Here is a 51,610-nt window from a genome sequence, read left to right on the forward strand (position 1 = left end):
CGCTGTCGGTGCAGCTGGCGCAGCAGGCCGGCGCCGACGGCTGGCGCGCGCTGCGGCTGGCCGGCATCGACGGTGTGGTGCACCTGGCCGGCCGCCTGCGTTGACGTTGCGTGCCGCCGCCGGCCGGTGTATCGTCTGCGCAGTTCAACCAACACCAGGGATGCGACGATGACGCTAATGATATTGGGCTTGCTGATATTCCTCGGACTGCATTCGGTCCGCATCTTCGCGGACGACTGGCGCACCGCCATGCGTGCCCGGCTCGGCGAGAACGGCTGGAAGGGTCTGTATTCGCTGGTATCGCTGGCCGGCTTCGGGCTGCTGCTGTGGGGTTACGGGCTGGCGCGCCAGCAGCCGGTGGTGGTGTGGTCGCCGCCGGTGTTCATGCGGCACATCGCGGCGCCGCTGATGGTGCTGTCCTTCATCCTGCTGGTGGCCGCCTACGTGCCGCGCAACGGCATCAAGGCGCGCCTGCACCATCCGATGACGCTGGCCGTCAAGGTCTGGGCGCTGGCCCACCTGCTGGCCAACGGCACGCTGCACGACATCATCCTGTTCGGCAGCTTCCTGGTGTGGTCGGTGCTGCTGTTCCGCTCGGCCCGCAAGCGCGATGCCGCCGCCGGCACCGTCTACCCAGCCGGCAAGGGCGGGGCGACGGCGGTCACGGTGGTGGCGGGGATCGCGGTGTCGGTGCTGTTTGCCCACTGGCTGCACCGGATGCTGATCGGCGTGAGCCCGTTCTGAAGGCTCAGCGGCATTTGCCCCGTATCGCCGCAGCGATCACCCACGGCAGCGAGTACGGTCCCACCACCGCGACCGGCCCGATGTGGGCCGGCTGCAGCTTGAGCGCATCGTCATGCAGGCAGTCGGGCACCTTGGCCTGCTCGAAGGCGGCGCTCATCTTGTCGTGCGCGCTGGGCGTGGTGGTGCCGTAGACCCCGGCCGTGGCCCTGGCCGGATCGACCGGATGCGGGTCCTCCGCGATGGTGTCGCGCACGGCCTTGCGTATCAATTCGTCGGACAGCGCCGGCGGCCGGCTCAGGGCCCCCGCGACCGGTTCGGCCGGCTTCACCGCCGGCCTGGACGCCTGGGCCGGCGCTTCCGGCAACGGCCAGGCGGCCAGCGGCAGTGCCGCCAGGCAGGCCGCAACAACGATTCCCTTCATCCCGGCTCCAATCGCGCACACGATAAGGCTTTAAACCTGCTTATCATAACAAAACAGCATTAAAATCGGCAGACCACATTCATGACGAAGGATGGATTATGACGGACTGGACCAGCGGCTACGTCGCGGACATCGGCTATACCTACGGCTACTATGATGCGCTCAATCCGTTGCGGGCCAACCTGGCGCTGCTGAAGCAGGGCCTGGCGCCGCCGCAGGCCGCCACCGCGTGCGAACTGGGCTTCGGCCAGGGACTCAGCATCAACGTCCACGGCGCCGCATCGGCCGTCCAGTGGTACGGCACCGACTTCAATCCGGCGCAGGCCGGCTACGCGCAGGAACTGGCCGCCGGCATCGACGGCGGCCCCCGCCTGTTCGACCAGTCCTTCGCCGAATTCTGCAGCCGGGCCGACCTGCCGGACTTCGACTTCATCGGCGTACACGGCATCTGGAGCTGGATCTCGGACGAAAACCGCGCCATCATCGTCGACTTCGTGCGGCGCAAGCTCAGGGTCGGCGGCGTGCTGTACATCAGCTACAACACCCAGCCCGGCTACGCGGCCATGGTCCCCATGCGCGACCTGATGACGCAGCACGCCGCCACGCTGACGCCGCCGGGCGCCGGCGTGCTGGCCAAGGTCGATGGCGCCCTCGCCTTCGCCAACCGGCTGATGGCCACCAATCCCCTGTTTGCGCGCACCAATCCGCAGATCGCGGAGCGGCTGAAGTTCATGGAAACCCTCGACCGCCACTACCTGGCCCACGAGTACTTCAACCGCGACTGGCTGCCGATGTCGTTTGCCGACATGGCGCAGCTGCTGTCCACGGCCAAGCTGGACTTCGCCTGCTCGGCCGCCTTCACCGACCTGGTCCCGGCGCTCAACCTGACGCCGGACCAGCAGCAGCTGCTCAAGGAACTGGGCGACCCGACGTTCCGCGAAAGCGTCTACGATTTCATGGTGTGCCAGCAGTTCCGCCGCGAGTACTGGGTCAAGGGCAAGCGCCCGCTGCGGGCGCTCGAGTGCGCCGAACAGCTGCGCGCCCAGCGCGTGGTGCTGTGCGAAGCGCCGGCATCGGTCACCCTCGCCATCAAGGGCGCGCTGGGCGACGCCGCGCTGACCGAGGCCATCTACGCCCCCATCATCAAGCTGCTGGGCGATCACGCGGTGCGTACCATCGGCAACATGGAGGCGTCGCTGCGCAGCGAGGGCATCGTGCTCGGCCAGCTGCACGAGGCCTGCCTGCTACTGGCGAGCAAGGGCGTGCTGGCCGGCGCCCAGGACCCAACCGTGGCCAACGCGCGCCGTCCGCAAACCGACCGCCTGAACCGGCGCCTGCTGCGTCAGGCGAGCTGGAGCGGCGACGTGTCCACGCTGGCCAGCCCGGTGACCGGCTCCGGCATTCCGGTGGGCCGCTTCCAGCAGCTGTTCGTCAGCGCCATCATGCAGGGCAAGCAGCAGCCGTCGGAATGGGCTCATTACACGTGGCAGGTGCTCAAGGAGTCGCGGCAGACCATTTCCAGGGAAGGCGTCATGCTGCTCGGCGACGAACAGAACCTGAGCGAGCTCACCACCCAGGCCACCGAGTTCCGCGAACGCCGGCTGCCGCTGCTACGCGCGATGGGCATAGTCTGACACCGGCTCGGCCACCGCCACGCGGACGGTGTCGCGGCCGCCCTGCTTGGCCGCGTACAGCATGGTGTCGGCCTGTTCGAGCCAGCCGGCCGGCGTGCCGCGCTTGTCCATGAAGGCCACGCCGATCGACACGGTCAGCGGATGGCCGTCGATCAGCGTGGCGCCGGCCACGGCGGCCCGCAGGTTGTCGGCCAGCCGGCTGGCCGCGTTCAACCCGGCGCCGTTGGCGATCACCGCGAACTCCTCGCCGCCGTAGCGGAACAGGCGGTCGGTCGAGCGCGTGTGCAGGCGCATCACCTCGGCCAGGCGCCGCAGCGCCTGGTCGCCGGCCGCGTGGCCGTGGGTGTCGTTGACCTGCTTGAAATGATCCAGGTCCAGCAACAGCAGGCAGGCCGGCAGCTGCGGACGGCGCTCGTCGGCGTGCTCGGCCAGCTTGCGGTCCAGCGCGCGGCGGTTGCCGATGCCGGTCAGGAAGTCCAGTTCGACCTCGGTGTGCAGCGCCTTGTTCTGCTCGCCCGTGCGGTAGGCGAAGATGTAGGCGAACAGGTTGACCAGGCCGATGGTGACGATGATGGTCAGCAGGTTCAGCACCGCCATCTGCGACACCAGGATGGCCACCAGCGCCACCAGCGTGACGCTGTTGATCGCCACCGCCACCCGCGGCCGCAGCACGAAGTAGCAGGCGATCATGGTCGGGTAGACCCAGTAGATCAGCGAGATGCCGCGCAGGTAGACCGTGGCCAGCAGGCCGGCCGAGTAAAACAGCGTGACGCAAAAGCCGGCGACGCGGTGGCGGCCGGTGCGCCACACGTGCACGATCACCGCCAGCATGGCCAGCACCAGCGCCAGGTCGACCGCGGCCGACAGCCATTGGCGCTGCACCAGGCGGTACACGCCGAACGGCAGGATGCTGGGGATGGTCAGCGCGCACAGCAGCATGAGGATCACTTCCTCGATGCTGCGCTTGCGCTGCCCGGACAGCCAGCCGAAGCGGCGGCCCGCGCCCTTGCTCATGCCGGACACCTCCCGCGGCTTCAGGTCGGCTGGCCGGCGGGGGCCGGTGCCGCGCCGCCGTGGCCGGCGTTATGTGGATCGCCCTTCGGATCGGCATGCGGCTCGGCCTGCGGATCGGCCTTGTGCTGGCCGGACAGGAACATATACATGGCCGGCACCACGAACAGCGTGAACAGCGTGCCGATCGACAGCCCGGTAAAGATCACCAGGCCCATCGCGTGGCGCCCGGCCGCGCCGGCGCCGGAGGCCACCACCAGCGGCACCACGCCGAACACCATGGCGGCCGTGGTCATCAGGATGGGGCGCAGGCGGGTGGCGGCCGCCTCCTCGATGGCCTCGCGCTTGCTCTTGCCGGCGATGCGCAGGTGGTTGGCCACCTCGACGATCAGGATGCCGTGCTTGGAGATCAGCCCCATCAGCGTCACCAGCCCGACCTGGGTGTAGATGTTGATCGAGGCGAAGCCGAGGAAGATAAAGGTCATCGCGCCGAACAGCGCCATCGGCACCGAGAACAAAATCACGACCGGGTCGCGGAAGCTCTCGAACTGCGCGGCCAGCGCCAGGAACACGATGATGACGGCGAACGCCATCGTCACCAGGAAGCCGCCCGACTCGCTCATGAACTGGCGCGAGCCGCCCGAGTAGTCGACCGTGTAGCCGGTCGGCGCCACTTCCTTGACGGTGTTGCGCAGGTATTCCAGGATCTCGCCCTGCGAGGCGCCGGTCACGCCCGAGATGGTGGCCGAGTTGAGCTGCTGGAAGCGGGTCACCGATTCCGGCTGCACGCTGTACTTGATGCTGGCCACGGTGCTGGCCGGGATCATGGCGCCGCCCGGGGTCTTGATGTAGAAGTCCAGCACGTCGGCCGGGTTCAAGCGGTCGACCTGCTGCACCTGCGGGATCACCTTGTACGAGCGGCCCGAGATCGAGAAGTAGTTGACGTAGCCGCCGCCCAGCGCCGCGCCCATGGCGTTGCCGAAGTCCTGCTGCGTCAGGCCCAGCGTGGCCAGCTTGTCGCGGTCGACCTCGACGCGCGCCTGCGGCGAATCGATCTTCAGGTCGACGTCGGCGAAGTAGAATTTATTGTCCTTGCGGGCCTTGTCCAGCACCGCCTGCGCCACCGTGTTGAGGTTCTCGAACGGCTCGGTGGTGGTGATGACGAACTGCACCGGCAAGCCCGAGCTGCCCGGCAGCGCCGGGAACTGGAACGCCGCCACGCGCCCGCCCGCCACGTTGTTCCACTTCTGCTGCAGCTCCTGCTGGATCTCGTGCGCCGAGCGCGAGCGCTTGTCCCACGACTTGAACAGCACGCCGCCGATGCCGGCGTTGGTGGTCGGCACGCCGGTGATCTGGAACATCTGCTCGTACTCGGGCAGCGAGTGCGAGATGTCGAAGATCTGCTTGGCGTAGGCCTGCATCTGGTCCGAGGTGGCGGTTGGCGCGCCGACCACCTGCGACAGCACGATGCCCTGGTCCTCCTCGGGCGCCAGCTCGGACTGCGACATCTTGAACATCAGCCCCAGCAGCAGGCTCAGGATCACGCCCATGACAATCAGCACCGGCCAGGTGTTGAGCAGGCTGTGCAGCAAGCGCAGGTAGCCGTTGTGGACCTTCTCGAACACCTTGTCGATGGCCTTGACGAAGCGGCCCTCGTCCTGCTTGGCGTCGAAGAAGTGGCCGCACATCATCGGCGACAGGGTCAGCGCGACGATGCCCGACACCGCCACCGCGCCGGCCAGCGTGAAGGCGAACTCGGTAAACAGCGCGCCGGTCAGGCCACCCTGGAAGCCGATCGGCACGTACACCGCGATCAGCACCACCGTCATCGCCAGGATCGGGCTGCCCAGCTCGCGCGCGGCGATGATGGCCGCGTCGAACGGCTTCATGCCCTCCTTCATGTGGCGGTCGACGTTCTCCACCACGATGATGGCGTCGTCCACCACCAGGCCGATGGCCAGCACGATGGCCAGCAGGGTCAGCAGGTTGATCGAGTAGCCCAGCATCAGCATCACGAAGAAGGTGCCCACCAGCGACAGCGGCATGGCGATCACCGGCACGATCACCGCGCGGAAGCTGCCCAGGAACAGGTAGATGACGATGGTGACGATGACCAGCGCTTCGATCAGGGTCTTGACCACCTCGTCGATGGAAGTATTGATGAACTCGGTCGAGTCGTAGACGATCTCGCCGGTCAGGCCGTTGGGCAGCTGCTCCTTGATCGGCGGGAAGGCTTCGCGCACGCGCTTGGCCACGTCCAGGATGTTGGCCTCTGGCGCCACCTTGATGCCGATGAACACCGAGCGCACGCCGCTGAAGGCGACGTTGAAGTCATAGTTCTCCGAACCCAGCGTGACGGTGGCGATGTCCTCCAGGTGGACGATGGCGCCGCCCGCCTGCTTGACGGCCAGCGCCTTGAACTCTTCCACCGTGTGCAGGTCGGTGCCGGCGGTCAGCGGCACGGTCACCATCTGGCCCTTGGAAGCGCCCAGGCCGGTCAGGTAGTTGTTCTGCGCCAGCGCGGTGCTGACGTCGGTCGCGGTGACGCCGTGCGCCGCCATCTTGTTGGCGTCCAGCCAGGCGCGCAGCGCGAACTGGCGCGCACCCAAGAGCTCGGCGGTCTGCACGCCCTGGATCGAATCGAGCTTGGGCTTGACCACGCGCGCCAGGAAGTCGGTCACGTTGTTGGTCGGCAGCGTGTCGCTGTAGAAGCCCATGTACATGGCGTCGGTGGTCTGGCCGGTCTGCACCGTCAGCACCGGCTGCTGCGCCTGCTGCGGCAGCTGGTTGCGCACCGAGTTGACCTGGGTGGTGATCTCGGTCAGCGCGCGGTTGGAATCGTAGTTCAGCCGCAGGGTGGCGGTGATCACCGACACGCCGCTGTTGGACGACGAGGACAGGTAGTCGATGCCCTGCGCCTGCGCGATGGCCGATTCCAGCGGCTGCGTGATGAAGCCGGCCACGGTGGCGGCGTCGGCGCCGTAGTAGGTGGTGGAGATGGTCACCACCGCGTTCTGCGTCTTCGGATACTGGTTGATCGGAAGGCTGAACAGCGAGCGCAGGCCCAGCACGACGATCAGCAGGCTGACCACGCTGGCCAGCACCGGCCGCTTGATGAAGATGTCGGTGAAATTCATGGCGCCCCTTCCCTTAGTGTTCCTGCGGCGTCGGATTCGGGTTGTTGGCCGGCTGCACCTTGTTGTCGATCACGGCCGGCGTGCCGTTCTTCAGTTTCAGCTGGCCGCTGGTGACCACGGTCTGGCCTTCCTTGAGGCCGGTGAGGATGGCGACCTGGTCGCCGCGCGTGGGGCCGGTGGTAACGAACACCTGCTGCGCCACCAGGTGGGCGTTGCCCTTGTCATCCTTGAGCGTGTCCTTGGCGTTGGCCGGCGGCGGCGCCAGCACGAACACGGTCGAGCCGTACGGGTTGTAGGTGATGGCGGTCTGCGGCAGCGTCAGGTATTTCTTCTTGTCGCCCTGGTCCAGGCTGACGTTGGCGAACATGCCCGGCAGCAGCTGGCGCTTGGCGTTGGGCACGGTGGCCTCGACCTGCACGTTGCGCGTGGCGCTGTCGACCTTCGGACTGATCGAGGTGACCTTGCCGGGGAAGGCCACGCCCGGATACGCGTCGGCGCTCAGGTTGAGCTTCTGGCCGATGGACAGGCCGGCCAGCTGTTTCTGCGGCACGAAGAAATCGACATACACCGTATCGATGGTTTGCAGCGTGACCAGCTTGTCGCCCGGGTTGAGGTACTGGCCCGGATTGACGGCGGTGATGCCCAGCTTGCCCGCGAACGGCGCGCGGATGGTCTTCTTGTCGACCACGGCCTGCTGCTGCGCGGCAAGCGCCTTGCGGCTCTTGAGGTCGGCCTCGTCGTTGTCGAGCTGGGCCTGGCTGATGGCCTGGGCGGCGAACTGCAGCTTGTCGCGCTTGAGCGTGGTGGCCGACAGGTCGGCGGCGGCCTGCAGCGCGCGCAACTGGGCGATGTCGGCGTCGGCGTTCATCTCGAACAGCACCTGGCCGGCCTTGACCTCGTCGCCGGACTTGAAGTGCACCTGGCGCACCAGGCCGGCGATCTCGGAGGTGACATCGACGCCGCGCACCGGCACCAGCGTGCCGACCGACGTCAGTTGCGGCTGCCATTCCGACACCTCGGCCTTGATCGCCGTGACGGTCTGCGCGCCGGGCTTGGGCGAGCTGGCGATCAGCTTTTTGATCTGCAAATATTTGCCGAACGCCAGCACGGCGATCAGGACAAGGACGGCGCCTATCATGATGAACATACGCTTGGTCATGTATCGTTCTCCTGCTTTTAGTGTTGTTTGATGTGCTTACTTGGCGCTGCCGTAGGGTGCTACGGCCGAGACCGCCGTGGCGGCCGGCACGCCGCCGGCGCGGTTCCACCAGCCTCCGCCCAGCGCCTGGAACAGCGCGGCCGTGTCGGCGTAGCGGGCCGCCTGCGCCTGCACCAGCGCCACATGGGCCTGCTGGTAGCTGCGCTGCGCGTCCAGCAGCGCCAGGTAGCTGATGCCGCCCAGCTTGTACTGCTGGGTGGCCAGCGCCAGCGATTCGGCCGCCAGTGATTCGGCCTCGGCCTGCGCCTTCAGCGCGGCGGCGTCGGAATCCAGCGCGCGCAGGCTGTCGGCCACGTTCTGGAAGGCGTTCAGCACGGTGGCGCGGTACTGGGCCGCCGCCACGTCGTAGGCCGCCTCGGCCGCGCGCTTCTTCGCGCTCAGCGCGCCGCCGTTGAAGATGGGCGCGGTCAGGCCGGCGGCCAGGTTCCAGGCCGTGGTCTCGGCGTCGAACAGCTTGCCGAAGGTCTGGGCCGAGGAGCCGTAGCTGCCGCTCAGCGTGAACTGCGGATATTGCGCCGCCGTCGCCACGCCGATCGCCGCGCTGGCCGCGTGCAGCTGTTCCTCGCTGGCGCGGATGTCGGGCCGCTGGCGCACCAGCGCCGACGGCAGCGACACCGGCAGCGCGTCCGGCAGGGTCAGCGATTCCAGCGCGAACTCGGGCATGCCGGCCTCGCTCGGCAGCTTGCCGGCCAGCACGGACAGCTGATGGCGGCTTTGCGCCAGCGCCTTTTCCAGCGGCGGCAAGGTGGCGGCCACCTGCGCGGCCTGGTTGCGCTGGCTGAGCAGGGTGTTGCGCGGCACGGCGCCCAGCTGGAATTGTTTGTCGATCACGCCCAGCTGCTGGTTGAGCGCGTCCAGCACTTCGCGGGTGGCCTTGAGCTGCGCGCGCAGCGAGGCTTCGCGGATGGCGGTGGTGACCACGTTGGCGCTCAGCGCCAGATAGGTGGCCTCGACCTGGAAGCGCTGGTAGTCCACCTGCGCCTGCGCGCCTTCCAGCGTGCGCCGCGTGGAACCGAACACGTCCGGCGTGTAGGCCACGTTGACCGAGGCGTTGTACAGGTTGAAGACGCCGCCCTTGCCGCCGCCCGCCTCCGAGACTTTCTGGCGGGCCACGCCGAGCTGGCCGTTGACCGACGGATAGACCAGGCTGCCGGCCTGGGCGTTATAGCTTTCCTGCGCCTGGCGCAGCGACGCCTCGGCCGCCGCCATGTTCGGGTTCTGCGCCAGCGCGCCGCGGATCAGCTGGTCCAGCGCGGGCGAGCGGAACACCGTCCACCACTGCGCGGGGATGTCCTGCCCCGCCACGAACTGCTGGGCGCCGCCGGCCACGCCGGGCGACGACGCGGTCGTGGGCGCCAGCGGCGTGGGGGTGTAGCTGTCCCCAGCGGCCGTCGGCGCGGCCGGGGTCTTGAAGTCCGGGCCGAGCGCGCAGCCGCCCACTCCCGCGGCGACCAGCGCCGCCACGCCGGCACGCAGGGCGTGCCGCCGGAATTGCCTGAAGTTTTGATTTCTCACAAAAAAACTCCCACCTGGGCTTGACGCCCGACCAAAAGGTTAACTGAACTGCACTTTTGCTCGACATATTCGCACTTTTTTTGTGCTGAGTGTGGTTTTTATATGAGGTGCGCGTTCACAAACTTGCTGGACGAAAAAAAAACGGGCTCCGCCGTCAAGGCGAAGCCCGTTTCCGGATGGGGCTGGATCAGGCTGCTTCAGCGGTGGCCACCACGCCGTAGGCGCGGTTGGCTTCGGTCAGGGAGAAGGCCGACGGGCCGTTCACCACGGAATCGGCCGCGCGCTCGCTGCTGCGGTAGGTGATCGGCATCTGGTAGCGGCGCAGTTCCTCGGGGCTGATCTTGCCGTCCTTGTTGGTGTCGGCGATGGCCAGGTCGACCTTGCCGCTGCCCAGGACGCCATTTTCGTCGACGCCCGGCAGCGGTTCCGGCGACACCAGCTTGGTATTGTCGTCCGCGCCGGCGTCCAGGCCGAACTTGGCGTGGAAAAACTGGGTCTCGGGACGCTGCACCAGGCGCTTCAAGCCTTCGTCGAATTGCTTCAACGCCAGCTTCATGGCGTCGTCGTCCGATTCCGCCACCGCCTTGACCACCGCGCTGGCGCGGTCGGCGGCGTTGACCGTGTGCGACGGATCGGTTTGCAGCGGGGCGTTAAAGCCAGGCAGCGACAGGTAGGCGGCGACCGAGGCGTTCAGGTCGGCGTCGGCGACAGGCGAGGCGACTTTTTTGGGCTCAAGCGTCTTCTCCGCAGCCGTGGCCGCGTTGAGGGTGGCACCACCAATGTTGTTCACCATAATCATAATCGACTCCTGTTTGACGACGCGTGAAGCGGCCGAACAATAAAAACTTCTACCCCATCATTCTATCAAGGAATTGGCAACAATCACCATTTTTGGCGGCCGGAGAGGCGAAAAAGTGTGTTTTTCCCATGCGAAACTTGCAATTAGGAATTATTCCGATTTGCGAAATCAATTACTTAGCGCCTGCAATAGTTTTTCCCCATCAGGACAGCCCCAGCCGGTGCAGGCGTCCCAGCCGGCGGTCGCCTGTTGCGCGCCGTTGTTGCCGGTCGTAACATCCCGGGTCACGCCCTTGCCCTGCAGGGAACCGTACAGCAGCGGATTGAGGAAGCCGACCGGGTGGCCCAGGCGCTGGTTGATCAGCGCCAGCAGCCCGGCCCACAGCGGCGCCACCGCGCTGGTGCCGCCAAACACCAGGTTCTGGCCGTCCACCCTCACCTTGTAGCCGCTGGCCGGATCGGCATCGGCGGCCACGTCGGGCACGCCGCGCTTGGCCTGGCCGTCCGCCACGCCCAGTTGATAGTCCGGCCGGCTGAAAAAGTTGCTGTAGCCGCCGCCGGTGGCGCTGTTGGGGCCGCTGTTCCAGACGGTTTCCACCGCCGGGCCGCCGTCCTGCAGCGCCACGCGGGTGCCGCCGCAGGCCAGCGCGTGCGGCGCCGAGGCCGGGAAGTCCACGTGCTGGGCGCCGTCGCTCACGCCGTCGGTGGAGCCGTTGTCGCCGGCCGCGCACAGGATGGTCACGCCCATCGCGGCGGCGTCGGTGAAGGCTTGCTCGAACGCGGTCATGGCTTGCCCGGTCCAGGCCGATTCGGGCGCGCCCCAGCTGATCGAAATCACCGACGGCTGGTTGACCTCGTCGTGCACGGCGGCGGTGATGGCATCCAGGAAGCCGCGCTCGGTGTTGGGGGCGTAGTACACCGCGATGGTCGCGCCCGGCGCCACCGAGGCCGCCACCTCGATGTCGAGCATCACCTCGCCGTCGGCGCTGTTGGCGGTGGTGGGCCGGTTCTTGGCGTGGTCGATGCTGACGGTCTTGACGCAGGGCGGCTTCAGGCCCAGTTCGTGGAAATAGATCTTCAGGTCGCGCGGCCGGCTGCCGCCGCCCAGCTCGATGATGCCGATGCACTGGCCGCTGCCGTCCAGCCCCTGCGGGAAGTTGTACAGGCTGGCCAGCTGCGGCGGCGAGAACGAGATGTTGGCCGCCGCAGCCGAAGCGAAGCCGTCCGCCTGCAGGCGCTGGAACTTGGGCGTGGCCACCGGCCGGTCGTCCAGCCCGAACACGCCCTCGACCACGCCGGCCAGCTGGTCCGGCACGCTGAGCTCGCCGACCCGGCCACGGTAGCTGCCGTCCGGGTATTCATATTCCTCCAGCTGGACGCCGAAGGCGCTGCACATCTGGGCGGCGGTGCCGGCCAGCACCACGCGCCGCTGGGCCGCGTTGCTGCTGATGACCGCCATGCCGTGCTGGGCCGCGAAGTCCTCGACCGTGGCGATGTCGGCGTCGCTGGCGCCGTGCGCCTGGGCGAACTGCTCGCGGCTCAGGTACTGGCGCGCGAGGGGCCGGGTGTCGGCCGCGGCGGTCTGCAGGTCCAGCTGCGCGCGCTCGGGGGCGTGGCGCAGCCGCACGGTGATTTCGATGGTCTGCTCGTCCGCCACCGGCCCCAGCGCGACCGCGCCTTGCAGCGCCAGCTGGCCGCTGCCGGGAATGATGTTGGAATGGGAAGTCGTTGCCATGGTCGTCTCCTTGGGTATCGGTTGTCCTCAGACGATACTGGCCGCGATGGCGGTGCGATTGATGCAGCGCAGAGGTGTCGCTGATTACACACTTGCACATATCTCATATGCGGGATATATTCCCATTTATGAGAAACGATATCGAATCCCGCCTGGCCCAGCGCCTGGCCGCCCTGCGCGAGGAGCGCGCCCTGTCGCTGGACGAGCTGGCGGCCGCCAGCGGCATCAGCCGCGCCACGCTGTCGCGCCTGGAACGCGGCGAAACCAGCCCGACCGCCGCCCTGCTGGGCAAGCTGTGCGCCGTGTTCGGCCTGCCCATGTCGCGCCTGGTGGCCGAGGCCGAGGCCCAGCCGGGCGAACTGCTGCGCGCCACCGACCAGGCGCTGTGGCAGGATCCCGCCACCGGTTTCAGGCGCCGCATGGTGTCGCCGCCGGCGCGCGGCTACGCGGTCGAGCTGGTCGAGGGCTGGCTGCCGCCCGGCGCCCGCATCGACTACGAGCGCGCGCCGGTGGCCGGCATGGAGCAGCACCTGTGGATGCTCGACGGCGCGCTGGAATACACCCTCGACGGCGTGGTCCACCGGCTGGAGACAGGCGATTGCCTGCGCTTCCACCTGTTCGGCGCCACCGCCTTTTTCTGTCCAGGGCCGTCGCCGGCCCGTTACCTGATCGCCCTATGCCCACCATAATCCAACTCGACGCCGCCGGCCTGCACCGCCACGCGGCCGACCTGGCGCACGTGCTGCGCGACTGCGTGCTGCACGGCGCCAGCGTCGGCTTCCTGCTGCCCTGTCCGCTGGAGGAAGCGCAGGCGTTCTGGCTGGCGCTGGCGCCGCAGGTCGAGCGCGGCGAACGCCTGCTGTACGCCGCGTTCGACGCGGACGGCGCGCTGTGCGGCACGGTGCAACTGGTGTTGGGCGGCCTGCCCAACAGCCGCCACCGGGCCGAGATTTCCAAGATGCTGGTGCATTCCTCTGCACGCCGGCAAGGCATCGCGCAGGCGCTGATGGAGCATGCGCTGGAGCGGGCCCGCGCGCTCGGCTGCACGCTGGTCGTGCTCGACACCTGCACCGGCTTCCCGGCGCAAACGATGTACGAAAAACTGGGCTTCGCCGTCACCGGTGTCGTGCCCGATTACGCCGCCATGCCCGACGGCACGCTGGGCCCGACCACCTTCATGCACCTTCAATTGTGACAGTTACGCCACCTTATTGGACAGTCCACCTTGATTAACTGGTCAGGCCACCGTAGAATTGGCCGACCAGTTAAAGCACTTTCTTCCCGCATTACACAGATTTTTGACCAACCGCGAGCCCGGCGTTCCCCACGCCTTCCTCGCGGTGGCACGGCATACGCGAGGTGTGCCGACCGGCGACCGGCGCAGACCGGCGTTGTCCAACTCAATATCTGGAGACTTCAATGCACCTCACCTTACGCAAAGCCGTGGCGGCCGCCACGAGCGCCGCCAGCATCGCCCTCGCCGGCGGCGCGCACGCGGCCACCGATCCGCTGCACAACGCCGTCATCAGCGCCAGCTACAACGGCGACGCCGCCGGCATGCTGGGCCTGGACCACGGCTTCAACGCCGAGCCGGGCAGCAACGTCAGCGGCCTCGATCCCAACAACCCCGGCGCCGAGTTCCTCAGCGCCGACTACCTGCTGGCCTTCGACTTCGCGGCCGACGGCAGCCTGACCATCTACAACAACGGCCCGATCGACGCCGGCAGCCACAGCGCGCGCTTCGACTTCGGCGCCACGCTGGCCGCGCCCATCGCCGGCTTCCGCGTCATCGACAGCGGCGCCACCAGCGGCACGCCGGTCCTGACCATCATCGACAGCCACACCATCGCCATCGACCTGGGCGCGGTGAACTGGAACGGCGACTTCAACCCGCTGCGCACGGCCATCACGCTGCAGGCCGCGCCGGTGCCGGAACCGGCCGCCGCGTGGATGCTGCTGGCCGGCCTGGCCGGCATGGGCGCGCTGGCCCGCCGCCGCAAGCCACAGCGCTAAACCGCCCTCACCTCAAGGAGCACCATATGAAACGCTACGGTTTCAGGGCGGCGCTACGCCTGTCCCTTTGTTTATCGCTGTCGATGACGGCGGCACTGGGCGGCCACGCGGCCGCCGCCGACACCGCGCTGCAAACGGCGCCGGCCGACGGTTTCGCCGCGCTGGCCGGCGGCACCAGCGGCGGCGCGGCCGCGCTGTCGTCCAACATCTACACCGCCACCAACCGCGTACAGCTGCTGGCCGCCATCAAGCATGGCGGCACCGCGCCCAAGATCATCAAGTTAAGCGGCACCATCGACATGAGCGAGGGCGTGCCCTACGCGAACACCGGCGACCAGGCGATACGCGGCCTGATACGCCTGCCCAGCAACACCACGCTGATCGGCGACGGCGCGGCGTCCGGCATCGTCAACGGCCATATCGTCGTGGCCAACGTCTCGCAGGTCATCATCCGCAACCTGAAGATCGTCAATCCCTGCGACGTCGGCCCGGTCTGGGACCCGAACGACGGCGCGCTGGGCAACTGGAACTCGGCCTACGACGGCATCGGCATCAGCGGCTCGGACCACATCTGGATCGACCACAACACCTTCACCGACGGCGCCATGACCGACGACCTGCTGCCGGTCGAGAACGGCCAGCCCAAGCAGTGCCACGACGGTGCGCTGGACATCACCAACGCCTCCGACTACGTGACGGTGTCGTACAACGTCTTCGGCCAGCACCGCAAGAACAACCTGATTGGTTCGAGCGACAGCGCCACCGCCGACAGCGGCAAGCTGCACGTCACCTTCAGCAACAACGTGTTCCGCGACGTCGTCAGCCGCGCGCCGCGCGTGCGTTATGGCCAGGTCCACGTGGTCAACAACTACTTCGCCGGCAGCAAATCGCATCCGGCCTACCCGTACGAATACAGCATCGGCGTGGGCCAGGCGGCGCAGATCCTGTCCAACAACAACGTGTTCGAGATCGCCGGCGTGTCGCGATGCGACGACGTCGTCGAGCCGATCGGCGGCACCGTGCCCGGCGCCTTCAAGGACACCGGCTCGATGCTGAACGGCGCGCCACTGGCCGGCTGCTCGGCGCCGAGCAGCGTCGCCTACACCGTGCCGTACGCGTACACGGCGCGGCCGCTGGCGCTGGTCAAGGCCAACGCGCTGGCGCAGGCCGGCGGCGGCAAGCTGACCACCGCCATCACAGGCAGCGGCAACGTCACGCCCGATGTCGGCTTCACGCTGGCCTGCCCGCCCTCCGGCCTGTACTTCTGCGACGACTTCCAGAACGGCAGCGCCGCCAACTGGAACCTGCTGCCGGTGGCGGGGCCCAACGGCAGCTTCGGCGTCAAGCCCGAAACCGTCGGCGGCACCAACGTGGTGATGCAGTACACGGCGGCCACCACCGGCGGCGTGCTGGCGCTGCTCAAGCCCGCGGCCATGGCCAAGGTGCCGTCCGCCGACTACTACGTCGAGGCGCGCATCAAGCCGCTGACCAACAGCACCACCGGCAACAAGCAGCTGTACCTGGTCACACGCTACAAGGACGCCGCCAACTGGTACGGCGCCGGCCTCAATGTGCAAAACAGCACCGCCAGCACGCAGGTGGAAATCGCCAAGATGCTGGCCGGCTCGCTGTCGCGCCCCAGGCAGGTGAAGAAGCCCATCGCGCTGGACGCCCAGTTCTACACGGTGCGCTTTGAAATGATCGGCACCGCGCTGACGGTCTACCTCGACGGCGAATCGCTCGGCACCGTGACCGACGCCGCCTTCGCGGAGCGCGGCCAGGTCGGCCTGTACACCGCCAACAAATCGTTCCAGATCGACGACGTCCGCATCGGCGATCCGGCGCTCAAGCCTTCGCAGCTGACGCTCAATCCTTCGTCGCTCGGCTACACGGCGGAGGTGGGCGACGCGCCGCTCGCCATCGGCGTCACGGCCGTCAAGCCGGATGGCACGCTCGATACATTCAGCGCCAGTTCCAGCAATCCGGCGGTGGCGGCGGTGGCGATCAACGGCACCACGCTGACGGTCACACCGGTGGGCGCCGGCAGCGCCAATATCATCGTCACCAGCGATTCCGATCCGACCTTGCAGCGCGCGATCGCGGCCACCATCGGCGCGCAGTTCCAGCAGCCCACGCAGACCTACCCGCTGGCCGGCGCCACCCTCCCCGCGCAAGCCGGCGGCGCCAACATCGACGTCTCGCTCAAGCTCACCTTCGACACGCCGCCCACGCTGGGCAGCATCGGCAGCATCCGCATCTTCCGCAAGGCCGACGATGCGCTGGTCGACGTGATACGCCTGTCCGGCGAGACCGACATCCTTGGCTACGCCGGCCAGCCGGTGATCCGCAAGGTCAACACCACGCCGGTCAGCATCAGCGGCAATACAGCGACGATCAAACCGCACAGTAACAAGCTGGCCTACGGCACCGAGTATTACGTCGCCATCGCCAACGGTGTGTTCAACGGCGCCACGCTGGGCGGCGTGCCGTTCGCCGGCATCGGCAAATTGGGCGACTGGTCGTTCACCACGCGCGCCGCCGGCCCGGCCTCCGGCAGCACCAGCCTGACCGTGGGCGCCGGCGACGACGCCGACTTCAACACCGTGCAGGCGGCGCTGAATTACGCGATGAAGGAACTGGGCGCCAACGATCCGGTCACCATCACCGTGCGCAATGGCGTCTACAACGAGCTGCTTTACCTGCGCGGCAAGAACAACGTCACGCTGGCCGGCGAGAGCCGCGACGGCGCCGTGATCCAGTACGCCAACTACGACACGCTCAACACCGGCTCCGGCGCCAGCCAGGCCAACGGCGACAGCGCCACGCCGTCCGGCGGACGCGCGGTGATGCTGGTCGAAGCGGCCGACATGCTGACCATCGACACGCTGACGCTGAAGAACACCACGCTGCGTTCGGGCGCCATCTCGGCCCAGGCGGAAACGATTTACTTCAATAGCGACGCGGGCCGCCTGCTGGCGAAGAACGCCAGCTTCCACAGCGAACAGGACACGCTGAACCTCAAGGGCTGGTCGTGGTTCTACCACTCGCTGGTGGCGGGCAATGTGGACTTCATCTGGGGCGGCAGCCACGCCGCCTTGTTCGAAGAGAGCGAGATCCGCTCGGTCGGCGACACCGCCAACGCGGCCAGCGGCGGCTACGTGCTGCAGGCGCGCGTGCCCAGCGCCACCGACAAAGGCTACGTCTTCCTCAACAGCAGCCTGACGCACGGTCCCGGTCCCGGCCCGCTGCATGGCGACGTGCCGGCCGGCGCCACCTACCTGGCGCGCAGCCCGGGCGGCACCGCGACCTGGGACAACGTCGCCTTCATCAACACGCGCATGGACACGCACGTGGCCACGGTGGGCTGGGCCGGCGCCGGCGTGAACGGCCAGCCGGCGCCCAACCCGGTGGTGCCGACCGCCGCCAGCGGCTGGCGCGAATACGGCAGCACTACGCTGGCCGGCGCGCCGGTCAACCTGGCGGCGCGCGTGGGCGGATTCCAGTTGAGCGCCAGCGACGTGGCGGCCGGTTTCGCCGACCGCGCCAGGGTGTTCGCGGCGTTTAATGGCGGCGCCGGATGGAACCCGCAACCGTAGGTTGTCATCGAGCCGTCACAAGCTGGGAGTAGGATATCGCGGGCGCATGGTAGGCTGTGCGCCCACGATCCCTCACAACCAGACGACGAACCAACATGACCAAGAAACTGTCCCTGCCCGCACTCGTAATCGCGACCTCCTGTCTTGCGCTGCAAGCCGTGTATGCAGCCACCCCGGCTGCCAATCCGGCCGAGGCGGCCCAGCCCAAGCTGGTGGTGGTGCTGGTGGTGGACGGCCTGCCGAACGAACAGGTGCTGCGCTACCGCGACCAGTTCGGCCAGGGCGGCCTGCGCCGCATGCTGGACCAGGGCGCGTCGTTCAACAACGCCCACCAGGCGCACGGCATCACCGTCACCGCGATCGGCCACAGCGCAGTACTGACCGGCGCATATCCGTACGTGCACGGCGTGATCGGCAATAACTGGATCGACCCGGTCACCAAGAAATCGGTCTACTGCACCGAAGACACCAACTACACCTACATCGATGAAGAGACCAAACCAAGCGACGGCACCGCGCCGACCCGCCTGAAGGTCGACACGCTGGGCGACCAGCTGCGCTACGCCACCGGTGGCCGCAGCAAGGTGGTCACCGTGTCCGGCAAGGACCGCGGCGCGATCCTGTTGGCCGGCAAAACCGGCACCGCCTACATGTACATGGACAAGAGCGGCAACTTCGCCAGCAGCACCTTCTACATGAAGGCGCATCCGGCCTGGGTCAAGCAATACCAGGCCACCAAGCCGCAGGACCGCTACTACGGCAAGTCGTGGACGCCGCTGCTGCCCGAAGCGGCCTACGCCAACGACGCCAGCGAAGACCTGAACCAGGTCAAGGCCGGTACCCACAACCGCCTTCCCTACGCCTACTACAGCGAGAACGGCGGCATCGACGCCGACTACTACAACCGCCTGAAGACCGGCCCCTTCCTCGACCAGCTGACGCTGGACTTCGCGCGTGCCGCGGTGGAAGGCGAGAACCTCGGCCGCAATCCGGCCGGCGTGCCGGACCTGCTGGGCGTGAGCCTGTCGGCGCACGACTACGTCAACCACGCCTTCGGCCCTGAAAGCAAAATGTCGCACGACCACCTGCAGCGTGTGGACCGCATGCTGGCCGACTTCTTCAACTACCTGGACAAGCGCGTCGGCATGGACAACGTGCTGGTGGTGCTGACCGCCGACCATGGCTTCCCCAACACGCCCGAGTTCTCGCGCACGCAGCACATCGACGCCCAGCGCATCGACGGCGACAAGCTCATGGCCGCGCTGGACAAGCACCTGTCGGACAAGTTCGGCGGCGCCAAGCTGCTGAGCGCCTGGTCGCTGCCCAACATCCACCTGGACTACGCGCAGATCGACAAGAGCGGCCTGAAACGCGAAGACGTGGAAAACGCCGCCGCCCGCTACCTGCTGGCGCAGAACGGCATCGTCGAAGCCTACACCCGCACCCAGCTTGAAAACGGCGCGGCCAACACCACCCGCATGGCCACGCTGATGCGCCGCGCCTGGAACCGCGAGGCGTCGGGCGACCTGATGGTGGTCACCAAGCCTTACTGGTACTTCGGCACCGGCACCAGCGGCACCTCGCACGGTTCGCCCTACGCCTACGACACCAATGTGCCGCTGCTGATCATGGGCAAACGCTGGATCAAGCCGGGCGCCTACGGCCAGTACGCGGAAGTGGTCGACATCGCGCCGACGCTGGCCAACCTGCTGCACGTGCGCCCGCCGGCCGGCGCCGAGGGCCGCGTGCTGACCGAGACGCTGCGCTGAGTAAATATCATATTGATATTTAAAAATAATATATTGGCAATATTGTAAAATGATGGTAGCTTGTCATTTCTCACAACAAAGATGGGGAAATGATGAAAAAAATCGCATTCGCAGTACTCGCTTTGGTTGCCGGCGTTGCTAACGCCGGCGTGTTATTCAACAATGGCCCGGTGGTCGATGGCGACGGCAAGTCCATTTTGGCGCCGGACGCCTCGACCCTGGGCTACGGCAACCAAAGCGCCTCCGGCAATTTCGTCGCGGACGACTTCGATGTCACGGCCGGCAAAAGCTGGAACGTCTCCAGCCTGAGCTTCTACGGCTACCAGACCAACGCCGGCAAATTCACCTTCACCTCGGCCACCTGGAGCATCGTTTCCGGCGACGACGTCAACACCGGCAAGGTGGTGGCTTCGGGCACCAGCGCGGTCACCAATGGCGGCCTGGCCGGTTATCGCGTCACCGACACCACCCTGGACAACAAGCAGCGCGGCATTTACCAGATCAACGCGGATATCGCCGACATCACGCTGAGCTCCGGCCACTACTGGCTGACCTGGGGCGTGACCGGCACCGCCGCTTCCGGCCCATGGCAGCCGCCGACCTCCGACGCGCGTGAAGGCAACGCGGCGCAATCCGGCGGTGGCGATCCGTTCGCGACCCTGGTCGACGACAACAGCGGCCTGACGTCCGAACTTCCGTTCACCGTCAACGGCACCATCGCCGCCGTGCCGGAGCCGGAAACCTACGCCATGATGCTCGGTGGCCTGGGCCTGATCGCGCTGGCACGCCGCCGCGCGCGCCGCGGCTGACCTCCAGCCTCGCTTTGCGGGCGCCTCCGCGGCGCCCGCAAATAAAGTATCGCCTGTGGAAGTGCTTCCAGCTATAGTAGGGGTCGACATTCAACTTCCGCGATGACGACATGCATAAATACGGTTTGCTGCTGGCTGCCTTCGGCGTGATCGCCGCCCCCTCCTTCGCGGCCGCGCCGCGCGCCACCACCGCCACCGGCGTGGTCGAAGGAACGCTGGAAGCTTCCGGCGTCACATCATACAAAGGAATTCCATTCGCGGCGCCGCCGGTCGGCAATCTCCGGTGGAAGGCGCCGCAGCCGGCGCAGAAGTGGCGCGGCGTGCGCAAGGCCGACCACTTCGGGCCTCGCGCCATGCAGCTGCCGCTGTTCGGCGACATGGTGTTCCGCTCCGACGGCGTCAGCGAGGACTGCCTGTACCTGAACGTGTGGACGCCCGCCAAATCCCCCAAGGACAAGCTGCCGGTGCTGGTCTACTTCTACGGCGGCGGTTTCGCGGCGGGCGACGGCTCCGAACCGCGCTACGACGGCGCCAGCATGGCCGCCAAGGGCATCGTCACGCTGACCGTCAACTACCGCCTGAACATCTTCGGATTCCTGGCCCACCCCGAACTGACGGCCGAATCGCCGCACAAGGCCTCCGGCAACTACGGCCTGATGGACCAGGCGGCGGCGCTGCAATGGGTGGCGAAGAATATCGCGGCTTTCGGCGGCGATCCCGCGCGCGTCACCATCGCCGGCGAATCGGCCGGCTCATGGTCGGTCAGCGCGCAGATGCTGTCGCCATTGGCCAAGGGATCGATCGCCGGCGCCGTCGGCGAGAGCGGCGCGCTGCTTGGCCTGGAGCCCCCGCAGCCGCTGGCGGTCGCGGAAAAGAAAGGCGCCGCCTTCGCCGCACAAATCGGCGCGCCGACGCTGGCCGCGCTGCGCGCCATGCCCGCCCAGCAGCTGCTGGACACGATGAAGCGGCCGGACGCGCCATGGTTCGCCGCCATCCAGGACGGCTACGTGCTGCCACGCAGCCCGGTCGAGATGTACACGGCGGGCGAGCAGGCCAAGGTGCCGCTGCTGGCCGGATGGAATTCGCAGGAGGGCTACTACAAGCAGGTGCTGGGCGAAGCCGAGCCGACGCCGGAGAACTTCGGCAAGGCGCTGCAAACCATGTTCCGCGAGCGCGCCCCGGCCGCACAGCAAGCCTACAGCGGCGACGTAATGCAGGCCGCGACCGACCTGGCCGGCGACCTGTTCATCGCCCACGGCACCTGGAAGTGGATCGACACACACGCGCGCACCAGCGGCCAGCCGGTCTACCGCTACTACTATTCCCGACCGCGTCCGGGCCAGACCGGCGCCGGACATTCGGTCGAAATCGAATACGCGCTGGGTAACCTGCCATCGAATAAAGTGTATTCATGGACCGCCGACGATTTCGCGCTGTCGGCGCAGATGCAGGACTACTTCGCCAACTTCATCAAGACCGGCAATCCCAATGGCGCGGGCCTGCCGGAATGGCCGCGCGCCAGCAGCGGCAAGGGTTCGCGCCTGATGCGGCTGGACGCACCATCGGCCGCGATGAGCGCCACCGACGACGCCCACCACGCCTTCCTGGAGCAGCAGCGGCAAAATCAAATAAGCAAATAAGCAAAAATGGAAACCGCCACTTAGTTTGTATTTTATTGTATCGCCCGGTAATTCTTTGAAAAGTTGCTATACACTAGCTCCCTTTATTCGGGCAAACATCAGGAATGCAAACTATGCGCAAAACGATCGGCTTCATGGCTCTTTGCTTTACGGCGTCCGCGTTCGCGGCGGAGCCATTCGATGACAAGTTCCGCCAGCTGGACGAGATACTCCCCACCGCCAATTCCTACCGCACCGCATCCGGCGCGCCCGGCGCCGCCTACTGGCAGCAGCGCGCGGACTACACGATCCGCGCCTCGCTCGACGAGGCCAGGCGCGCCATCACCGGCAGCGAGCAAATCAACTACCACAACAACTCGCCCGATACGCTCAGCTACCTGTGGGTGCAGCTGGACCAGAACATCTACAAGAAGAATTCCGACGCCCGCATGATGCTGACGCAGCCCTCGCGCGAAGCATGGGCCAAGGCGCGCACGCCGGAAGACGGCTACAAGTTCGAAGGCATGCGCGGCATCCTGGCCGGCCGCGAGTTCGACGGCGGCTACAACATCAAGACCGTGAGCGCCGGCGGCCAGCCGCTGAAGTACACCATCAACCGCACCATGATGCGCATCGACCTGCCGGCGCCGTTGAAGCCGGGCCAGAGCTTCGTCTTCAACATCGACTGGTCCTACAACATCAACGAGCAGCAGGTGCTGGGCGGGCGCTCGGGTTACGAGCACTTCGAAGAAGACAAGAACGACCTGTTCGAGATCGCCCAGTGGTATCCGCGCATGGCCGCCTACTACGACGTGATGGGCTGGCAGCACAAGCAGTTCCTGGGTTCCGGCGAGTTCACGCTGGAATTCGGCGACTACGACGTGCAGCTGACCGTGCCGGCGGACCACGTGGTGGCCTCCACCGGCGAACTGCAGAACCCCAACGAGGTGCTGAGCGCCGCGCAGCGCGACCGCCTGGCCAAGGCGAAGACCGCGTCCGCGCCGGTGGTCATCGTCACGCAGGAGGAAGCCGAGAAGGCCGAGAAGTCGGTCAGCACCGCGTCCAAGACCTGGCACTTCAAGGCCGCCAACGTGCGCGACTTCGCCTGGGCCTCCAGCCGCAAATTCATCTGGGATGCGCAGGGCTTCAAGAAGGATTCCACCAACGTGATGGCGATGTCCTACTATCCGAAGGAAGGCAATCCGCTGTGGGGCAAGTACAGCACGCAGGCCATCATCCACACCATCGACCAGTACAACAAGTACAGCTTCGATTATCCGTATCCGACCGCGATCTCGGTCAACGGTCCAGTGGGCGGCATGGAGTATCCGATGATCTCCTTCAACGGCCCGCGCCCCAGCAAGGACAAGAAGACCGGCGCCCTCACCTGGTCGCAGCAGACCAAGTATGGCCTGATCGGCGTGATCATCCACGAGGTGGGCCACAACTACTACCCGATGATCATCAACTCGGACGAGCGCCAGTGGACCTGGATGGATGAAGGCCTGAACACCTTCGTGCAGTACCTGGCCGAACAGGCGTGGGAAGACAACTACCCGTCGCGCCGCGGCGAGCCGCGCAACATCGTCGACTACATGCGCAGCCAGAACCAGGTGCCGATCATGACCAACTCGGAGTCGCTGCTCCAGTTCGGGAACAACGCCTACGCCAAGCCGGCCACCGGCTTGAACATCCTGCGCGAGACCATCCTGGGCCGCGAGCTGTTCGACTACGCGTTCCGGGAATACGCGCGCCGCTGGAAGTTCAAGCGCCCTACTCCGGCCGACTTCTTCCGCACCATGGAAGACGCTTCCGGCACCGACCTTGACTGGTTCTGGCGCGGCTGGTTCTACACCACCGACGCGGTGGACATCAGCATCGACGGCATCAGCGAATATGGCGTGAGCACCAAGGACCCGGAAAAGGAAAAGGCATGGAAGAAGGCGCAGAAGGACGCGCAGCCGATTTCGATCTCCGAACAGCTCAACAAGCCGCTGCCCAAGCGCCTGGATGCGCATCCGGAGCTGAAGGACTTCTACAACGAGCATGACGAATTCACCGTCACCAACAAGGACCGCAACGGCTACGCCGAAGCGATCGAGAAGCTGGAGCCGTGGGAGAAGAAGCTGCTGGACCAGGGCAAGCACCTGTACCTGGTGGACTTCTCCAACCTGGGCGGCATGGTGATGCCGCTGATCCTGGAGATTGAACTCAAGAGCGGCAAGAAGTACATCGAGCGCATTCCGGCCGAAGTATGGCGCTACTCGCCGAAGAAGATCACCAAGTTGATCGTCACCGACGAGCCGATGGTGGGCCTGACCCAGGATCCGTTCTGGGAGACCGCCGACATCGACACCAGCAACAACGCCTGGCCGCGCAAGGTGACGCAGTCGCGCCTTGAGCTGTTCAAGACCGACCGTGACCGCAATAACCTGATGCGCGACTTCAACACGCCGCTCAAGGGCAAGGGCGACAAGTCGTCCAAGGACTCGTCGGCCGAATGATGCGGCGTGCCTTGCGCCTGGCCGCGGCGGCCGTGCTGGCATGCGCCGGCGCGGCGGCCGGCGCCCATAATTTTCACATGGGCATAGCGGACATCAGCTACAACGCCCGCACCGGCAACACCGAGATCGTGCACACCTACACGGCGCACGATGTCGCCACGCTGCTGACGAATCTCTACGGCCGCAATTTCGACCTGGGACAGGCGGACAGCGAAGCCCCGCTGCGCCGCTATGTCGAGCGCCAGTTCTACCTGGAAGGCCCGGACGGCAAGCGCCTGCCGCTGCACTGGGTCGGCATGAAGGCGGATGCCGACAGCATCGTCATCTTCCAGGAGGTCGAAGGCCGGAAACTGGCGCCGGCGACGCGCATCCACAACGCCCTGCTGGTAGACTTCCTGCCATCTCAAAAGAACACCGTGAACCTGCAAGCCGATGGCCCCGTCCAGACTCTCATTTTCGATCAAGGCAGCGTCGATCAAGCCATCCACTAAGTACCTGCTGCTGTTCGCATTGGGCTCGGCGCAGGCCGACGACCAGATCCTGCAACGGGTGCTGGTCGATGGCTCGCGCGCCAACCAGCTGGGCGTGGCCGATGCCGCCAGCGCGGGCAGCGTATCGCAGCAGGAGCTGGCGGCGCGCACCGTCTACCGACCCGGCGAGATTCTTGAAGCGGCGCCCGGCCTGATCGTCAGCCAGCATAGCGGCGAAGGCAAGGCCAATCAGTTCTATCTGCGCGGCTTCAACCTGGACCACGGCACCGACCTGCGCACCACGGTCGATGAGATGCCCGTCAACCAGCGCAGCCACGCGCATGGCCAGGGCTGGACCGACCTCAATTTCCTGATCCCCGAACTGGCGGTGCGGCTCGATTACAAGAAGGGACCCTACTCCGCCGAAGAAGGCGACTTCGGCTCGGCCGGCACGGCGTCGGTGGTGTACGCCAACCGCCTGCTGCAAGGCGTGGCCTCGACGTCGGCCGGCCAGCACGGCTACGGCCGCGCGCTGCTGGCCGATTCGCTGGAGGTCAGCAGCGGCAGCGGCAACGGCAGCCTGCTGTACGCGGTGGAGGCGCTGCACAACGACGGCCCCTACACGCATCCCGACGACTACCAGAAGCTGAACGCGGTGCTGCGCTACAGCCAAGGCTATGCCAACAACGGCTTCAATGTCAGCCTGATGGCCTACCGCGCCGGCTGGAATGCGACCGACCAGATTCCGCTGCGTGCCGTGCAGGACGGCCAGATGGCCCGCAACGACGCCGTCGATCCGAGCGACGGCGGCAAGTCGCACCGCTACAGCCTTTCCGGCGCGTGGCGCCGCACCAGCGACGACAGCGCTTCCAGGGTCAACGCCTACATCATCGCCAACCGGCTGGACCTGTATTCCAACTTCACCTACTTCATGGACGATCCGGTGCATGGCGACCAGTTCGCGCAGCCGGACAAGCGCGTCACCAGCGGCGTCAACGCAAGCCACAGCTGGCACCAGCATACGGAGAACGGCAACAGCGCCACCACCATTGGCGTCCAGCTGCAAAACGATAATATCTTTAACGGCCTGCTGGCCACGCAGGCGCGCAAGCCGCTGGCGGTCACGCGGCAGGATCACATCGTCGAATCGAGCATGGGGCTCTACGTCGAGAACAACACGCGCTGGAACGGCGCCTTCCGCACCGTGGCCGGTGCGCGCATCGACAGCTACCGCTTCGACGTGCGCAGCAGCCTGGCGGCCAATTCCGGCAAGGCCAGCGACCATCTGGTGAGCCCGAGCCTGAGCCTGATCTACGGTCCGTGGCGGACGGCGGAACTGTACGCCAACATCGGCAACGGCTTCCACAGCAACGACGCGCGCGGCGCCACCATCCGCATCGATCCCAAGACCGGCGCGGCGGCCGACAAGGTGGCGCCGCTGGTGCGCTCACGCGGCATGGAGCTGGGCGCGCGCGGCAACTGGCTGCCAGGCTTGCAGACATCGTTGTCGGTGTACCGTCTGGATTTCGATTCGGAGCTGACCTTCGCCGGGGACGCCGGCACTACCGAGGCGGGACGCCCGAGCCGCCGCCATGGCGTGGAGATTTCGAACTACTACAAGCCGCTGAAATGGCTGTCGGTCGATTTGGACCTGGCCTACGCGCGCGCCCGTTCGCGCGATGCCGCGCCGGAAGGCGACCATATCCCCGGCGCCATCGAAGGCACCGGCCAGCTGGCGCTGACCGTGGAGGATGGCGGCCCGTATTCCGGCTCGCTGAAGCTGCGCTACTTCGGCCCGCGTCCGCTGGTTGAAGACAACAGCGTGCGCTCCAAACCAAGCCTGACGCTGAACGGCCGCCTCGGATGGAAGCTCCGCAAGGGCCTGACGCTGGAACTGGAAGCCTTCAACCTGACCAACCGCCGCGATTCCGCCATCGACTACTACTACCCGTCGCAACTGAAAGGTGAAACGGCGCCGGTCAACGACATCCACTTTCACCCCATCGAATCGCGCTCGCTGCGGGCGACGCTGGTCAAGAACTTCTAGCCATCGTCGCTCAGGTGGTCACAGATTGTGACCACCTCTCCAGGCTGAAATTCTCGAAAGCGCTGCTATTCGCGTTCACCGAACACGCCGCGATCCAAGTCGCCAATGTATTGATTAGAACTCTTCCCACTCGTCGTTGCTCGCTGTGCTGGCCTTGAGTTTTTTCGGCGCGGGTGCAGCCGGCTTGGCGACCGGCTTTGGTCGAGCGGCGGCTTTCGGCAGCGCAGCGACCACCGGCGCGGCGGCGCGCACAGGCGCCGGACGGGCCGCCGGCGCTGCTTGCGCGGCATACGAGGCGTTGATCTTGAACGCGCTGACCACCCGTTCCAGCTTGTCGGCCTGCTCGCGCAGGGTCTGCGCGGCGGCGGCGGTCTGCTCCACCAGCGCGGAATTCTGTTGCGTGGTCTGGTCCATCTGCGTCACCGCCTGGTGCACCTGCGCGATGCCGTCGTTCTGTTCCTGCGTGGCGGCGCTGATCTCGCCGACGATGTCCGTCACCTGCTTGATGCTGGCGACCACTTCATGCATCGTCGTGCCGGCCTGCTCCACCAGCTTGGTGCCGGAGCCGACCTTCTCCACCGAGTCGTCGATCAGCGCCTTGATCTCCTTGGCCGCAGCGGCCGAGCGTTGCGCCAGGTTGCGCACCTCGGTCGCCACCACCGCGAAGCCCCGGCCCTGCTCGCCGGCGCGCGCCGCTTCCACCGCCGCGTTCAGCGCCAGGATGTTGGTCTGGAAGGCGATGCCGTCGATGACCGAGATGATGTCGACGATCTTGCGCGACGATTCGTTGATGGAGCCCATGGTCACCACCACCTGCTCCACCACGCTGCCGCCCTGCGCCGCCACGTCCGACGCCGAACGCGCCAGCTGGTTGGCCTGGCGGGCGTTGTCGGCGTTCTGGCCGACGGTGGAGGTCAGCTGCTCCATGCTGGCCGCGGTCTGCTCCAGCGCGGCCGCCTGCGACGAGGTGCGCTGCGACAGGTCGCCGGTGCCGCTGGCGATGTCCTGCGAGGCGCTGCCGACCGCGATGGTCGAGGCGCGCACGGTGTCGATCACGCCGGCGATCTGCTCCAGCAGCTTGTTGAACGCGACGGCGGTGTGGCCGATTTCGTCCATGCGTTCGATCTTGATCTGGTGCGTCAGGTCCAGCGACTGGCTCACGTCCTCCAGCGTGCCGCGGATCGACGCCAGGCTGCCCTTGATGATGATGTACAGCTGCCAGGCCAGCGCGCCGGTTACCAGCAGGCCGAGCACCACCGCGCCCACCATCAGGCGGAAGGCGAACTTGTAGGCGGCGTCGCTGGCCTCGCGCACATCGCCGATCAGCTTGTTGTTGTAGGCGATGTGGTCGTCGAAGCCCTTCTTGACGGCGGCGGCCGACAGCGCCAGCGGCGTGCCGGCCAGCAGCGTGGCGCGCACCGCGTCCATGTCGCCGGCGTGGGCGCCGGCCAGGAAGGGAATCAGCGCCTGGCGGTAGGCGGCCATATTGGCCTTGTCCGCCTCCAGCATCTTGCGGTCGGTGTCGTCGAAGATGCGTTCCTTTTCGTAGGTCGCGATCACCTCGTCGAACTTGGCGTGGGCGTCGTTGTAGGCCTTGTCCAGCGCGCTCTTGTCGGCCAGGTTGGAGAACACCGACAGGCGGTAGCCGGCCAGGCGGCTATCGGCAAGATAGCCTTTGGCCATGTTCAGGCCGGCGATGCTGGGAATCAGCCGGTTCTGCACCATGTCGAGGCGCTGCTGCGCCGTGGACAGCTGAGTGAGGCCGGTAATACCGACGAAGATCAGCGCAAGCAACGCCAATGACAGAGTCAAGATCAAGCGCTTTGTAATAGTCATGGTGACTGTTCCCATAGTAGTGACGAAGAAGCCAGCCGTCTTTGCGGCCACGGACCAGTATAGCGGAACGATGTTACTTCAAATTAACAATGCGGCAATTTACGCCGCATTTTCTACCAAAACACAACGCATGCAAGACGCTAGCCCCTCACTCAGAAGCGCGCCTTGGCACGCAGGCCCACCGTGCGCGGACGCACCATGAACAAGGTGTCGCCCGGCTGGATGGCGATGGTGTTCGGCGTGACATCGCTGACCTTGGCGCCGTTGGTCAGGTTGGTGCCGAACAGGCCGAACTCGTAGGCGCCGGTCTTGTAGGTGATGGTGGCGTTGAGCGTGTTGGACGACGGGATCTGCGCATAGCTGCCCTGCGCCGCCGCGAAGTTGGTGTAGGCGTCGCTGTGGTAGGCGTAGCTGGCGGCGATGCCCACCTCGTCGTTGCCGCGCACCGGAATGGTGTAGCTGGCGGTGGCGGTGGCAGACAGGCGCGGCGCATACGGCGCGCGGCTGCCCTCCGGGATGTTCTGGGCGGCGATGCCGGTGACCACGGTGCGCGTGGCGTAGGCGTGGTTGTAGGCGGCGCTCAGGCCGAGCGTGGCGTGGCGGGTCAGCTTGAGGGCGGTCTCCAGCTCCAGTCCTTCGCTGCGCAGCTTGCCGGCGTTCTGCGTGAAGTAGTAGGTGCACGGCAGCTTGTTGAACACCTGCACGTCCTTCCACTCGATCACGTAGGCGCTGGCGTTGACGGTCATGCGCTGGTCCAGCAGCGTGTTCTTCGAGCCCACTTCATAGTTCCACAGGCTGTCCGGCGCGAAGGTGGCCGGCGCGTTCACGCCGCAGAAGTTGAACGGCACCGGCTGGTTGTTGCCGCCGTAGCGGAAGCCCTTGCCGGCCGAGGCGTACAGCATGTGCTCGCGGTCGACGCGCCATGTGGCGGCGAAGCGCGGGTTGGCGCCGCGCGAGGTGGCGCTGCTGTTGCTCACTTCCGGCTGGCCCACCGGCGCCGACGGCGTGGCGCCGATCAGGTTGCCGAACAGGCCGGTGAAGCGCAGGTCGAAGTCCTGTGTGCCCTTGAACAGGCGCAGGCCGGCCGTCAGGTCCAGCTGGTCCCAGACGGTGTAGGTGCCTTCGGCGAACAAGGCCACCTGGCGCGACTTCGTGTTCTGCGTGCCGGAGAAGAAATCGTTGGGCTGGAAGGCCAGGTCGTTGGCCTGCGAGTTATAGCCGGGGAAGTTGTGGGCGATGGCGAAGCGCTCGTCGAAGCCGGTGGTCGGCTCGTCCTGGCGCGTGTCGCGCTTGCCGCTTTCAAGGAAGGCGCCGGCGGTCCACTTCAGCGGCCCGCCGCCCTTGGAGTTGAGGCGGAATTCCTGCGCGAAGTCCTGCACCGCATTGCCGATGGTGTAGGCGGCCTGCATCAGCGGGTTCTTGCCGCCGAAGATGAAGGCGGTGGCCGGGTACTGGGCCGAGGTGACGTACAGCGTTTCGCGGTGCAGGTAGGAGGTGGACGACACCAGCTGCGCGCCGCCCATGTCGTAGCTGACGCCCAGGTTGTACAGCTGCAGGTTGTCGTTGCTGGTCTGCGGCAGCAAGGCGATGGTGGTGAACGGCGCCAGGCCGGCGTAGGCGTCGTTGACGCCGCCCTTGATGTTGGAGGCGGTGATGCTGGCGTCGACCATCAGGTCCGGCGAGGCGCGCAGGCGCAGCGCGGCGCGCGCCTGGTTGGTGGAGACGTCGTTGGTGGTCTTGCCATTGAGCTGGTTGCGGATGTAGCCGGAATCGTTGCCGGTGTAGCCGGTCAGGCGCAGGCCCAGCACGTCGGCCTTCAACGGCAGGTTGACCATGCCGCGCAGGTTGCGGTTGACGCCACCGAAACCGGAGGTGTCCGAACCGACCGCCTCGACGGTGCCGAACAGCTCGCCCAGCTCGGGCTTCTGCGTGATCTGGCGCACCGCGCCGGCCATGGCGCCGGCGCCGAACAGCGTGCCCTGCGGCCCCTGCAGCACTTCCACGCGCTCCAGGTCCAGCACCTTGAGGTCGGGGTTGGACGATTTCAGCGTGACCGGCATGTCGTCGATGTAGACCGCCACCAGCGAGGCGTCCTGCACCTCGGACGGGACGATGCCGCGCACCACCAGCCCGCGCATGGTGATGTTGTTGACGCCCGGCGCCTGCTGCTGCACCGACATGGCCGGCACCAGGTTGGCGATATCGGACAGGTTGCCCTGTCCGTAGCGGGCCAGGCCCTCGGGCTTGAGCACGGTGATGGCGGCCGGCACCTGCTGCACGTCGACCGCGCCGGCCGCGCGCGTGGCGGTCACTTCGACCCGCTCGATTTTTTCCGTGCCCACTTCCGTCTCGGCCGCCTGCGCCGCCAGCGCGCCCATCGACCACAGCGCCAACGCGCGATATGCCTTCACTTGCTTGCCCATCCTGCCCTCGTGTCGTTTTAAACAGCGCGCAGTATAACGTTAGGTGAGACAACGCACAGCGGAGGCGGCAGGACGGCGGGAGAATGCCCCCATGGACAAGTCACCCACAGGCTCCAAACCGCCACCCGCCGCCTACGCCCTGCATCGCCAGATGCGCGCGGTGCAGCGCTGCATCGCGGCGTCAACAGTGGAGGAATCGGAACGGGCGACCAGATGGGCGACTGCGTGGTACAGGCTGGTGCAACGCAAGCTGGAACAGCTCCAGCATGCGCCGAGGTATTTGCATTAGGTGATGGCGAGACATCAGGCGGGGACGTAGCAACCGCCGGCGCGGTGCTCCATGGCGCTGCGGTCAAGCACGATGACGGTGCCGCGGCGGTATTCGATCATGCCCTCTTCCTGCAGCTTGCCGGCGCAGCAGGTGATGCTTTCGCGCCGCACGCCGAGCAGGTTGGCGATCATTTCCTGCGTGACCTTGAGCTCGTTCGACAGCGAGCGGTCCAGGCGCTCCAGCAGCCAGCGGCACAGGCGCTGCTCGATGCTGCCGTGGCGCACGCCGGCCACCGTCTGCGCCAATTGGGCGAACAGCGCGCTGGTGTGGCGCATCAGCTGGCGCGCCAGCGCGCCGCCGTCGAAGAAGGCCGAGCGCAGCACGGATGCCCTGACGCGGTAGCCGTAGCCGGCGGTCTGCACCACGGCCGAGCAGTTGGCGCGTTCGCTTTCGTACATCGACACGCCCACCACGCCCTCGCGGCCCACCACCGCGATCTCGGCGGCGCCGCCGTCCTCGGTCACGTATTGCAGCGAAACGATGGCGTTGGTGGGGAACCAGGCGTAGTCCATTTTCTCGCCGAAGTCGAACAGGTGTTTGCCCGCGGGCAGCGGCACCAGTTCCAGATGTTCAAACAGGCTGATCAGTTCTTCGCGCGACAGGGCGCGCAGCAATTCATTCTGCTGGGCGCCGGTCAAGCTGATGGCCGGAGTGGATGCCTCGGCTTGCTCGGTATCCTGCGTTGCGGTAGGGCGAGTGAAGTGGTACATGGCAAACCTCTTAGAGTTGTTGATCGATGCGACCTGATGAACAACACTATAGGCCCGCCCTGGGTGGCCGATTATCGGAGCACGCACCGGCTCTATGTAGGTTGGGAACATAGGGTGGTGTGGTCCCAGTCCTACGGAGGCCGTTGCCCACGGCCACCACCGCGGCGCATCACACCTTGAATTTGAAGCGCGAGGCCTCTTCCAGCAGGCGTTCGTCGCGGCTGCGCAGGCGGCCCGGGTTGCGGCGGTGATTGGGTTCGGAGACCACGCGCTGGATCACGGTCTCGGCCACACCGCGCTGGCTCAAGTAGGCCGCCGCGCTGTCCGGGCCTTTACGATCGGCAACTTCTATGCCGGCTTCGACGACTTCCGCGCCAACGTAGTCGGGACGGAATGTATGCGTGGTGGACATGGCAACCTCCAAAACGGGTAATGGATGGTGAACGTTCCGATTGTATAGCAGACTGGACCTATGGTAGGTGCGCGCCGGAAATGAGAGGGCTAATATCGCAACACTATCGTGACCCGGAAACCACACATGAACCTTACTCCCATCGCCCGCGCGCTGCTGGCCTGCATGCTGCTGGGCGGCACCGCACAGGCCGCCGCGCCGCAGGTGCGCACGCAGGCGCCCGGCTACTACCGCATGATGCTGGGCGACTTTGAAATCACCGCCTTGTCGGACGGCACTCATCCTTTCCCCATCGATACGGTGATGACCCATATCGGCCCGGAACAGATCACCCGCGACCTGGACCAGGCCGGGCTGCGGGCGCCGGTGCAGGGTTCGATCAACGCCTTCCTGGTCAACACTGGCAGCAAGCTGGTCCTGGTGGACGCCGGCGCGGGCAGCCTGTACGGCGATTGCTGCGGCAAGCTGCTGGACCATCTGCGCGCCGCCGGCTACCGGCCCGAGCAGGTTGATGAGGTGCTGCTGACGCATCTGCACAAGGATCACGCGGGCGGCATCGTGGCGCGCGGCGCGCCGGCCTTTCCCAACGCCGTGGTGCGGTTGTCGCAGGCCGAGGCCGACTACTGGCTGACGCCGGCCAACAAGGACTCGGCGCCGGCTTTCCTGTCGAGCTTTTTCGACAGCGCGGCGGCGGCCGTGGCGCCATATGGAAAGCGCCTGCAGCCGTTCGGCGCCTTCGGCCAGATCGAGTCCGGCATCGAGGCCCTGCCCGCGCCCGGCCACACGCCGGGGCACGCGATGTACCTGGTGCAGAGCAAAGGGAGGAAGCTGCTGATCTGGGGCGATATCGTCCACGTGTCGGCGATCCAGCTGCCGCACCCGGACGCCACCGTCAAATACGATACCAGCGAGGCCAACGCGCAGGCGACGCGCCGCCGGCTGCTGGACATGGCGGCCGGCGGCCAGCTGACGATAGGCGCGGCGCATATCGCCTTCCCCGGCCTGGGCCGGATCCGCGCGTCGAACGGCGCCTACCAGTGGCTGCCGCTCAACTACGACGGCGCGCCCGCCGCCGATTGACCTGCCCGCGCGCCGCGCCTAGAAGCTGTAGCGCAGGCCGGCGCGGTACACGCGGCCCACCACGTCGTACAGCGTCGGGTTGATCGCGAAGCTCAGGTTGGCCTGCGGCGCCGCCACCGGATCGACGTTGCCGAGGTTGTCGATCTTGAAGTAGGCCGTGGTCTTGTCGCCGAGCTTGTAGGTCCCGCCGAGGTCGACGTAGAACGCGCCCTTCATCTGGTTGTTGTAGATGGTCGGATGGATCACGGTCGAGACCGGGCAATTGGTCTGGCACTCGATGAACTCGTTGCTGTAGACGCCCTTGCTGATCCAGCGCTCGCTCAAGGTCAGGCTGTACTGACTGGTGTCCCACGACTGCGACGCCATGCCCTTCCATTTCGGCGTGCCGCCCAGGCTGCTGCCCGCGCCCTCGGACGGGATGGTGCCCACCACGCCGGGATCGGTCAGGAAGCTGATGGTGCGGGTGGCCAGCGCGCGCAACGTCAGGCGGCCGGGCAGGCCGAAGTCCTTCAGGTTCATGCGGTAGGACGCCTCGAGGTCGTAACCCTTGTTGCGCAGCGAGGCCAGGTTGAACGCCTGCACCGTCACGTAGTTGCTGGTGGGCGTAGGACTGTTGAGCACCATCGCCGAGCAGATTTCCTGGTTGCCGGCCACGCACAGGTCGACTTCCTGCTGCGCCGTCAAGGTCGAGATCACGCCATCGACCTTGATGTCGAAATAGTCCGCCGACACGCTGAAGCCGGGCGCCCAGTGCGGGCGGTCGAGCACCACGCCCAGCACGGTGTTGCGCGCCAGCTCGGGCCGCAGCCGGGTGTTGCCGACGGTGCGCTGCTGCACGGTGATGGTGTTGCCCTGGTAGCTGACCACGTTGTTGACCACGACGGCCGCCGCGTACAGTTCGCTCAGGTTGGGGGCGCGCACGTCCTTGGAGGTGACGGCGCGCAGGCGCAGGCCGTCGATGCCGGTCTTCCAGCTGCCGCCGATCTTCCAGCTTTCCACGTTGCCGGAGGTGCTGTAGCGGGTGCGGCGGTCGGCCAGGTTCAGGTTGGCCTCGCCCCACGTGGCGGACTTCAGCACCGGGATGTTGAGCTCAACATAGGCTTCCTTCACGTCGTAGGTCCCGGACGCGCTGTGGTAATTGCCCGCGTACCAGTTGTTGCCGACCGCGGTGTTGAGCAGCGGATCGGCCGGGTAGTCGGCCGTGTTCGGGCTGCCGGCCGAGACGCCGTTGCCGTACGGGTCGCCCGTGACGCTGTAGTGTTCACGGCGGTACTCGGCGCCGGCCGCCACCGCGACCGGCCCGGCCCACGAGGAAAAGGCCTCGCCGTTGAGGTTGAAGCTGGCGACCTGCTGGGTCTGGCGGGTGTGCTGTTGCGGCCCCATGGCCGGCTCGACGTAGGCCATCGCGGCCGGATCGGCCGGCACGTCGCCAATGATGTTCAACGGCCGGCAGCCGGACGCCGCCGCCACCGGATTGCGGCAGACGATGGTGCCGTTCGGGCCGCGCACGGCGTCGATGGCGGCGTTGTAGCGGGCGTTGAGCGTGATGTCGTGGACCAGGATGTCGGTGCGGTTGCGGCCGTATTCGGCGTAGGCGTCGTACGACCATTCCTTGCCGGCCAGCGGGAACTTGCCGTCGGCGCCGAGCACCACGCGCTCCATCTGGCGGGTGGGATGGACGTTGATATTGGACGGGAAGCCGGCGTTGGCGGTGCCGTACTGGAAGCTGGTGATGTTGTTGGCCGCGCAGGCGGCGGCGATGGACGCCGGCAGGAAGGGATTGTCGCACTGGATCGTCAGGTTGGCGTTCTTGGCCGCGCCGGGATTGGGCGAGAACACCGACCGGACCTTGCCGGCATTGGCGGTCAGGTAGATCTCGTGGTCGGGCGTGAGGTCGAAGCCGACGCGGGTGTAGGCCACCTGGCGCTCCAGGTCCATCGCCAGGTTGGTGCCGGCGCCGACGCTGCCACTCAGGTCGCCGCCGACGCAGAAGGGATTGGCGCAACCGGTCACGGCGCCGGTGCCGGTCGGCTTGCCGTTGGAGCCGTAGTTGAACTGGTAGGGCGCGCCGCCCGGCCCGAACGCCGTGCCCTGCAGCGGACCGTTGGTGATCAGGCCGTACTTGGCGTACTGGTACTGCTGCGCGTGGTCGATGACGGTGTACTGCGGCTTGCCGTCGTTGGTCTGGGACAGCGGACGGATCTGGTAGGCGGTGTTCTTGTACCAGCTGCGGCCATTGGCGCCGACCTCGCCGAAGCCCGGCGAATCGATGCCCTGCTCGCGGCCGTATTCGCCGCTCACCGCCACATGCAGGCGGTCGTCCATGAACGCCCTGCCCCAGGCCGCCTGCAGCGTGGCGTTGCGGTCGTCGCGGTAGGTGGTCTGGCCGCCCTCGACGTTGACCTTGAAGCCGGTGAATTTCTTGTCGGTGATGAAGTTGACCACGCCGCCGATCGCGTCCGAGCCGTAGGACGCCGAGGCGCCGCCGGTCACCACGTCGACGCGCTTGACCAGCAGTTGCGGGAACTGGCTGACGTCGGTCACGCCGGTGACGTTGGCGCCGACCACGCGCTGGCCGTCGAGCAGGGTCAGCGTGCGGATCGGGCCGAGGCCGCGCAGGCTCAGCGAACTGAGCCCCTGGATGCCGCTGCTGGTGCTGTTGGTGCTGGTGGTGCGGCCGGTGCTGCCCTGCAGGGCCGGCAGCTCGGCAATCGTGTTGAACAGGTTGGGCTGGGCGCTCTTGGCCAGGTCGTCCGCGGTGAGCGTGGTGGTCGGCGTGGGCTGCGTGAAGCCGCGCGCGGCGATGCGCGAGCCCGATACGGTCACGACGGCATCGGCGGCGGGTGTGGCGGGGGTGGCGGCCGGCGCGTCCCCGGCCGGGTTCTGGGCGGCGGCTTGCTGGGCGTGGGCTGGCATGGCAAGCCAGCAGCTGGCGACGGCCAGGCTCATCATGGTGTTACGGCTTCGGATCGGCATTGTAGTCTCCTGCTATTTTTTTATGGGAATAGTGGCCGGCGCGCGGATTCCTGACGGCTGCGCGAAGGTAGTGCCTGTTGCATGGTCCGGCCCGTCACGCCGGACAACATCAGAATCCGGCGAGTATCCGCGCCACCAGCACGCGCGGCGGCGCGAGGATGTCCAGCACCATACCGGCCTCGTCCACCTGCAACGGCTCCAGGTCGCGCAGCTGGCTGTCCAGCAGCGACAGCGGCATGTAGTGGCCGGCCCGCTCCCGCATGCGGCTGGCGATCAGCGCGCGGTCGCCGCTCAGGTGCGCGAAGTGCAGCGCCGGATCGGCGCGCCGCAGCTGGTCGCGGTACTTGCGCTTGAGCGCCGAGCAGGCCAGCACCAGGCCGCCGTCCGCCTGCTCGATCTGCGCCCGCAATGCCAGCAGCCAGTCGCCGCGGTCGGCGTCGTCCAGCGCGACGCCGGCCGACATCTTGGCCACATTGGCCGGCGGATGAAACCGGTCGCCCTCGATGAAGGGCACGGCCATGGCGGCGGCCAGCGCCTGCCCCACCGTGCTCTTGCCACAGCCACTAGCCCCCATGACCACCCAGCGGGTTTGCTTCATTCATCTCTCCAAATAAGGTAGCGCTAACATTTCTGCCGGGCCGGAATCGCGCAAATGTGACGCGCAATCATTCAGTCAGGCAGAGGATTCAACAAAGTCGATGGCCACACAAAGGTAGCGTTATCATTTTTGTAGACTTTAGACTAACGTAGGTATTTGTAAAGAAGTATCTGCGCTGCGGCGCAGCACGGCAGGACGCCGTGTCAGCTTGAAAACGCCGCCGTGCAGGGGCTACGGCGGCGCAGCATCGTTACGGCGGGCGTGGACGGAAAGCCACGCCCGCCGCTGATGGCGGTCTTACTTGGCCGGTACGGCGGCCAGCATCTCGTGGCTGCCGGAGGTGCGTTCCGGTGCCTTGTGCACCATGGTGTAGGCGTAGTCCACGCCCATGCCGTAGGCGCCCGAGTGCTCGCGCACGATGGCCATGACGGCATCGTAGGTTTCGCGGTGCGCCCAGTCGCGCTGCCATTCCAGCAGCACCTGCTGCCAGGTCACCGGCACCACGCCGGCCTGGATCATGCGCTGCATCGCGTAGTCGTGCGCTTCCTTCGAGGTGCCGCCGGAGGCGTCGGCCACCATGTAGATTTCGTAGTCGCCTTCGGCCATGGCGCACAGCGCGAAGCTGTTGTTGCACACCTCGGTCCACAGGCCCGAGACGATGACCTTCTTCTTGCCGTTGGCCTTGAGCGCGTCGCGCACCTTCTGGTCGTCCCACGAGTTCATCGACGAGCGTTCCAGCAGCGGCTTGCCTGGGAAGACGTCCAGCAGCTCAGGGTAGGTGTGGCCGGAGAAGGCCTCGGTCTCGACGGTGGTGATGGTGGTCGGGATGTTGAACACCTTGGCGGCCTTGGCCAGGCCCACGGTGTTGTTCTTCAGCGCCTGGCGGTCCATCGATTGCACGCCGAAGGCCATTTGCGGTTGATGGTCGATGAAGATCAACTGGCAGTTAGTCGGGGTCAATACTTCAAGTTTGGGGTTGGTCATGATAGCGTCCATTTCGATGAGGTGGGTACGGCGCCCGCTGCGTTCAGCGCGGCTGCGATCATCTTAGGGCGGGCGCCAACGCCGCACCACTGGCTAAATGGAGAGGCCGGACTAACCTTTTACAGGCCGCGTCAGCGCGCCGGCATCTGCTCGTTGAGGAAGGCCACGGTGGCGTCCACCGTGGGTTGCAGCCAGGGGTCGAACAACCAGAAGGAATGCGGCGTATCCGGCAGCACCAGCGTGCGGCTGGCCACGCCGGCCTGCGCCATGGCGGCCGCCATGTCCTCGCGGCCGGCGGAGAAGCGCGGCTGCGCGCTGGCGATGAACAGGATGGGCGGCATGCCGGGGCGCACGTAGCGGACCGGCGATGCCTCGGCCCAGCGCGCGGCCTGCCCGGCGTAGCGCCCGCCCAGCCAGGCGCCGGCCGCCGAGGGGTGCTTGGCCGGGTCGTCCTCGTGCTTCAATGCGAGTGCCGTCGTGAAGTCGGACAGGCCGTCGATGTTGACGATGGCCTGCACCGCACTCGATATGCCCCCCTCGCCCGCGCCGGGATCGAACTGCGCAAGGTGGCCGGTGACGCCGGCCAGGCTGGCGATCTGGCCGCCGGCCGAGCCGCCCGCCAGCGCGATGCGTTGCGGGTCCAGGTGGTACTCGCTGGCATGGGCGCGCACCCAGCGCACGGCGGCGCGCGCGTCGTGGATGGCGGCCGGATATGGCGCCTCGCCGGAAAGTCGGTAGCTGATCGCGGCTGCGGCGTAGCCCTGCCGCGCCAACCGCACGGCCATCGGCGCGAACTCGGAGCGGAAGCCGGAGCGCCAGCCGCCGCCGTGCACCAGCACCACCACCGGCATGCCGACATCGGCGCGCGCGGCCAGCGGCAGGTAGAGGTCGAGCTTCAGGCAGCGGTCGCCGTGCTGCGCGTAGGTCAGGCCATCGATGCGGTTCACGTCCACCGGCAGCGCCGCGCTGGCGATGCGGATGGCGGGATAGTCGCGCGCGAGTTTGGCGTAGGTGTGTTGGGCGTCGTAGGTGTTGGCGGGATCGGGCGGCGGCTCGATGCAAGGCGCGGCGGAGGCCGCGGCGTGCAGGCACAGCGCCGCGAGTGCGGATAGGAAACGGACGGCGGAGGTGGCGGGCATCATGGACGCCGAGTATGCCACACGCGGCGGCTAACGGAGCGGCAGCCAGGCGGGCTTGGTGTCCGTGTGCAGCTCGCGCTGGACCGGGCCGTCGTACTCGGGCTCCAGCGTGCCGAGCGTGATGGCGATGCGGTCCGGCGCCTGCGTGCTGCGCCAGAACAGCGTCGAGCCGCAGACCTTGCAAAAGCCGCGCCGGCCGTGCGAGGACGAGGCGTATTCGGTGATCAGGTCGGCGCCGCGCTCGACCACGTAGCCGGCGGCGGCCACGTTCGCATACGAACCGGCGGCGGCGCCGTGCTGCTTCTGGCACATGGTGCAGTAACAATGGCTGGCGTGGCTGACCGGCAGGTCCGCCCGGTATGCCACGCCTCCGCACAGGCAACTGCCGTGCAACCGGCCGGTTTCATTCATGCTGTTCGCTCCGTCATCGTGGCGCCAGCCGCCATGATGCCCACGGCGCGCACGCCGCGTCAATCCCGTTTTGACACGTCCGCCCTGCCCGGCCCGTTCGGCTTGGCCTGTGCAGCCTCGGCCACGGGTTCGCGGGGGCGGCGCCGCCGCTCGGGGAACAGGAAGCCCACCCGCTCACCCACCGCCGAACAGGCGGCGATCAACTTGAGCGCGGCCATCGGCTCGGTGAACGCCACCGAAGACGCGGCGGCCAGCGTCTTTTCCGTGGTCGGCAATTCGGTGGTGAACAGTCCTTCGATGACCAGGAAGCGCACGGCGCGGATCTGCAGTTCGCGCGCGATGGTTTCCTGGCTGGCGCTTTGGGCGAGCACGTTACCGCCGGCGCTGAGCGTCATCATGACCACACCGAGTTCCCGCGAAAACGCGACTTCTGCGTTTTGCATTCCACTTCCTTCCAAAAAAAGACCGCCTCGGTGAGAGGCGGTAAGGGTAGAGACCACAGGACGAGGCCTTCAGAAATGGATATTGCCACTTAGAAATTACGAGCGTATGACATGCCCCCGCATTGGGGCAGGAATTTGGATCAGCCGCCGGCACAGGGCAGATGAACGGTGAAGGCGGCGCCGCCGGCCGGCAGGTTGGCGGCCTCGATGCGGCCACCGTGGCCCTGGACGATGGTCTGCGTCAGCGACAGTCCGAGGCCGACGCCGGCCGCCGCGCCGGAGCGCGCCGATGCGCCGCGGTAGAATCGCTCGAACAGGTGCGGCAGCTCATCGATGCCGATGCCGGGGCCGCTGTCGGACACGCACAGGCAGGCCTCTTCGCCATCACGCCAGACGCGCACTTCGACCGCGCCGCCGGCCGGCGTGAACTTGACGGCGTTTTCCAGCAGGTTGACCACGATGAGCGTGGCCGCGCCTTCGCCGATGGCGGCAAGCACCGGCGTGCTGGCCGCCTGCAGCGTCAGGCGCACCTGGCGCTGCAGGGCCGTTGCCTGCGCCCGGCCGATGGCGGCGGCGGCGATCTCGCCCAGCGAGGTGGAGGCCGAGGCGTCGCGGTCCTGGCCGGCGTCGTAGCGAGCCAGCGCCAGCAGCTCTTCCACCAGCAGCGTCAGGCGCTCGACCTCCTCCATGCAGGAGCGCAGCGTGTCCACATATTCGGCGGCGTCGCGCGGGCGGCGCAGCGTGATTTCGATCTCGGCCCGCAGCCGCGACAGCGGCGAGCGCAATTCATGCGAGGCGTCCGAGGTGAAGCGGCGCTGGATCTGGAAGCTCTGGTCGATGCGGTCGAGCATGTCGTTGAGGGTGTCGACCAGGTGGCCGATCTCGTCGCGCGTGCCCGGGTGGATCAGGCGCTGGTCCAGGTTGCCCTCGCCGATGCGCTGCGCCTGGCCGACGATGTCGTCGATCGAACGGAACACCCAGCGCGTGATGGAGGCGCTGGCCACGGTCAGCGCCACCAGCAGCGCCAGCGCCAAGGCCAGGAACATCACGCTGGCCGAGGCCACCACGTGGCGCACGTCGTCCAGCGAGCCGGCCACCTGCACCGTGTAGCGCAAGGGCGTAGGTGGCCCAACCCGCACCGGCAGCGAGACGATGCGCACCGGCTCCTCGGCGAAATGGTCGAGCGTTTCAAACACGGTGTCGCCGGCGGCCATGCGCGCCATCAGCACGGCCGGTGCCGGCAGGCTGGCCGCGCCCAGGTTGGCGCTGCGCGCCAGCACCCGGCCTTGCGCGTCGACGATCTGCACCCAGCGGTCCAGCCGCGCCAGCGATGGCGGCGCGGCGCCCTTGGCGGCGTCGTGCACCTGCACCGGCTGGTCCGGCGCGGCGCGCAGCATGGCGGCCTCGGTTTCGGCCAGCGCCAGCAAGGCGCCGTCCAGCTGTTCGTTGACCGCGCCCGACAAGCTCAAATAGCCGGACATGGCGGCCACCGCCAGCACCGAGACGATGACGGCGGTCTGCACCAGCGCCAGCCGGCGGCGGAAGCTAAGCCTGGTCATCGGCCACCTCCGCCAGCCGGAAGCCCTGGCCGCGCACCGTGTGGATCAGGCGCGGCAGGCCTTCGGGGTCGATCTTGCGGCGCAGGTTGCGCATGTGCGAGTCCATCAGGTTGTCGAGCGCGATCAGGTCGGCGGTCCAGATGCGCTCGGCCAGTTGCTGCCGGCTGACCACGTGGCCGGCCTGGCGCATCAGCAGTTCGACGATGGCGTATTCCTTGGGCGTCAGGTCCAGCGCCTGCCCGCCGCGCTTGACGGCGTGGCTTTGCGGGTCCAGCGTCAGGTCGGCCACGGTCAGCAAGGCCGGGCGCGCCAGCGTCGAGCGGCGCAGCAGTGCGCGGATGCGGGCCAGCAGTTCGTCGAAGGCGAAGGGCTTGGTCAGGTAATCGTCGGCGCCGGTGTTGAGGCCGGCCACGCGGTCGCCCAGGCCGTCGCGCGCGGTCAGCATCAGGATGGGCGTGAGCAGGCCGCGCTCGCGCAGCTCGCCGCATAGCGTGATGCCGTCCTTGGCCGGCAGCATCCAGTCCAGCACGATGAGGTCGTAATCGCCGGCCAGCGCGGCCGGTTCGCCCTCCTCCGCGCTGTGCACGGCGTCGACGGCGAAGTCCTCTTCCTCCAGGCCGCGCTTGAGCAGGCGGGCGGCCTTCTGGTCGTCTTCGATCAGCAATATCTTGGTCATGCGGCATTTTACCGCCGGCCGCAGGGCACTGGATGTTTCCTGAAGGAAGATTCAGGATCGTCCGGCGCGCATCTCGGTACACTGCGGCCATTCCTCTTACCCATGGACGACAGCGGCGCAATGGCGCGCCGGGGACTCCTTTCGCCTTCAGGAAACGCCATGATCAAATTCGACCCACGCCGGCAAGTGCTGGCCCTCCCCCTGTTGTGCGCGGCCATCGCCGGCTGCGGCCATGCGCCCGAGACCGATTCCGCTCCGCCCGCCGCCTTGGTGCGCAAGGGCGCGTCCATCGCGGTGCCGGCCGGCTCGCCGCTGCGCCAGTCGCTGCAGGTGGCCAGCGCCGCCGAGCAGAACGTGGCGCGCGTCATCCCGGTGCCGGGCGTGGTGGAGGCCGACTCGGCCCATCTGGTGCGCGTGGTGCCGCCGGTGGCCGGGCGCATCGAGCAACTGCTCAAGCATCTGGGCGACACGGTCAAGGCCGGCGATGCGCTGTTCACCATGGACTCGGCCGACGTGGCCGCCGCCCACAGCGACGCGACCAAGGCGCAGGCCGGCCTGACGCTGGCGCGCCGCAACCTGGAGCGCCAGAAGGAGCTGCGCGCGGCCGACATCTCGGCGCACAAGGATCTGGAACAAGCCGAGAGCGAGTACGCGCAAGCCCTCAGCGAAAGCGAGCGCAGCAAGGCACGCCTGGCGCAGCTGGGCGGCACCCTGACCGGCGGCAACGGCCGCGTGTACACGCTGCGCTCGCCGCTGTCCGGCCATGTGATCGAACTCAATGGCGGCCAGGGCGGCTTCTGGAACGACACCAACGCGCCGGTGATGGTGGTGGCCGACCTGTCGACCGTGTGGCTGACCGCCAGCGTGCAGGAGAAGGATCTGGCCGCCGTGTTCGCCGGCCAGACCGCCGACATCGAACTGAACGCCTACCCCGGCCAGCACATCGTCGGCAAGGTCGGCTACGTGGGCGAGGTGCTGGACCCGGACACCCGCACCGTCAAGGTGCGCGTGGCGGTCGACAACAAGGACGGCCGCCTGAAGCCTGGCATGTTCGCGCAAGTAACCTTCAGCGCCGCGCCGCATCAGGGCGTGGTGGTGCCGGCGTCGGCGCTGGTGCAGAGCGGTACGCACACCCAGGTCTACGTCGAGACGGCCGCCTGGACCTTCGAGGCGCGCACCGTCGCCACCGGCGTGCACAACGGCGAGCTGGTGGAGATTGTCTCCGGCCTGAAAGCCGGCACCCGCATCGTCGCCAAGGAAGGAGTGCTACTAAATGATTGATCGCCTGGTTGCCATCAGTTTCCAGCGGCGCGGCATCGCCTGGCTGGTGTTCGTGCTGGTCGCGCTGTACGGCGTGTTCTGCTGGCAGCAGCTGCCGCTGGAAGCCTATCCCGATATCGCCGACACCAGTTCACAGGTGGTCACGCAGGTGCCCGGCCTCGCGGCGGAGGAAGTCGAATCGCAGATCACCATTCCGCTGGAACGCGAGATCATGGGCACGCCCGGCATGCATGTGATGCGCTCGAAGAGCACCTTCGGCCTGTCGCTGATCACCGTGGTGTTCCGCGACGGTGTCGAGGATTACTGGTCGCGCCAGCGTTTGCAGGAACGCATCGCCAGCGTGACCCTGCCCTACGGCGCCCAACCGGGGCTCGATCCGCTGACCTCGCCCATCGGCGAGATTTACCGCTACACGCTGGAATCGAAGACGCGCTCGCTGCGCGAACTGTCCGAGCTGCAGTTCTGGACCGTGATCCCGCGCCTCAAGCAAGTGGCCGGCATCGCCGACGTCGGCAATTTCGGCGGGCTGACCACGCAGTTCCTGCTGGAGTTCGATCCGGCCAAGCTGAGCAAGTACAACCTGTCGCTCAAGCAGGTCACCGACGCCGTCAACGCCAACAACGCCAGTGCCGGCGGCAGCATTCTCAATCGCGGCCAGCAGGGCTTCGTGGTGCGCGGCGTCGGCCTGATCCACAACCTGGACGACCTGGGCAATGTAGTGGTCACGCAGAAGAATGGCGTGCCGGTGCTGGTCAAGGACCTGGGCGAGGTGCGGCTGGGCAGCAAGGAGCGTCATGGCATCCTGGGCAAGAACAACAATCCGGACGCGGTCGAGGGTATCGTGCTGCTGCTCAAGGGCGAGAACCCGTCGCTGGTGCTCAAGGATGTACATGCGGCCGTGCAGGACCTGAACGATCATGTACTGCCCAAGGACGTGAAGATCGTGCCCTACCTGGACCGCACCGGGCTGGTGGACGCCACGCTACACACCATCGGCAAGACGCTGGTCGAGGGCATGCTGCTGGTGACGGTGGTGCTGGTGCTGTTCCTGGGCAGCCCGCGCGCGGCGGCCATCGTCGCGGTGACGATTCCGATGGCGCTGCTGACGGCGTTCATCTTCATGCATCACTTCCATATTCCGGCCAACCTGCTGTCGCTGGGGGCGATCGACTTTGGCATCGTGGTCGACGGCGCCATCGTGGTGATGGAAAACATCCTGCGCAAGTATGAGGAGAACCACGGCGCCGCGCTGCGCGCCCGCGATGTGATGAAGGCCACGCTGCAGGTGACCAAGCCTATCTTCTTCGGCATGATCGTCATCATCACCGCCTACCTGCCGCTGTTCACCTTCCAGCGCATCGAGTACAAGCTGTTCTCGCCGATGGCGTTCGCGATCGGCTTCGCGTTGCTGGGCGCGCTGGTGGTGTCGCTGACCTTGATACCGGGGCTGGCCTACCAGGCGTACCGCAAGCCGCGCAAGGTGTTCAACAATCCGGTGCTGGTCAAGGCCAAGCAGTTGTACGAGCCGTTTCTGGCGGCCGTGGTGGGCCAGTCGCGCGTGACGCTGGCGGCGTTCGCGCTGGCCTTCGCCGCCGTGTGCGCGCTGGGCGGCACCATCGGCCGCGACTTCCTGCCGTATCTGGACGAGGGCTCGATCTGGCTGCAGGTGACGCTGCCGCCGGGAATCTCGCTGGAGAAGGCGGCCGAGATGTCGGACAGCCTGCGCAGCGCTGCGCTGGAGTTCCCGGAGGTGGCCACCATCGTCACCCAGCTGGGCCGCAACGACGAGGGCACCGATCCGTGGACGCCGTCGCACATCGAGGTCAGCGTGACCTTGCATCCGTACGACACGTGGAAGTCCGGCCTGAGCAAGCAGGAGCTGATCGTCAAGATGGGCCAGCGCTTCGCCAGGCTGCCAGGCACGCGGGTGGGCTTCACGCAGCCGATGATCGACGGTGTGCTCGACAAGCTGGCCGGCGCGCACAGCGACCTGGTGGTGAAAATCTACGGCAACGACTTCAAGGAGACGCGCCGCATCGCGGCCGACGTCGAGCGCACGCTGGCCGCCGTGCCGGGCGCGGAGAGCGTGATCATCGACCAGGAACCGCCGCTGCCGCAGGTACGCATCGAGGTGGACCGGGCCGCCGCCGCGCGCTACGGCATCAACGCCGCCGACGTGGCCGACCTGATCGGCACGGGCATTGGCGGCAAGCCGGTGTCGCAGGTGTTCATCGACGACCGGCAGTACGACATCGGCGTGCGCTTCACCGATGCGTCGCGCAGCAATCCCGACACCATCGGCGATTTGCTGCTGACCTCGGCCACGGGGGCGCGCATCCCGCTGGCGCAGGTGGCGACGATACGGCTGGACGACGGCGAGAGCACCATCACGCGCGAGATGGGCAAGCGTCACCTGACGGTGCGGCTGGACCTGCGCGGGCGCGATTTGGCGTCCTTCCTGGACGACGCCAAGGCGCAGATCGAGGCCAAGGTGCGCTACGACCACGGCCGCGTGCAGCTGGCCTGGGGCGGGCAGTTCGAGAACCAGCAGCGGGCGCAGGCGCGTCTGGCGCTGATCATGCCGATGGTGGTGGCGCTGATGTTCGTGCTGCTGTTCGCGCAGTTCAAGAATTTGCGGCAGCCGGCCATGATCCTGGCGGCGGTGCCGCTGGGCGCGTTGGGCGGGCTGGTGGCGCTGCATCTGCGCGGCATGACGCTCAATGTGTCGAGCGCGGTCGGCTTCATCGCCCTGTTCGGGGTGGCGGTGATGGACGGCATTTTGATGGTGTCCAACCTGAACCAGCTGCGCGCCGAGGGCGGGCTGACGCTGAAGGACGCCGTGCTGCAAGGCGCCTACAGCCGCTTCCGCCCGGTGCTGATGACGGCCAGCGTGGCCGCGCTGGGCCTGCTGCCGGCCGCGCTGGCGCACGGCCTGGGCAGCGACGTGCAGCGGCCGCTGGCGACCGTCGTGGTCGGCGGGCTGGTCACGGCCACCGGGCTGACCTTGGTATGGCTGCCGGCGCTGTACTACCTGGTCGAACGCTATTTCGAGAACAAACCCAAGCAGGCCGAGGACGGCCTGGTGCAAGCGGAGCAAATCCATGACATTTAAACTCAACCCCTTGTGCGCGCTGCTGGCGCTGTGCGTCGCCCTGCCCGCTGCCGGCCAGGTGACGTTGCGCGAGTACGCGACGGCTGCGGCCCAGAACAGCCTGGATTTGCAGGTGCAGCGCGAGAATGTGAGCAGCGCACAGGCCGGCGTGTCGGTGGCCGGCGTGCGGCCCGATCCGGTGCTCACGGCCGGCATCGATTCCAGGGAATTGAATGCGGCGAACAAGCCGAACGCGCCGACCGCCACCACCATAGGCGTGGCGGTGACCATCGAGACAGCCGGCAAGCGCGGCCAGCGCATCCGCGCGGCGCAGGCGGCGGTCAAGGTCGGCGAGGCGACGCTGGATGGCGGCCGCCGCCAGCTGTATGCCGATGCGGTGGCGGCCTACACGGAATCGTGCCGCGCGCGTCAGGCGCTGGTGCGGCAGGAGGCGACGCTGCGGGCGCTGGACGATATCGTCAAGGCCAACACCGTGCGGCGCAAGGTCGGCGATATCGGCGGACTGGAGTTGTCGCAGTCGCAGGTGGAGCGCGACCGGTTCGAGGCGGATGTGGTGTCGGCGCGGGCGCAGGTGCTGGCGGCGGCCGAGTCGCTGTCGATTCCGTTGGGTCGGCGCTACAGCGAGGTGTTCGGCAGCGCGGAGCTGGCTTGCGATACGCCCGCCGTCAACGGGCTGGATGATGTGGAGCAGCTGGTGCGGCAAGCGCAGGACGGACGCGACGACATCCGCATCGCGCGCGCAGCGCTGGATGCGGCGCGTGCCTCGGCCGATCTGGCGCAGGCCAATCGCTGGGTCGATCCGGTGGTCAACGTCAGCTTGAAGAACACGCCGTCGGTGCATGCGCTGACCGACGCGGGCGGCACGGTGACCAATTCGCCGACGCAGCGTTCGCTGAGCCTGGGGTTGACGGTGTCGGTGCCGATTCCGCTGTCGCGCACGCAGCGTGGCGAGGTCTTGCAGGCGCAATCGGCGGTCACGCAGGCCACGCTGGCGCTGCGCTCGGCCGAGCTGAAGGCGCAGATCGACGTGCGGCGCCTGTACGCGCAGTACCGCGCGGCGCAGGCCAACGAGCAGCGCTATCGGGACTCGGTGTTGACGCAGTCGGACAAGGTCGTGGAAGGCATGCGCCTGTCGTATAAAAAAGGCGCGGCCTCGCTGCTGGAACTGCTGACCGCGCAACGCTCCGCCGACGAAGTCTACCAGGCCTATCTGCAAGCAAAGGCCGACCTGGCCACCGCCACCGTGCAATTGCAACTAGCCGCCGGCGCCAACTAAAAACATTGGGGTCAAGTCTGGCATTCGGACACGAGCTCTACCAAACCACTGGGGTCAAGTCTGACATTCGGACACGGGCTCTGCCGTAGACGTGCGTCTACGGCAGAGCCCGTGTCCGAATGTCAGACTTGACCCCAATTTAATTTGGTGGCTTGAACATTGTGCGGAATGCTTGCAGGGCGGCGGGCTGGTAGATCGTTGCGTGGGTTTCGGCGGGCAGCGGCTGGTAGTGCCAGCGCAAGCCTTGCGGCGCGCGGGTGGTCAACAGCGTCGACAATTGCGCGCTGCCCTTGTCCATGCCAGCTGTGCCGCTGCTGGCGAAATACAAGGTCTGCGGTTTGGCCGCGCGCTGTTCCAGCAGAGACGGCGCTTCGGTCAGCAGCTTGCCGTCGTTCCACCACAGGCTGGGGTCGATCGCGATGTAGTGATCGAACAGCTGCGGTTCGCGCAGGAAGGTTTCAACCACGAACAGGCCGGCCAGCGATTCGCCGATCAAGGCGGTCTCACCCGTGGTGCGGTAACGCTGCTTCACCGCCGGCATCAGCTCTTCGCGGATGAAGCGCCGGAACTGCGCGGCGCCGCCTACCACCGGGGCGATCTTCTTGTCTTCGGCGTTGTCGGTCGGGCCGGTCATGTCGCAGCGGCGCTGGGTGTTCTCGATGCCGACCAGCATGAACGGGCGCATGGTGCCGTTGTCGACCGATACCTGCAACAGCCCGGCGATGTGCAGGAAGTCTTCGCGCAGGCCGCCGTCCGGCATGTACAGCACGGGCAGCGGCGCGTCGGCCGGCAAGGCGTAGCCGCGCGACATGTAGACGTTGATGTGCCGCGTCTCGCCCAGCACCTTCGATTCGATGTTGAAGCTTTCGCCGATCACCAGCGGTGTGGCGGCCGACACCACAGGCGCGGCGTGCACCTGGCCGCCGAGGCAGGCGCCCAGCAGCGCCGCCGTCAGCCACGCGCCTGCATGAAACTTGTTGAACATAACGATATGCTTCATTTCCGCCCTTCACGTTGTTGTCGAGTGAGCGGGAGTCTGGCGCAAGCGGGCGCAGCGGTCAAGGCATGACGGCGGCTCAGGCGTCCACCAATTGCACCACCACCTTGCCCTTGGCGCGGCCTTTTTCCAGATAGGCCAGGCCGTCCTTGGCTTGCGTGAACGGGAACACCTTGTCGATCACCGGACGAATGCGCCCGGCCTCGATGAGCTGCGTGATCTCGCCGAGCTGCTTGCCGTCCGGGCGCATGAACAGGAACGAGTAGGTGGCGCGGTGCCTGGCGGTCAGGCGGATGATCTTGCGGCTCAACAGGCCGAACACGAACCGCATCAGGAAGTTCATGCCGCGCGCGCGGGCGAAGGCGGCGTCCGGCGGACCAATCAACGAGACCACCGCGCTGGCCGGCTTCAGGATGCCGATGGCCTTCTCCAGCCCGTCGCCGCGCGTCGTGCCCAGCACGGCATCGTAGCCTTTCAGCACTTGCCCGGCTTCCTGCTTCGTGTAGTCGACCACTTCGTCCGCACCCAGGCCGCGCACCAGTTCGACATTGCCGCCGCTGGTGGTCGTACCCACCGTGGCGCCGATCTGCTTGGCCAGCTGGATCGCGAACGTGCCGATGCCGCCGGAGCCCGCCGGAATGAACACTTTCTGTCCGGGCCGCAGCCGCAGCCTTTCCTTGAGCGCCTGCCATGACGTCAGCCCCACCATCGGGACCGACGCGGCCTGCACGAAGCTGAGGTTGGCCGGCTTCAGCGCGGCGGCATGTTCGGGGACGGCGGCATATTCGGCCAGCGTGCCGATGCCCAGGTCGAACACGCTGGCGTAAACCTCGTCCCCCACCTTGAACCGCTGCACGCGGCTGCCCGCCTCCACCACGATGCCCGCCACGTCGCTGCCCAGCGTGGCCGGCAGCTGGAATTTCAGGATGGGCTTGAAATCGCCCTTGGGGATCATGTAGTCGATGGGATTGAGGCCGGCCGCGTGGACCTGCACCAGGATTTCGTCCGGCTTGATCGCGGGACGGGGAATGTCGGCGAATTCGACCACGCCGGGCTTGCCATACTGCTTGAGGATGAGTGCTTTCATGATTGCCTTCTTGTCGTTGTGGTCTTATGCCAGCCGCAGGTCCTTGCGCATGCCCGCGTCCATCACGCCGGCCGGCGCGAAGGTGCGCAGCAGGCGCAGGCGTCCAGCCAGTGTACCGGAGGTGTAACGCAGTTTCGGCGCGCGGGCCAGCGCCGCTTTCAATACCGTCGCCGCCACCACGTCCGGCCCTTCCGCGGTCGCCATGACTTCGTTCACGCGCTGCGTCACGGCGGTACGCACGTCGCTGTAGGCGTCGAGCTTGGCGTCCGGCGGCAGCATGTTGGCGTCGAACGGGGTGCTGGTGTAGGCGGGCTCGATGACGACGGCGCGGATGCCCCAGTTGCGCAGCTCGTGGTCCAGCGATTCGGTGTAGCCTTCGACCGCGTGCTTGGTGGCGGCGTACAGCGCGCCGTACGGCATCGGCAGGAAGCCCAGCACCGAGCCGATGTTGACGATGCGCCCGGCGCGCTGCGCCCGCATGTGCGGCAGCACGGCGCGCGTCATGCGCACCAGGCCGAAGAAGTTGGTGTCGAAGATGGCCTTGGCCTGCTCGATCGAGCTTTCCTCTGCGCCGGCCGGCGCCACGCCAACCCCGGCGTTGTTGACCAGCAGGTCGATGCGCCCTTCGCGCCCGATGACCTGGGCGACGGCGGCCTGCACCGAGGCGTCACTGGTGACGTCCAGCGCCAGCATCTCGTAGCCCTGCCGCGCCGACTGCGCGCCACGGCGGCTGGTGCCGTACACCTTGAAACCGGCCTCGACCAGCCGCTTCGCCGTGGCGGCCCCTATGCCGGACGAGGCGCCGGTGACCAATGCGATCTTGCTGCTCATGGTGTTTCCCTTCAAGTGAATATGATGATCATCATATTTTAATGCAAAAAAAAGCCGCCTACTGCTTCAGCCGGCCTTCGGGGTGAGTTGGTTCAGGGTGGCTGCGCACAGCGCCGCCGACAGCTTGGGATCGTCCACCGCGCGCGCCACCATGGTGGTGCCGATCAGCGAGCACACCAGCGCCATCGCCCGCTCGTGCGCCTGTGGCTGGCCCCAGTCCGGCATCTGGCGGGCGAACAGGTCGATCATTTCCTTGATGTGGATGGTCGCGGCGCGCCGCACCTCCGGCGCCTGGCGCGGCATTTCCGAACCCAGCGCGGAGACCGGGCAGCCGGTCTCGATGGCGCCGATGTGCTGCGGCGACAGGTAGGCCTGCATCATGGCCTGCAGCGCCTGCCCCGGCGGCG

General features: G+C 67.0%; 39 protein-coding genes. 16 read left to right on the forward strand and 23 right to left on the reverse strand.

The window, feature by feature from the left end; translation table 11 throughout:
• Positions 1-168 precede the first annotated feature (168 nt).
• Positions 169-744: an NnrU family protein gene (locus tag GTP90_RS22270; protein WP_161085594.1), complete on the forward strand. Its 576-nt coding sequence runs from the start codon at positions 169-171 to the stop codon at positions 742-744.
• Between the two features lie 4 nt (positions 745-748).
• Here the strand turns inward: GTP90_RS22270 and GTP90_RS22275 are convergent, their stop codons facing one another.
• Positions 749-1,165: a hypothetical protein gene (locus GTP90_RS22275; protein ID WP_161085595.1), complete on the reverse strand. Its 417-nt coding sequence runs from the start codon at positions 1,163-1,165 to the stop codon at positions 749-751.
• A 98-nt stretch (positions 1,166-1,263) separates the two neighbouring features.
• Here GTP90_RS22275 and GTP90_RS22280 point away from each other — a divergent pair, with 98 nt between their 5' ends.
• Positions 1,264-2,799 carry a class I SAM-dependent methyltransferase gene (locus tag GTP90_RS22280; protein ID WP_161085596.1) on the forward strand — a complete coding sequence of 512 codons (1,536 nt, stop codon included), beginning with the start codon at positions 1,264-1,266 and terminating at the stop codon, positions 2,797-2,799.
• Here the strand turns inward: GTP90_RS22280 and GTP90_RS22285 are convergent.
• The 6 genes from GTP90_RS22285 to GTP90_RS22310 all read right to left on the reverse strand — a co-directional run bounded on the left by GTP90_RS22285 (position 2,776) and on the right by GTP90_RS22310 (position 12,214).
• Complete coding sequence (locus GTP90_RS22285; protein WP_161085597.1) at positions 2,776-3,813, reverse strand: GGDEF domain-containing protein; 1,038 nt, start codon at positions 3,811-3,813, stop codon at positions 2,776-2,778. The genes GTP90_RS22280 and GTP90_RS22285 overlap by 24 nt on opposite strands.
• 20 nt (positions 3,814-3,833) lie before the next feature.
• On the reverse strand, positions 3,834-6,947 hold the full coding sequence (locus tag GTP90_RS22290; RefSeq protein ID WP_161085598.1) for an efflux RND transporter permease subunit: 3,114 nt from the start codon (positions 6,945-6,947) through the stop codon (positions 3,834-3,836).
• Between the two features lie 13 nt (positions 6,948-6,960).
• The gene (locus GTP90_RS22295; protein WP_161085599.1) at positions 6,961-8,106 is read right to left on the reverse strand and encodes an efflux RND transporter periplasmic adaptor subunit; all 1,146 of its coding nucleotides are present in this window, start codon (positions 8,104-8,106) and stop codon (positions 6,961-6,963) included.
• A 36-nt stretch (positions 8,107-8,142) separates the two neighbouring features.
• Positions 8,143-9,681, reverse strand: coding sequence for an efflux transporter outer membrane subunit (locus GTP90_RS22300; protein WP_161085600.1), 1,539 nt, complete (start codon positions 9,679-9,681; stop codon positions 8,143-8,145).
• A 187-nt stretch (positions 9,682-9,868) separates the two neighbouring features.
• Positions 9,869-10,480: an EF-hand domain-containing protein gene (locus tag GTP90_RS22305; protein WP_161085601.1), complete on the reverse strand. Its 612-nt coding sequence runs from the start codon at positions 10,478-10,480 to the stop codon at positions 9,869-9,871.
• A 168-nt stretch (positions 10,481-10,648) separates the two neighbouring features.
• Complete coding sequence (locus GTP90_RS22310; RefSeq protein WP_175048184.1) at positions 10,649-12,214, reverse strand: S53 family peptidase; 1,566 nt, start codon at positions 12,212-12,214, stop codon at positions 10,649-10,651.
• A 128-nt stretch (positions 12,215-12,342) separates the two neighbouring features.
• On the opposite strand from GTP90_RS22310, the gene GTP90_RS22315 reads away from it, so the two are divergent.
• The 10 genes from GTP90_RS22315 to GTP90_RS22360 all read left to right on the forward strand — a co-directional run bounded on the left by GTP90_RS22315 (position 12,343) and on the right by GTP90_RS22360 (position 27,041).
• Complete coding sequence (locus tag GTP90_RS22315; RefSeq protein ID WP_161085602.1) at positions 12,343-12,903, forward strand: helix-turn-helix domain-containing protein; 561 nt, start codon at positions 12,343-12,345, stop codon at positions 12,901-12,903.
• Positions 12,891-13,409 (forward strand): GNAT family N-acetyltransferase, encoded by a 519-nt coding sequence (locus GTP90_RS22320; RefSeq protein ID WP_161085603.1) that lies wholly within the window; start codon positions 12,891-12,893, stop codon positions 13,407-13,409. Before GTP90_RS22315 ends, GTP90_RS22320 begins: the two co-directional genes overlap by 13 nt.
• 224 nt (positions 13,410-13,633) lie before the next feature.
• Positions 13,634-14,227 (forward strand): VPLPA-CTERM sorting domain-containing protein, encoded by a 594-nt coding sequence (locus GTP90_RS22325; RefSeq protein WP_161085604.1) that lies wholly within the window; start codon positions 13,634-13,636, stop codon positions 14,225-14,227.
• Positions 14,228-14,253: 26 nt separating this feature from the next.
• Positions 14,254-17,823, forward strand: coding sequence for a pectinesterase family protein (locus GTP90_RS22330; RefSeq protein WP_161085605.1), 3,570 nt, complete (start codon positions 14,254-14,256; stop codon positions 17,821-17,823).
• Positions 17,824-17,918: 95 nt separating this feature from the next.
• Positions 17,919-19,592, forward strand: coding sequence for an alkaline phosphatase family protein (locus GTP90_RS22335; RefSeq protein ID WP_161085606.1), 1,674 nt, complete (start codon positions 17,919-17,921; stop codon positions 19,590-19,592).
• A gap of 92 nt (positions 19,593-19,684) precedes the next feature.
• Positions 19,685-20,401 carry a PEP-CTERM sorting domain-containing protein gene (locus GTP90_RS22340; protein WP_161085607.1) on the forward strand — a complete coding sequence of 239 codons (717 nt, stop codon included), beginning with the start codon at positions 19,685-19,687 and terminating at the stop codon, positions 20,399-20,401.
• A gap of 110 nt (positions 20,402-20,511) precedes the next feature.
• The gene (locus GTP90_RS22345) at positions 20,512-22,041 is read left to right on the forward strand and encodes a carboxylesterase/lipase family protein (RefSeq protein WP_161085608.1); all 1,530 of its coding nucleotides are present in this window, start codon (positions 20,512-20,514) and stop codon (positions 22,039-22,041) included.
• Positions 22,042-22,154: 113 nt separating this feature from the next.
• Entirely contained in the window at positions 22,155-24,524 is a 2,370-nt protein-coding gene (locus tag GTP90_RS22350) for a M1 family metallopeptidase (RefSeq protein ID WP_161085609.1), read from the forward strand.
• The gene (locus GTP90_RS22355; RefSeq protein ID WP_161085610.1) at positions 24,521-25,015 is read left to right on the forward strand and encodes a DUF6702 family protein; all 495 of its coding nucleotides are present in this window, start codon (positions 24,521-24,523) and stop codon (positions 25,013-25,015) included. The genes GTP90_RS22350 and GTP90_RS22355 overlap by 4 nt, the downstream gene beginning before the upstream one ends.
• Positions 24,957-27,041: a TonB-dependent receptor gene (locus GTP90_RS22360; RefSeq protein WP_161085611.1), complete on the forward strand. Its 2,085-nt coding sequence runs from the start codon at positions 24,957-24,959 to the stop codon at positions 27,039-27,041. The genes GTP90_RS22355 and GTP90_RS22360 overlap by 59 nt, the downstream gene beginning before the upstream one ends.
• A 114-nt stretch (positions 27,042-27,155) precedes the next feature.
• Here GTP90_RS22360 and GTP90_RS22365 read toward each other — a convergent pair whose 3' ends face one another.
• From GTP90_RS22365 to GTP90_RS22380, 4 genes are all read right to left on the reverse strand, one after another.
• Entirely contained in the window at positions 27,156-28,877 is a 1,722-nt protein-coding gene (locus GTP90_RS22365) for a methyl-accepting chemotaxis protein (RefSeq protein WP_161085612.1), read from the reverse strand.
• A gap of 152 nt (positions 28,878-29,029) precedes the next feature.
• Positions 29,030-31,300, reverse strand: a complete 2,271-nt coding sequence (locus tag GTP90_RS22370) for a TonB-dependent receptor (protein WP_161085613.1) — start codon at positions 31,298-31,300, stop codon at positions 29,030-29,032.
• Positions 31,301-31,603: 303 nt separating this feature from the next.
• Positions 31,604-32,341 (reverse strand): Crp/Fnr family transcriptional regulator, encoded by a 738-nt coding sequence (locus GTP90_RS22375; protein ID WP_161085614.1) that lies wholly within the window; start codon positions 32,339-32,341, stop codon positions 31,604-31,606.
• A 169-nt stretch (positions 32,342-32,510) separates the two neighbouring features.
• Positions 32,511-32,753: a hypothetical protein gene (locus GTP90_RS22380; protein WP_161085615.1), complete on the reverse strand. Its 243-nt coding sequence runs from the start codon at positions 32,751-32,753 to the stop codon at positions 32,511-32,513.
• Between the two features lie 126 nt (positions 32,754-32,879).
• Between GTP90_RS22380 and GTP90_RS22385 the strand changes: the two genes are divergently transcribed.
• Complete coding sequence (locus tag GTP90_RS22385; protein WP_161085616.1) at positions 32,880-33,833, forward strand: MBL fold metallo-hydrolase; 954 nt, start codon at positions 32,880-32,882, stop codon at positions 33,831-33,833.
• Positions 33,834-33,851: 18 nt separating this feature from the next.
• Here the strand turns inward: GTP90_RS22385 and GTP90_RS22390 are convergent, their stop codons facing one another.
• The 8 genes from GTP90_RS22390 to GTP90_RS22425 form a co-directional block, all read right to left on the reverse strand.
• Positions 33,852-36,809, reverse strand: coding sequence for a TonB-dependent receptor plug domain-containing protein (locus GTP90_RS22390; protein ID WP_254451996.1), 2,958 nt, complete (start codon positions 36,807-36,809; stop codon positions 33,852-33,854).
• Positions 36,810-36,918: 109 nt separating this feature from the next.
• The gene (locus GTP90_RS22395) at positions 36,919-37,407 is read right to left on the reverse strand and encodes a gluconokinase (protein ID WP_254451997.1); all 489 of its coding nucleotides are present in this window, start codon (positions 37,405-37,407) and stop codon (positions 36,919-36,921) included.
• A gap of 297 nt (positions 37,408-37,704) precedes the next feature.
• Entirely contained in the window at positions 37,705-38,391 is a 687-nt protein-coding gene (locus GTP90_RS22400; RefSeq protein ID WP_161085617.1) for a hydrolase, read from the reverse strand.
• Positions 38,392-38,522: 131 nt separating this feature from the next.
• Positions 38,523-39,533, reverse strand: coding sequence for an alpha/beta hydrolase (locus GTP90_RS22405; protein WP_161085618.1), 1,011 nt, complete (start codon positions 39,531-39,533; stop codon positions 38,523-38,525).
• A 27-nt stretch (positions 39,534-39,560) separates the two neighbouring features.
• Positions 39,561-39,941 carry a GFA family protein gene (locus GTP90_RS22410; RefSeq protein WP_161085619.1) on the reverse strand — a complete coding sequence of 127 codons (381 nt, stop codon included), beginning with the start codon at positions 39,939-39,941 and terminating at the stop codon, positions 39,561-39,563.
• 59 nt (positions 39,942-40,000) lie between these two features.
• Positions 40,001-40,384 (reverse strand): hypothetical protein, encoded by a 384-nt coding sequence (locus GTP90_RS22415; RefSeq protein ID WP_161085620.1) that lies wholly within the window; start codon positions 40,382-40,384, stop codon positions 40,001-40,003.
• A 140-nt stretch (positions 40,385-40,524) separates the two neighbouring features.
• Entirely contained in the window at positions 40,525-41,943 is a 1,419-nt protein-coding gene (locus GTP90_RS22420; RefSeq protein ID WP_161085621.1) for an ATP-binding protein, read from the reverse strand.
• Positions 41,930-42,619, reverse strand: coding sequence for a response regulator transcription factor (locus GTP90_RS22425; protein WP_161085622.1), 690 nt, complete (start codon positions 42,617-42,619; stop codon positions 41,930-41,932). Before GTP90_RS22425 ends, GTP90_RS22420 begins: the two co-directional genes overlap by 14 nt.
• Before the next feature lie 159 nt (positions 42,620-42,778).
• Between GTP90_RS22425 and GTP90_RS22430 the strand changes: the two genes are divergently transcribed.
• The 3 genes from GTP90_RS22430 to GTP90_RS22440 are packed head-to-tail and all read left to right on the forward strand — an operon-like array spanning position 42,779 to position 48,288.
• Positions 42,779-43,900 (forward strand): efflux RND transporter periplasmic adaptor subunit, encoded by a 1,122-nt coding sequence (locus GTP90_RS22430; RefSeq protein WP_161085623.1) that lies wholly within the window; start codon positions 42,779-42,781, stop codon positions 43,898-43,900.
• The gene (locus GTP90_RS22435; protein ID WP_161085624.1) at positions 43,893-47,012 is read left to right on the forward strand and encodes an efflux RND transporter permease subunit; all 3,120 of its coding nucleotides are present in this window, start codon (positions 43,893-43,895) and stop codon (positions 47,010-47,012) included. The genes GTP90_RS22430 and GTP90_RS22435 overlap by 8 nt, the downstream gene beginning before the upstream one ends.
• Positions 47,002-48,288, forward strand: a complete 1,287-nt coding sequence (locus GTP90_RS22440; protein WP_161085625.1) for a TolC family protein — start codon at positions 47,002-47,004, stop codon at positions 48,286-48,288. Before GTP90_RS22435 ends, GTP90_RS22440 begins: the two co-directional genes overlap by 11 nt.
• Positions 48,289-48,427: 139 nt before the next feature.
• On the opposite strand, the gene GTP90_RS22445 is transcribed toward GTP90_RS22440, so the two are convergent.
• The 4 genes from GTP90_RS22445 to GTP90_RS22460 all read right to left on the reverse strand — a co-directional run.
• Positions 48,428-49,288 (reverse strand): alpha/beta hydrolase, encoded by an 861-nt coding sequence (locus GTP90_RS22445; RefSeq protein WP_161085626.1) that lies wholly within the window; start codon positions 49,286-49,288, stop codon positions 48,428-48,430.
• 76 nt (positions 49,289-49,364) lie between these two features.
• The gene (locus GTP90_RS22450; protein ID WP_161085627.1) at positions 49,365-50,372 is read right to left on the reverse strand and encodes an NADP-dependent oxidoreductase; all 1,008 of its coding nucleotides are present in this window, start codon (positions 50,370-50,372) and stop codon (positions 49,365-49,367) included.
• A 24-nt stretch (positions 50,373-50,396) separates the two neighbouring features.
• Positions 50,397-51,203: an oxidoreductase gene (locus tag GTP90_RS22455; protein ID WP_161085628.1), complete on the reverse strand. Its 807-nt coding sequence runs from the start codon at positions 51,201-51,203 to the stop codon at positions 50,397-50,399.
• Between the two features lie 66 nt (positions 51,204-51,269).
• On the reverse strand, positions 51,270-51,610 hold a 341-nt coding region (locus GTP90_RS22460; RefSeq protein WP_371875110.1), incomplete at its 5' end, for an LmrA/YxaF family transcription factor.

Origin of the sequence: Duganella vulcania, from assembly GCF_009857655.1 — a bacterium.
GTDB classification, from domain to species: domain Bacteria; phylum Pseudomonadota; class Gammaproteobacteria; order Burkholderiales; family Burkholderiaceae_D; genus Rugamonas; species Rugamonas vulcania.

Coding starts and splice junctions, on each gene's coding strand:
- GTP90_RS22345 (WP_161085608.1), top strand. CDS start 20,512: ATGCATAAATACGGTTTGCTGCTGGCTGCCTTCGGCGTGATCGCCGCC.
- GTP90_RS22425 (WP_161085622.1), bottom strand. CDS start 42,619: ATGACCAAGATATTGCTGATCGAAGACGACCAGAAGGCCGCCCGCCTG.
- GTP90_RS22370 (WP_161085613.1), bottom strand. CDS start 31,300: ATGGGCAAGCAAGTGAAGGCATATCGCGCGTTGGCGCTGTGGTCGATG.
- GTP90_RS22335 (WP_161085606.1), top strand. CDS start 17,919: ATGACCAAGAAACTGTCCCTGCCCGCACTCGTAATCGCGACCTCCTGT.
- GTP90_RS22435 (WP_161085624.1), top strand. CDS start 43,893: ATGATTGATCGCCTGGTTGCCATCAGTTTCCAGCGGCGCGGCATCGCC.
- GTP90_RS22320 (WP_161085603.1), top strand. CDS start 12,891: ATGCCCACCATAATCCAACTCGACGCCGCCGGCCTGCACCGCCACGCG.
- GTP90_RS22295 (WP_161085599.1), bottom strand. CDS start 8,106: ATGACCAAGCGTATGTTCATCATGATAGGCGCCGTCCTTGTCCTGATC.
- GTP90_RS22285 (WP_161085597.1), bottom strand. CDS start 3,813: ATGAGCAAGGGCGCGGGCCGCCGCTTCGGCTGGCTGTCCGGGCAGCGC.
- GTP90_RS22440 (WP_161085625.1), top strand. CDS start 47,002: ATGACATTTAAACTCAACCCCTTGTGCGCGCTGCTGGCGCTGTGCGTC.
- GTP90_RS22280 (WP_161085596.1), top strand. CDS start 1,264: ATGACGGACTGGACCAGCGGCTACGTCGCGGACATCGGCTATACCTAC.
- GTP90_RS22290 (WP_161085598.1), bottom strand. CDS start 6,947: ATGAATTTCACCGACATCTTCATCAAGCGGCCGGTGCTGGCCAGCGTG.
- GTP90_RS22315 (WP_161085602.1), top strand. CDS start 12,343: ATGAGAAACGATATCGAATCCCGCCTGGCCCAGCGCCTGGCCGCCCTG.
- GTP90_RS22455 (WP_161085628.1), bottom strand. CDS start 51,203: ATGAGCAGCAAGATCGCATTGGTCACCGGCGCCTCGTCCGGCATAGGG.
- GTP90_RS22360 (WP_161085611.1), top strand. CDS start 24,957: ATGGCCCCGTCCAGACTCTCATTTTCGATCAAGGCAGCGTCGATCAAG.
- GTP90_RS22380 (WP_161085615.1), bottom strand. CDS start 32,753: ATGTCCACCACGCATACATTCCGTCCCGACTACGTTGGCGCGGAAGTC.
- GTP90_RS22395 (WP_254451997.1), bottom strand. CDS start 37,407: ATGAAGCAAACCCGCTGGGTGGTCATGGGGGCTAGTGGCTGTGGCAAG.
- GTP90_RS22305 (WP_161085601.1), bottom strand. CDS start 10,480: ATGATTATGGTGAACAACATTGGTGGTGCCACCCTCAACGCGGCCACG.
- GTP90_RS22415 (WP_161085620.1), bottom strand. CDS start 40,384: ATGCAAAACGCAGAAGTCGCGTTTTCGCGGGAACTCGGTGTGGTCATG.
- GTP90_RS22445 (WP_161085626.1), bottom strand. CDS start 49,288: ATGAAGCATATCGTTATGTTCAACAAGTTTCATGCAGGCGCGTGGCTG.
- GTP90_RS22375 (WP_161085614.1), bottom strand. CDS start 32,341: ATGTACCACTTCACTCGCCCTACCGCAACGCAGGATACCGAGCAAGCC.
- GTP90_RS22450 (WP_161085627.1), bottom strand. CDS start 50,372: ATGAAAGCACTCATCCTCAAGCAGTATGGCAAGCCCGGCGTGGTCGAA.
- GTP90_RS22405 (WP_161085618.1), bottom strand. CDS start 39,533: ATGATGCCCGCCACCTCCGCCGTCCGTTTCCTATCCGCACTCGCGGCG.
- GTP90_RS22340 (WP_161085607.1), top strand. CDS start 19,685: ATGAAAAAAATCGCATTCGCAGTACTCGCTTTGGTTGCCGGCGTTGCT.
- GTP90_RS22430 (WP_161085623.1), top strand. CDS start 42,779: ATGATCAAATTCGACCCACGCCGGCAAGTGCTGGCCCTCCCCCTGTTG.
- GTP90_RS22310 (WP_175048184.1), bottom strand. CDS start 12,214: ATGGCAACGACTTCCCATTCCAACATCATTCCCGGCAGCGGCCAGCTG.
- GTP90_RS22365 (WP_161085612.1), bottom strand. CDS start 28,877: ATGACTATTACAAAGCGCTTGATCTTGACTCTGTCATTGGCGTTGCTT.
- GTP90_RS22330 (WP_161085605.1), top strand. CDS start 14,254: ATGAAACGCTACGGTTTCAGGGCGGCGCTACGCCTGTCCCTTTGTTTA.
- GTP90_RS22420 (WP_161085621.1), bottom strand. CDS start 41,943: ATGACCAGGCTTAGCTTCCGCCGCCGGCTGGCGCTGGTGCAGACCGCC.
- GTP90_RS22270 (WP_161085594.1), top strand. CDS start 169: ATGACGCTAATGATATTGGGCTTGCTGATATTCCTCGGACTGCATTCG.
- GTP90_RS22275 (WP_161085595.1), bottom strand. CDS start 1,165: ATGAAGGGAATCGTTGTTGCGGCCTGCCTGGCGGCACTGCCGCTGGCC.
- GTP90_RS22325 (WP_161085604.1), top strand. CDS start 13,634: ATGCACCTCACCTTACGCAAAGCCGTGGCGGCCGCCACGAGCGCCGCC.
- GTP90_RS22390 (WP_254451996.1), bottom strand. CDS start 36,809: ATGCCGATCCGAAGCCGTAACACCATGATGAGCCTGGCCGTCGCCAGC.
- GTP90_RS22400 (WP_161085617.1), bottom strand. CDS start 38,391: ATGACCAACCCCAAACTTGAAGTATTGACCCCGACTAACTGCCAGTTG.
- GTP90_RS22410 (WP_161085619.1), bottom strand. CDS start 39,941: ATGAATGAAACCGGCCGGTTGCACGGCAGTTGCCTGTGCGGAGGCGTG.
- GTP90_RS22355 (WP_161085610.1), top strand. CDS start 24,521: ATGATGCGGCGTGCCTTGCGCCTGGCCGCGGCGGCCGTGCTGGCATGC.
- GTP90_RS22350 (WP_161085609.1), top strand. CDS start 22,155: ATGCGCAAAACGATCGGCTTCATGGCTCTTTGCTTTACGGCGTCCGCG.
- GTP90_RS22385 (WP_161085616.1), top strand. CDS start 32,880: ATGAACCTTACTCCCATCGCCCGCGCGCTGCTGGCCTGCATGCTGCTG.